General features: G+C 72.4%; 53 protein-coding genes and 3 pseudogenes. 24 read left to right on the plus strand and 32 right to left on the minus strand.

Going from position 1 to position 45387, the window contains the following annotated elements:
• The first annotated feature begins 365 nt into the window (after positions 1–365).
• Positions 366–788, plus strand: coding sequence for a RidA family protein (locus ABFX54_RS32530; protein WP_346110404.1), 423 nt, complete (start codon positions 366–368; stop codon positions 786–788).
• 33 nt (positions 789–821) lie between these two features.
• Here ABFX54_RS32530 and ABFX54_RS57130 read toward each other — a convergent pair.
• Together ABFX54_RS57130 and ABFX54_RS57135 are read right to left on the minus strand one after the other, a co-directional pair.
• Positions 822–1064 (minus strand): annotated as a pseudogene (locus tag ABFX54_RS57130) (IS982 family transposase); the annotation flags it as partial.
• A gap of 72 nt (positions 1065–1136) precedes the next feature.
• A pseudogene (locus tag ABFX54_RS57135) lies at positions 1137–1379 on the minus strand (Rieske 2Fe-2S domain-containing protein); the annotation flags it as partial.
• Between the two features lie 284 nt (positions 1380–1663).
• Here ABFX54_RS57135 and ABFX54_RS32540 point away from each other — a divergent pair.
• Positions 1664–2740: a hypothetical protein gene (locus ABFX54_RS32540; RefSeq protein WP_346110406.1), complete on the plus strand. Its 1077-nt coding sequence runs from the start codon at positions 1664–1666 to the stop codon at positions 2738–2740.
• Positions 2741–2746: 6 nt separating this feature from the next.
• Here the strand turns inward: ABFX54_RS32540 and ABFX54_RS32545 are convergent, their stop codons facing one another.
• Positions 2747–3286 (minus strand): hypothetical protein, encoded by a 540-nt coding sequence (locus ABFX54_RS32545; RefSeq protein ID WP_346110407.1) that lies wholly within the window; start codon positions 3284–3286, stop codon positions 2747–2749.
• 130 nt (positions 3287–3416) lie between these two features.
• Here ABFX54_RS32545 and ABFX54_RS32550 point away from each other — a divergent pair, with 130 nt between their 5' ends.
• From ABFX54_RS32550 to ABFX54_RS32560, 3 genes are all read left to right on the plus strand, one after another.
• Positions 3417–4469 (plus strand): aldo/keto reductase, encoded by a 1053-nt coding sequence (locus tag ABFX54_RS32550; protein WP_346110408.1) that lies wholly within the window; start codon positions 3417–3419, stop codon positions 4467–4469.
• 24 nt (positions 4470–4493) lie between these two features.
• Positions 4494–5522, plus strand: a complete 1029-nt coding sequence (locus ABFX54_RS32555; protein ID WP_346110409.1) for an SDR family NAD(P)-dependent oxidoreductase — start codon at positions 4494–4496, stop codon at positions 5520–5522.
• 213 nt (positions 5523–5735) lie between these two features.
• Complete coding sequence (locus tag ABFX54_RS32560; RefSeq protein ID WP_346110410.1) at positions 5736–6704, plus strand: hypothetical protein; 969 nt, start codon at positions 5736–5738, stop codon at positions 6702–6704.
• A 97-nt stretch (positions 6705–6801) separates the two neighbouring features.
• On the opposite strand, the gene ABFX54_RS32565 is transcribed toward ABFX54_RS32560, so the two are convergent.
• Together ABFX54_RS32565 and ABFX54_RS32570 are read right to left on the minus strand one after the other, a co-directional pair.
• The gene (locus ABFX54_RS32565; RefSeq protein WP_428834601.1) at positions 6802–6963 is read right to left on the minus strand and encodes an MmyB family transcriptional regulator; all 162 of its coding nucleotides are present in this window, start codon (positions 6961–6963) and stop codon (positions 6802–6804) included.
• Positions 6964–7309: 346 nt separating this feature from the next.
• Positions 7310–7513: pseudogene (locus ABFX54_RS32570) on the minus strand (helix-turn-helix domain-containing protein); the annotation flags it as partial.
• Between the two features lie 125 nt (positions 7514–7638).
• On the opposite strand from ABFX54_RS32570, the gene ABFX54_RS32575 reads away from it, so the two are divergent.
• Positions 7639–8478: an NAD(P)-dependent alcohol dehydrogenase gene (locus ABFX54_RS32575; RefSeq protein WP_346110411.1), complete on the plus strand. Its 840-nt coding sequence runs from the start codon at positions 7639–7641 to the stop codon at positions 8476–8478.
• Positions 8479–8505: 27 nt separating this feature from the next.
• On the opposite strand, the gene ABFX54_RS32580 is transcribed toward ABFX54_RS32575, so the two are convergent.
• The 3 genes from ABFX54_RS32580 to ABFX54_RS32590 form a co-directional block, all read right to left on the minus strand.
• On the minus strand, positions 8506–8934 hold the full coding sequence (locus ABFX54_RS32580) for an ester cyclase (protein ID WP_346110412.1): 429 nt from the start codon (positions 8932–8934) through the stop codon (positions 8506–8508).
• Positions 8935–9004: 70 nt separating this feature from the next.
• The gene (locus ABFX54_RS32585) at positions 9005–9661 is read right to left on the minus strand and encodes a class I SAM-dependent DNA methyltransferase (RefSeq protein WP_346110413.1); all 657 of its coding nucleotides are present in this window, start codon (positions 9659–9661) and stop codon (positions 9005–9007) included.
• A gap of 108 nt (positions 9662–9769) precedes the next feature.
• The gene (locus ABFX54_RS32590) at positions 9770–10033 is read right to left on the minus strand and encodes a hypothetical protein (RefSeq protein WP_346110414.1); all 264 of its coding nucleotides are present in this window, start codon (positions 10031–10033) and stop codon (positions 9770–9772) included.
• A 534-nt stretch (positions 10034–10567) separates the two neighbouring features.
• Here ABFX54_RS32590 and ABFX54_RS32595 point away from each other — a divergent pair.
• Both ABFX54_RS32595 and sigJ (ABFX54_RS32600) read left to right on the plus strand, forming a co-directional pair.
• Entirely contained in the window at positions 10568–11311 is a 744-nt protein-coding gene (locus tag ABFX54_RS32595) for an SDR family NAD(P)-dependent oxidoreductase (RefSeq protein ID WP_346110415.1), read from the plus strand.
• Between the two features lie 148 nt (positions 11312–11459).
• Entirely contained in the window at positions 11460–12413 is a 954-nt protein-coding gene (sigJ, locus tag ABFX54_RS32600; RefSeq protein ID WP_346110416.1) for an RNA polymerase sigma factor SigJ, read from the plus strand.
• A 104-nt stretch (positions 12414–12517) separates the two neighbouring features.
• On the opposite strand, the gene ABFX54_RS32605 is transcribed toward sigJ (ABFX54_RS32600), so the two are convergent.
• Together ABFX54_RS32605 and ABFX54_RS32610 are read right to left on the minus strand one after the other, a co-directional pair.
• Positions 12518–13111, minus strand: coding sequence for a hypothetical protein (locus ABFX54_RS32605; protein WP_346110417.1), 594 nt, complete (start codon positions 13109–13111; stop codon positions 12518–12520).
• Positions 13112–13315: 204 nt separating this feature from the next.
• Entirely contained in the window at positions 13316–13921 is a 606-nt protein-coding gene (locus tag ABFX54_RS32610; RefSeq protein WP_346110418.1) for a CAP domain-containing protein, read from the minus strand.
• Positions 13922–14036: 115 nt separating this feature from the next.
• Between ABFX54_RS32610 and ABFX54_RS32615 the strand changes: the two genes are divergently transcribed.
• Positions 14037–14576 (plus strand): LOG family protein, encoded by a 540-nt coding sequence (locus tag ABFX54_RS32615; RefSeq protein ID WP_346110419.1) that lies wholly within the window; start codon positions 14037–14039, stop codon positions 14574–14576.
• 102 nt (positions 14577–14678) lie between these two features.
• Here the strand turns inward: ABFX54_RS32615 and sigJ (ABFX54_RS32620) are convergent, their stop codons facing one another.
• Positions 14679–15614, minus strand: coding sequence for an RNA polymerase sigma factor SigJ (sigJ, locus tag ABFX54_RS32620; RefSeq protein WP_346110420.1), 936 nt, complete (start codon positions 15612–15614; stop codon positions 14679–14681).
• Between the two features lie 137 nt (positions 15615–15751).
• On the opposite strand from sigJ (ABFX54_RS32620), the gene wrbA reads away from it, so the two are divergent.
• Positions 15752–16360: an NAD(P)H:quinone oxidoreductase gene (gene wrbA / locus ABFX54_RS32625; RefSeq protein ID WP_346110421.1), complete on the plus strand. Its 609-nt coding sequence runs from the start codon at positions 15752–15754 to the stop codon at positions 16358–16360.
• Positions 16361–16460: 100 nt separating this feature from the next.
• On the opposite strand, the gene ABFX54_RS32630 is transcribed toward wrbA, so the two are convergent.
• Positions 16461–17381, minus strand: coding sequence for a TIGR03620 family F420-dependent LLM class oxidoreductase (locus ABFX54_RS32630; protein WP_346110422.1), 921 nt, complete (start codon positions 17379–17381; stop codon positions 16461–16463).
• 198 nt (positions 17382–17579) lie between these two features.
• Between ABFX54_RS32630 and ABFX54_RS32635 the strand changes: the two genes are divergently transcribed.
• On the plus strand, positions 17580–18500 hold the full coding sequence (locus ABFX54_RS32635) for a LysR family transcriptional regulator (RefSeq protein WP_346110423.1): 921 nt from the start codon (positions 17580–17582) through the stop codon (positions 18498–18500).
• Positions 18501–18523: 23 nt separating this feature from the next.
• Here the strand turns inward: ABFX54_RS32635 and ABFX54_RS32640 are convergent, their stop codons facing one another.
• The 3 genes from ABFX54_RS32640 to ABFX54_RS32650 form a co-directional block, all read right to left on the minus strand.
• Positions 18524–20137, minus strand: a complete 1614-nt coding sequence (locus tag ABFX54_RS32640; protein WP_346110424.1) for an alpha/beta hydrolase — start codon at positions 20135–20137, stop codon at positions 18524–18526.
• Positions 20138–20659: 522 nt separating this feature from the next.
• On the minus strand, positions 20660–21727 hold the full coding sequence (locus ABFX54_RS32645; protein WP_346110425.1) for an NAD(P)/FAD-dependent oxidoreductase: 1068 nt from the start codon (positions 21725–21727) through the stop codon (positions 20660–20662).
• Positions 21728–21789: 62 nt separating this feature from the next.
• Positions 21790–23163, minus strand: coding sequence for an FAD-dependent monooxygenase (locus tag ABFX54_RS32650; protein ID WP_346110426.1), 1374 nt, complete (start codon positions 23161–23163; stop codon positions 21790–21792).
• A 35-nt stretch (positions 23164–23198) separates the two neighbouring features.
• Between ABFX54_RS32650 and ABFX54_RS32655 the strand changes: the two genes are divergently transcribed.
• Entirely contained in the window at positions 23199–23885 is a 687-nt protein-coding gene (locus tag ABFX54_RS32655) for a TetR/AcrR family transcriptional regulator (protein WP_346110427.1), read from the plus strand.
• Between the two features lie 25 nt (positions 23886–23910).
• On the opposite strand, the gene ABFX54_RS32660 is transcribed toward ABFX54_RS32655, so the two are convergent.
• Together ABFX54_RS32660 and ABFX54_RS32665 are read right to left on the minus strand one after the other, a co-directional pair.
• Positions 23911–24687, minus strand: coding sequence for a MerR family transcriptional regulator (locus ABFX54_RS32660; RefSeq protein ID WP_346110428.1), 777 nt, complete (start codon positions 24685–24687; stop codon positions 23911–23913).
• Between the two features lie 102 nt (positions 24688–24789).
• Positions 24790–25164, minus strand: a complete 375-nt coding sequence (locus tag ABFX54_RS32665; RefSeq protein WP_346110429.1) for a winged helix-turn-helix transcriptional regulator — start codon at positions 25162–25164, stop codon at positions 24790–24792.
• A gap of 132 nt (positions 25165–25296) precedes the next feature.
• Between ABFX54_RS32665 and ABFX54_RS32670 the strand changes: the two genes are divergently transcribed.
• Positions 25297–25662: a DoxX family protein gene (locus ABFX54_RS32670; protein ID WP_346110430.1), complete on the plus strand. Its 366-nt coding sequence runs from the start codon at positions 25297–25299 to the stop codon at positions 25660–25662.
• A 51-nt stretch (positions 25663–25713) separates the two neighbouring features.
• Here ABFX54_RS32670 and ABFX54_RS32675 read toward each other — a convergent pair whose 3' ends face one another.
• The 4 genes from ABFX54_RS32675 to ABFX54_RS32690 form a co-directional block, all read right to left on the minus strand.
• On the minus strand, positions 25714–26388 hold the full coding sequence (locus ABFX54_RS32675; RefSeq protein ID WP_346110431.1) for a class I SAM-dependent methyltransferase: 675 nt from the start codon (positions 26386–26388) through the stop codon (positions 25714–25716).
• A 33-nt stretch (positions 26389–26421) separates the two neighbouring features.
• Positions 26422–27078, minus strand: a complete 657-nt coding sequence (locus tag ABFX54_RS32680; RefSeq protein WP_346110432.1) for a maleylpyruvate isomerase N-terminal domain-containing protein — start codon at positions 27076–27078, stop codon at positions 26422–26424.
• 166 nt (positions 27079–27244) lie between these two features.
• Positions 27245–27655 carry a VOC family protein gene (locus ABFX54_RS32685; RefSeq protein WP_346110433.1) on the minus strand — a complete coding sequence of 137 codons (411 nt, stop codon included), beginning with the start codon at positions 27653–27655 and terminating at the stop codon, positions 27245–27247.
• Positions 27656–27665: 10 nt separating this feature from the next.
• Positions 27666–28103, minus strand: coding sequence for a helix-turn-helix transcriptional regulator (locus ABFX54_RS32690; protein WP_346110434.1), 438 nt, complete (start codon positions 28101–28103; stop codon positions 27666–27668).
• 281 nt (positions 28104–28384) lie between these two features.
• On the opposite strand from ABFX54_RS32690, the gene lexA reads away from it, so the two are divergent.
• Both lexA and ABFX54_RS32700 read left to right on the plus strand, forming a co-directional pair.
• Entirely contained in the window at positions 28385–29041 is a 657-nt protein-coding gene (lexA, locus tag ABFX54_RS32695) for a transcriptional repressor LexA (RefSeq protein WP_346110435.1), read from the plus strand.
• 157 nt (positions 29042–29198) lie between these two features.
• Complete coding sequence (locus ABFX54_RS32700) at positions 29199–30014, plus strand: SAM-dependent methyltransferase (RefSeq protein ID WP_346110436.1); 816 nt, start codon at positions 29199–29201, stop codon at positions 30012–30014.
• Positions 30015–30036: 22 nt separating this feature from the next.
• Here the strand turns inward: ABFX54_RS32700 and ABFX54_RS32705 are convergent, their stop codons facing one another.
• Entirely contained in the window at positions 30037–30720 is a 684-nt protein-coding gene (locus ABFX54_RS32705) for an alpha/beta fold hydrolase (protein WP_346110437.1), read from the minus strand.
• Positions 30721–30848: 128 nt separating this feature from the next.
• On the opposite strand from ABFX54_RS32705, the gene ABFX54_RS32710 reads away from it, so the two are divergent.
• The gene (locus tag ABFX54_RS32710) at positions 30849–31808 is read left to right on the plus strand and encodes a helix-turn-helix transcriptional regulator (RefSeq protein WP_346110438.1); all 960 of its coding nucleotides are present in this window, start codon (positions 30849–30851) and stop codon (positions 31806–31808) included.
• Between the two features lie 243 nt (positions 31809–32051).
• Positions 32052–32963 carry an RNA polymerase sigma-70 factor gene (locus ABFX54_RS32715; RefSeq protein ID WP_346110439.1) on the plus strand — a complete coding sequence of 304 codons (912 nt, stop codon included), beginning with the start codon at positions 32052–32054 and terminating at the stop codon, positions 32961–32963.
• On the opposite strand, the gene ABFX54_RS32720 is transcribed toward ABFX54_RS32715, so the two are convergent.
• Both ABFX54_RS32720 and ABFX54_RS32725 read right to left on the minus strand, forming a co-directional pair.
• The gene (locus ABFX54_RS32720) at positions 32948–34231 is read right to left on the minus strand and encodes a cytochrome P450 (protein ID WP_346110440.1); all 1284 of its coding nucleotides are present in this window, start codon (positions 34229–34231) and stop codon (positions 32948–32950) included. The genes ABFX54_RS32715 and ABFX54_RS32720 overlap by 16 nt on opposite strands.
• A gap of 49 nt (positions 34232–34280) precedes the next feature.
• A complete protein-coding gene (locus ABFX54_RS32725; protein ID WP_346110441.1) occupies positions 34281–34769 on the minus strand; it encodes a GNAT family N-acetyltransferase in 489 nt (162 codons plus the stop codon).
• A 162-nt stretch (positions 34770–34931) separates the two neighbouring features.
• Between ABFX54_RS32725 and ABFX54_RS32730 the strand changes: the two genes are divergently transcribed.
• Entirely contained in the window at positions 34932–35786 is an 855-nt protein-coding gene (locus ABFX54_RS32730; RefSeq protein WP_346110442.1) for an alpha/beta fold hydrolase, read from the plus strand.
• On the opposite strand, the gene ABFX54_RS32735 is transcribed toward ABFX54_RS32730, so the two are convergent.
• Complete coding sequence (locus ABFX54_RS32735; protein WP_346110443.1) at positions 35783–36364, minus strand: TetR/AcrR family transcriptional regulator; 582 nt, start codon at positions 36362–36364, stop codon at positions 35783–35785. The two genes, ABFX54_RS32730 and ABFX54_RS32735, sit on opposite strands and share 4 nt — an antisense overlap.
• Before the next feature lie 72 nt (positions 36365–36436).
• Here ABFX54_RS32735 and ABFX54_RS32740 point away from each other — a divergent pair, with 72 nt between their 5' ends.
• Entirely contained in the window at positions 36437–36934 is a 498-nt protein-coding gene (locus ABFX54_RS32740) for an FBP domain-containing protein (RefSeq protein ID WP_346110444.1), read from the plus strand.
• 52 nt (positions 36935–36986) lie between these two features.
• Here the strand turns inward: ABFX54_RS32740 and ABFX54_RS32745 are convergent, their stop codons facing one another.
• On the minus strand, positions 36987–37586 hold the full coding sequence (locus ABFX54_RS32745) for a TetR/AcrR family transcriptional regulator (RefSeq protein WP_346110445.1): 600 nt from the start codon (positions 37584–37586) through the stop codon (positions 36987–36989).
• Between the two features lie 403 nt (positions 37587–37989).
• Here ABFX54_RS32745 and ABFX54_RS32750 point away from each other — a divergent pair, with 403 nt between their 5' ends.
• Positions 37990–38832 (plus strand): hypothetical protein, encoded by an 843-nt coding sequence (locus tag ABFX54_RS32750; RefSeq protein ID WP_346110446.1) that lies wholly within the window; start codon positions 37990–37992, stop codon positions 38830–38832.
• Between the two features lie 162 nt (positions 38833–38994).
• Positions 38995–39420: a DUF6010 family protein gene (locus ABFX54_RS32755; RefSeq protein ID WP_346110447.1), complete on the plus strand. Its 426-nt coding sequence runs from the start codon at positions 38995–38997 to the stop codon at positions 39418–39420.
• A 40-nt stretch (positions 39421–39460) separates the two neighbouring features.
• On the opposite strand, the gene ABFX54_RS32760 is transcribed toward ABFX54_RS32755, so the two are convergent.
• Positions 39461–39847 carry a tautomerase family protein gene (locus ABFX54_RS32760; protein WP_346110448.1) on the minus strand — a complete coding sequence of 129 codons (387 nt, stop codon included), beginning with the start codon at positions 39845–39847 and terminating at the stop codon, positions 39461–39463.
• Position 39848: 1 nt separating this feature from the next.
• Positions 39849–40418 (minus strand): TetR/AcrR family transcriptional regulator, encoded by a 570-nt coding sequence (locus ABFX54_RS32765; RefSeq protein ID WP_346110449.1) that lies wholly within the window; start codon positions 40416–40418, stop codon positions 39849–39851.
• A gap of 46 nt (positions 40419–40464) precedes the next feature.
• Here ABFX54_RS32765 and ABFX54_RS32770 point away from each other — a divergent pair, with 46 nt between their 5' ends.
• From ABFX54_RS32770 to ABFX54_RS32780, 3 genes are all read left to right on the plus strand, one after another.
• Positions 40465–40836, plus strand: coding sequence for a zeta toxin family protein (locus tag ABFX54_RS32770; RefSeq protein WP_346110450.1), 372 nt, complete (start codon positions 40465–40467; stop codon positions 40834–40836).
• 60 nt (positions 40837–40896) lie between these two features.
• On the plus strand, positions 40897–41748 hold the full coding sequence (locus ABFX54_RS32775) for an SAM-dependent methyltransferase (RefSeq protein ID WP_346110451.1): 852 nt from the start codon (positions 40897–40899) through the stop codon (positions 41746–41748).
• Positions 41749–41820: 72 nt separating this feature from the next.
• Entirely contained in the window at positions 41821–42675 is an 855-nt protein-coding gene (locus ABFX54_RS32780; protein ID WP_346110452.1) for an aldo/keto reductase, read from the plus strand.
• Between the two features lie 45 nt (positions 42676–42720).
• Here ABFX54_RS32780 and ABFX54_RS32785 read toward each other — a convergent pair whose 3' ends face one another.
• The 4 genes from ABFX54_RS32785 to ABFX54_RS32800 all read right to left on the minus strand — a co-directional run.
• Entirely contained in the window at positions 42721–43830 is a 1110-nt protein-coding gene (locus ABFX54_RS32785; RefSeq protein WP_346110453.1) for a hypothetical protein, read from the minus strand.
• On the minus strand, positions 43827–44348 hold the full coding sequence (locus ABFX54_RS32790; protein ID WP_346110454.1) for a SigE family RNA polymerase sigma factor: 522 nt from the start codon (positions 44346–44348) through the stop codon (positions 43827–43829). The genes ABFX54_RS32785 and ABFX54_RS32790 overlap by 4 nt, the downstream gene beginning before the upstream one ends.
• 76 nt (positions 44349–44424) lie before the next feature.
• Complete coding sequence (locus ABFX54_RS32795) at positions 44425–44766, minus strand: DoxX family protein (RefSeq protein WP_346110455.1); 342 nt, start codon at positions 44764–44766, stop codon at positions 44425–44427.
• A 221-nt stretch (positions 44767–44987) separates the two neighbouring features.
• A partial coding sequence (locus ABFX54_RS32800) for a hypothetical protein (protein ID WP_346110456.1) occupies positions 44988–45387 on the minus strand: 400 nt, incomplete at its 5' end.

Genomic DNA, 45387 nt, shown 5'->3' on the forward strand with positions numbered 1-45387 from the left:
GGCGCCCCGCCCCCCCGCCCCGCGTCTCCCCGCGGCTTCGCCCGCCTCGGCCGAGGCGGCCCCCGCCCCGGCCGCCATTCCCAGGGCGAGGCCACTGACGGCCGCGGCCGAGGTGAGGAGGCGGCGCCGGTTGATGCCGTACTCGGACATGGCTTCCCTTCGTCCTGTGCCCGTGGCTGTCGCCCATGTCAGTGATCATGGTCAGGCGGCACCAGTATGTCCGAACGGATGGCGATTCGCGAGAGGTGATCATCGGGCACTCGGCAGCGCGTCGCCTGCGCGTTTAATGACCGGCGGTTTCGCGCCTCGTCGGCTAGGTTGTGGCTGCCGAAAGCCCCCTTTTGACCAGACGGAATGGAGCACGCATGAGCAGCAGCGTGAGATTGATCCGGAACGAGCGGCTCGCGCAGGACGTCCCGTACGCCTACGCCGCGGTCGCCGACGCGCCGGTGCGCTCCATCTGGGTGGCCGGGGCCTGCCCCCTGGACCTCAAGGGCGAGACCGTCGCGGTCGGCGACTACGCCGGCCAGGCGCACCAGGTGATGCGCAACCTGGTGACCGCGCTGGAGGGAGCGGGCGCGTCGCTGACCGACGTCGTCAAGACCACCGTGTACGTGGCCTCCTCCCGGCAGAGCGACCTGGTGACGGCCTGGGAGGTGTATCGGGAGTACATGGGCGAGCACGACGTGCCCAGCACCTTGCTCGGCGTGACCGTGCTCGGCTACGCCGACCAGCTCGTCGAGGTCGAGGCGGTCGCCGTACTCGCCAACCCGCCGGCGTCCGGCTGACCGCCTAGATGATTGATTCCAAGGAGGTTGGGATCAGTGATCATAGGCGGTGAGTGAGCGGGCGGTGGGCCGGCCGGTCTTGTCGTTGTGCCAGATCACGGTGGTCAGGGCCAGGATGCGTACGATCACCCGGATGGTGACGCCCGCGAACGTGCGTCCGCCGTGGCGTTCCAGGTCGAGCTGGCCTTTGAGGGTCTGGTTGATCGATTCGATGGTCTGCCGCAGGGGTTTGAACAGGTGCGCGCCTGCTCGTGGGGGCTCGCCTTTGCGGGCCTTGTGGCCGCGTCCGGCGCCCGCGCGGCGATCGTCGAAGTTCCACGCGTGGTACGGGCACACGATGCTGCGCCACACCCCGGAGCCGGACAGCAGCTCGTGCGCCCGGTGCTCGCACACGTCGTAGAAGGCCCGCAGCGCGCCCGCCTCGTCGCGGACGGCGACCTTCGGCAGGCCGGCCACCGTGCCCGCCACGTAGGCGCCCGCCTCCCGCAGCGGCTCCGCATGGCACAGCCACTGCCACGTGCGAGAGAAGATCGCCCGCCGGTCGACACCGAACCAGGCCGGATCGGTGTAGGCGTCGGCGTGCAGCGACATCGACGGCGCGGGGCGGGGTCGTAGCCGGTGCGGATGTGGTCGAGGGCGGGGATCGCGTCCGAGGTCACCGTGTCTCCCGTACGGACTCCGGACGCGTGCGCGCCGGCATCCCGGCGTTCCGGATCTGGGCGTTCCGGTCAGAAGGAGATCAAGCAGCCGGGCGGGGCACGATCACGCCCTCGTCGAGTGATCAGCCTTGCGGTTTCAGTGACATATCCGGTCCGGACCGAATACGGTGTGTCGTTGACGATCGGCCAAAGCCCGCCAGCCCCGGGAGTCTGCTCTTGCGTACCGCAGCCGCGATCCTGTCCTTCATCCTCGCCATCACCCTGCCACCCGCCGTCCCCGCCGGTGCCGTCCCCGCCCGCGCCGTTCCCGCGCCGGCCGCCGCCCCCGCGTCCTCGGCCTCCCTGGCCGCCCTGCCGGGCGGAAAGTCCACGTACGTCGTCTCACAAGGTCATCTGAAGGCCTCGTCGCAGCAGAACTGGCTGCGGCTGGGCAGCTACCGCTTCGCCGCGAACGGCACGGTGAGCGCCTCCCTCTACCTGTGGTGGCAGCGCAACCCCAAGGCCAGGCAGCGCACCGGCACCAGGCCCGACCCGAGCTGCACCACCAAGGCCGGCGGCTCCGCCTCCAAGCCCCGGGCCTGCGAGGTGCTGACCGCCGGCGGGTTCACCGGCGCTCCCGACGAGAGCCGTACCGGCACGTACACCGTCGCGGGCGACGTGCTCACCATCCGGTGGAAGATCGCCCAGACGTGGACCGAGCAGTGGAACGTGCGGCGCTCGCCGGACGGCAAGCTGGCCCGCCTCGACCTCAAGAGCAGCTCGCTGGCCACCCACGGGTACGGCTACGGCAGCAACGCCTCGTTCGGCACCCGGCGCGCGATGACCTCGGTCAAGGCGTTCCCCGGCTCGCTGCGGCAGGACCTGACGAGCTGGGCGAGCGGCAAGATGGTCAACTCGCTCAACCAGCCGTTCGGCCTCTCGGCCTTCCGCGCCTGCGCCGCCACCACGTCGTGCCTGACGTACCTGCAGCCGTCCTCGCGCGGCGCCTGCCAGAAGTCGGGCGGCTGCCCCAAGTACGGCGGCGGAACGCGCGCCAACGTCAGCTCGATCCAGTACTACCTGACGATGATCTCCAAGACCGACCGCCGCGACACGCTCTGGCACTGGTGCACGTGCCTGGCGATGGAGCGGGGCCAGTTCTGCTACACGGGCAACTCGCACGTCAAGCCGCTCATGCAGATCATCGACGACTCGGGCGCCTTCCGCGGCTGGGTCGGCGCGGAGGCGTCCTTCTCGACCGGATCCCGGGCGACGGACATGCTGGCGGTGCTGCGCATCTCCGACTTCCGCTGAGAGACTTCAGCTGGGAGACTTCCGCTGAGAACGGCTCGAATCCGCGCGAAAGCGCAGCCCGTCGATGAGGAGGGCGACCATGCGCCGGCTGTGCCCGGCGCCGTCGCCTTCCACCGGCAGGCACAGATGGCCCACGGCGTACAGCAACTCCTCAGGGCTGACGCCGTCCCCGATCTCGCCGTGGGCCGCCGCGGCGTCGAGCAGGGATCCGGGTGCGGGTCCCAGCCGCCCCATGAAGTAGCCGGGCAGCGCGTCGAACGCCGGGTCGCCCGAGTGCAGGGCGGCGAGTCCGCGTTTGGTCGTTCCCACGCCGACGCCGGCCAGGTCGGCGATCCGCCTGGCCGGCGCGTCCACGCCCTCCGCGGCGAAGACGGCTTTCGCCGCCGCGAGCAGGGCGTCCAGGTTCCGCCGCGCGTCAGCGCGTAGCGGCCGCGCCACGCGTCCGCCTTCTCTCATTCCCGCCGTACGCGCCATGCCCGCCGTACGCGCCGTGCCCGCCGTCGCCGGGCCGTCACCCGTCTCCGGCGAAGCCGTGTCCTCCGTCACGTCCCTCCTTCGCGCTTGCTTAATCGGAACAGCGTTCCGTATAGTTCCGGAGAGGCGTTCCGTTTCGGGTTCCAGCGTACGGCGTCCGTACGGGCCTCCGCATTCCCCTCTCACCTCAGGAGACATCCGCATGCAGTACCGCACTCTCGGCGGAACCGGCATCCAGGTCAGCCCCTTCGCGCTGGGCGCCATGATGTTCGGCGGCCTCGGCAACCCCGACCACGACGACTCGATCAAGATCATCCACCGGGCCCTGGACGCGGGGATCAACTTCGTCGACACCGCCGACATGTACGCGGGCGGCGAGTCCGAGGAGATCGTCGGCAAGGCGCTCCAGGGCCGCCGTGACGAGGTCGTGCTCGCCACCAAGGGCCGCTTCCCGGTGAACTTCAACCCGCGCGGCGGCACCTCGTTCGTCCCCAACCAGTCGGGCGCCTCCCGCCGCTGGCTGATCCGCGCCGTGGAGGGCTCGCTGCGCCGCCTGGGCACCGACTACATCGACCTCTACCAGATCCACCAGCCCGACCCCGGCACCGACTTCGAGGAGACCCTGTCGGCGCTCACCGACCTGGTGCGGGCCGGCAAGCTCCGAGCGTTCGGCACCTCGTCGATGCCGGCCTCGGACATCGTGCGGGCCCACTGGATCGCAGAACGGCGCGGCCTCATGCGCCCGCGCGCCGAGCAGCCGCCGTACTCGATACTCAACCGCGGGATCGAGCGCGAGGTCCTGCCCGCCGTGCAGGAGTTCGGCATGGGCACCCTGGTCTGGAGCCCGCTCGCCGGCGGCCTGCTCACCGGCCGCTACCGCAAGAACCGGCAGAGCACCGCGCACCGGGCCCAGTTCGGGTTCGGGCACCTGAAGGACGAGCGCCGCCTGGACGCGGTCGAGCGGCTCATCCCGCTCGCCGAGGAGGCCGGGATGCCGCTGAACCACCTGGCCATGGCCTTCGTCATCGCCCACCCCGGCGTCACGTCGGCGATCATCGGGCCGCGCACCATGGAGCACCTGGACAGCTCGCTGGCCGGGCTCGACGTCACGCTCACCGACGACGTCCTCGACCGGATCGACGAGATCGTGCCGCCCGGCACCGACGTCGGCCGGCTCGACATGGCCTACGACCCGCCCGCCATCCTGCGCCCTGGCCTGCGCCGCCGGCCCGCCGGCGAGCGCGCCGCCGCCTGATCACCCCGGCTTCAGGAGGACCTCATGACTCACCGGCAACATCCCATCGGTACGGGTTTCACGGCCGCGTCGACGGCCGACGAGGTGCTCAAGGGCATCGACCTGTCCGGTACGAACGTGGTCATCACCGGCGGTCACGCCGGGCTCGGCCTGGAGACCACCCGCGCGCTCAGCAGGGCGGGCGCGTCCGTCATCGCGGGGGCGCGCGGCCCCGGCCGCGCCGCCGCCGCGCTGGCGGGGCTCGAACGCGTCGAGATCGACCGGCTGGACCTGCTCGACCCGGCCTCGATCGACGCCTTCGCCGCCCGGTTCGTCGATTCCGGCCGCCCGCTGCACGTCCTGATCAACAACGCCGGCGGCAGCACGGCCGGGCGGGTCCTGGACGCGCGCGGTTACGAGTCGGCGTTCGCGGCCAACCATCTCGGGCACTTCCAGCTGACCCTCGGCCTGCTGCCCGGGCTGCGTGCCGCGCACGGCGCCCGGGTCGTCAACGTGTCCTCCGGCGCCCATCGGATCTGCGACATCCGCTGGGACGACCCGCACTTCGCCACCGGTTTCGAGGGGCACCTGGCCTACGGCCAGTCCAAGACCGCCAACGTGCTCTTCGCCGTGGAGCTGGACCGGCGCTGGTCCGGCGACGGGATCCGGGGTTACGCCCTGCACCCGGGCGTCGTCGTCGCCACGACCCTGACCCACCTGGCGTCCGCGCAGGACGACGGGAGGTCCGTACAGGGACTGTTCGACATGGACCAGTTGCGGGCCCAGCGGCTCATCGACGACGCCGGACGGCCGATCATCGATCCCGACCGGGAGAAGAAGACCCCGGAGCAGGGGGCCGCGACCATCGTGTTCGCGGCGGCCGGCCCGCAGCTCGCCGGGATCGGCGGCGTCTACCTGAAGAACAGCGACGTCGCGCCGCTGAACGACACTCCGTCGGTCACCACCATGGTCGGCGGCGAACCGGTGGTGGTGACCGAAGTCGCGCCGCACCCCATAGATCCCGCGTCGGCGCGACGCCTGTGGGAACTGAGCGAGCGACTGCTCAAGGCGTGACCCGCCCGTGAGCTCCCGTCCGGGGCCTGACCGATCTCCCGGGGCCGCCGCTCGGGATGTGACGGGCCCGCGCACGAGCGGTCGCACGGGGCATGAACAACCAGCCCGTGAGCATGTGCGCAGGGCATGAGTGCGCCCACTCCCCCGCGCGGGGGAAGCGCCCGGCGCGGGCGGGGGATGGCGGGGCCCGTCGTGGCCGCGAGACTCGCGACCATGACAGTACGTGCCGAGATCGGCGCCCCCACCTGGCCGCGCCGCGCCGCCGGGTTCGCCGCGGCCGGGGCGATGTCCCTCTACCTGCTGGTCAAGGTCGTCTGGATCGCCCTGGAGGTGCTCCACGGCACGGCCGACTGGGTGCTGCTCAACGCGGTCACGGTGGTGATGGCCGTGGCCGGGATCGGGCTGGGGCTGGCGCTGGCGCAGCCGTGGGGGATGCGGCTGCCGGCCTGGCTGGTGGTTCCCGTCGTGTGGATCTCCGGGGGCTTTCTGGTGTCCATGCTCCCGTACCTGCTCGTCAGCAGCCTGCTGCCGGCGGGCACGCCCGAGCCGGCGGGCGAGCCGGGCCTGCCGGCCTGGGAGACGGTGTTCATCGGCGCCGGGTTCCTCGGCATGGCACTGGCGCTGGTCGTCGGCCTGCCGCTCTACCTGCGCGATCGGTGGCCGTGGGCCTTCGCCGGCCGGGCCGGGGCGGGCGCCCGTACCAGGTGGATCATGGTGCCGCCCGCGGCGCTCGCCGTGCTGTGGACCTACTGGGCCGCGGGCGGGACCGCCGGCCTCGACCCGTCGGCGCCGCCGGGGGCGGGCGCCGACGCCAGGCTCCTCCTCGCGAACAGCGCTCTGTGCGCGATGTGCGGCGTCTGGAGCCTGTGGGCGCTCGGCGGCGGGCGCGGCGGCGGCGCGCGGACGCCGTCGTGGCCGCCCATGGCCCTGGGGTTCGTCGCGTCGGGGTCGTTGTTCGCGTGGGGCGCGTGGAAACTGCTCTGGCTGCTGCCGCCCGGCCTCTACCAGCCGGCCGAGTACCGCTGGCTGGCGCTGTCCGAACATGTCGTGGCCGTGGGGGCGGGCCTCGCCATGGTCGTGACACTGGTACGAAGCACGCGCCCGCCTTCAGGCGACCGGCCGGCCGATCGCCACCGGCAGAACCGCGGCCCACGTCATCACGCCGGCGGCGGGACGGCGTGACCGAGCCCGGCCAGGCGGCGGGCGACTCCGTGCCGGGCTCGGCGTGGTAGACGACCAGAAGCTGCCCGTCGGCGCCGGCGATGGCGAGCTTGTCGCGCTACAGCTCCAGATCGCCGGCCTGCGGATGGCGGAGCCTGGTGACCTGCGACTCGCGGCGGCGTACGCCGTGGCGAGCCCGCAACGCGCGGAACCGGTCGCTCTTGAGCGACAGCTCGCCTACGAGCGCCGCCAGGCGCGGATCGTCGTCGCCCGGCCCCAAGGAGGCGCTGAGCTGGGCGACGACGCTCGCCGTGGCCTGCGCCCGGTCCCGGTGCGGCTCCCCGTTCCCGTGGGTCGAGGAAGGCCGCGCGCAGCCGGTTGACGCCGGGCGCCAGGTTCGGCGACAGGGCGCGGGCCATGGCGTTGGCCCTCAGGACGTCGAAGTATCTCCCTGGACGAACGCCGGCTGCGGCATCCCGTCCAGCAGGCGCCGGATGCTCACCGGCACCTTCTCCGGCGCCCCGCGCGACTCCCGGCGTGGGACGCTCGCCCGCCAGACCCCGCAGGTAGGCGGTGGTGTCCTCGTCGAGCCGCAGAATCCTGGCCAGCGCTTCGAGCACCTGCGCCGAGGGGTTGCGGTCGCGGCCCTGCTCCAGGCGCAGGTAGTAGTCGGAGCTGATGCCCGCGAGCGTAGCGACCTCCTCGCGGCGCAGGCCGGGCACCCGGCGCAGCCCGTGCGCGGCGAAGCCGGCGTCCTCGATCTCTACAACCTCGCCAACCGGCAGGACGACGCCCTGCTCGACCGGTGCGCGGCCGAGAACATCGCGCACGTCCCGTTCTTCCCGCTCGGCGGCTACAACCCGCTGCAGTCCGCGGCCCTCGCCGGCGTGGCGGACCGGCTGGGGGCGTCGCGGCAGCAGCCAGGCCGGCGCGACCAGGACGGGGCGAGGTCCTGGTGCGGGTGCGGGCCGCGGCCGCCAACGCGATGGACTGGAAGATGCGCAACGGCGAGATGCGCCTCATGACCGGCAGCGGCTTCCCGCGCGGGGTCGGCAACGACTTCGCGGGCGTCGTCGAGGCGGTCGGCGCGGACGTCACCAGGTTGAAGGCCGGCGACGAGGTGCTCGGCGGCACGAGCCTCAAAGGGGCGGGAGCGTTCGCCGAGATGGTCATCGCCGCCGAGCGGACGGTGGTGCGCAAGCCGGCGGAGCTCTCCTACGAGCAGGCCGCGGCGATCCCGGTCGTCGGGGTCACCGCGTTCCAGGCCATGCTCGGCAAGGGGAAGGTGCGGCCCGGGCAGAGCGTCTTCGTCAACGGCTGCCTGGGCGGCGTCGGCCGGGCCGCCGCCCAGATCGCGCTGATGTCCGGCGCCTCGGTGGGCGGCAGTTGCCGGGCCACCGTCGCGCAGGAGGCACGCGAGCTCGGCGTCGACCCGATCGTCACGTTCTGCTTCGACCCGAAGCAGCTCGAAGGGCGCTTCGACCTGGTCCTCGACACCGCCGGCACGCTCTCCGCCGCGGCGGCGCGAACGTTGCTGAAGCCCGGCGGCCGCATCCTGGACATCGTCCCCACGTCGTGGAAGTTCGCGCGAAGCGCCCTGCCGGGGCCCTACCAGGTGCTGATGGGCCGGCCCAGCACGGACGACCTCGACCTGGTGACGCGGCTGGCCGCGCAGGGAGCGTTGCGGATCCCGATCGCCAGGACCGTGCCGCTGGCCGACGCGATCCCGGTGCTCACCGAGCTCGAACGCCACGGCACCCCCAAGAACGGCAAGCTGATCGTCACCGCGGGCTGACCGCCTCGCTCGCCCTGCCCGGCCCGGTCAGGCCGGAATGGCGCCGAGCTGCTTCAGCTGGGAGAAGACGTCGACGACCCCCCACAGCTCGGCGATCCTGCCGTCCTCGAAGCGGGCGATGAAGATCTCGCCGTACGTGACGGACCGGTCCGTCGGCGCCAGGCCCCTGAACTCACCCTGGTGGGTTCCGGTGACCGTGTTCCTGGAGACGACCTTGTCGCCCTCGGCGATCACGTCCTCGACCGTGACCCGGATGTCGGGGAACGCGCGAAGGAGCACCTCCCACACCTGTTTCATCGCCCGCGGGCCCGTCGTGCCCATCGGCACCGGCGCGTGGAACAGCACGTCCGGACGGACGAGCTCGTCGATCGCCTTCGCGATGAGCTCCGCGTCGCCGCCGTTGACCGCCTCGTGGAAGCGCAGGAACCTCGCTTTGTTGCTGTCTGACTGGGACATGTGTCTTCTCCCTGGACGAAAGTCTTCACCTGTCCGACGAATCAGCGCCCCCGAATGTGACGCCCTTCCCTCAGGCGGAGCCGTCCTGGCTCGGCCGCGCGAACACCATCGCCCCCGGAACCCTCTCGTCGAGGTGCACCAGCAGCTGGGCCTCCACGGTGAAACCGGCGTCGCGCAGCAGGTCGGCCACCTGCTCGGGGCGGCGGCGATGCACGTACACCTTCATCGGACGGCCGCCGTACCCGCTCGTCTTCAGCACCGACCCGTCACCGACGTGAAAGCCGGCCAGCAGCACTCCGCCCGGGCGCAGCACCCGGTGGAAGTGCCCGAAGACGACGGGGAGCTCGTCGTCGGGCACGTGGATCAGCGACCAGAACGCGAGCAGGCCGGTGAGCGAGGCGTCCGGAAGGTCCAGCTCGGTCATCGAGCCGACCTCGAACCGCAGGCCGGGGTGGTCACGCCGGGCCACGTCGATCATGCCGGGCGAAAGGTCGATGCCGAACGCGTCCGCGCCCAGGTCCCGCAGATGGGCGGTGACGTGCCCGGGCCCGCATCCCACGTCCGCCACAGGGCCGTCCCCCGCGGCGCGGATCAGGTCGGCGAACAGGGCCAGCGCCGCGCGGACGTACGGCCGCTCGCCCACCGCCCCGCGCAGCTGGTCGGCATAGCTGGAGGCGACCGTGTCGTAGGAGGTCCGGGTGTCGGTCAGCCAGTCGTCCGCGTTCATGCGCCCAGACCCTAGCCGAGGAGGCCGGTCCCGCGGCGGATCTTCAGCCGGCGCTTCGCAGCGGCCGGCCTCACCGGCGGATCTTCAGCCGGTGCTCAGGAACGGTGGTCACCGGCGGCTCCTGAGCCAGCGCAGGGAGGCGAGGCCCAGGGCGGTCATCATGTCCACCAGGCGGCGATCGGTCCCCGGCCCCACCGAGGCGGCGGTGCGGAGGAGGAAGCCGGAGCGCGCCGCCGGCACCGCATCGATCTGGGCCGGGTCCAGGTCGCGGGTCAGCGGATGGCGCTCGGCGATGGGCTGCGGATCCAGGCCGCTGAGCGACACGCCCGCCCCGCTCGGCAGCGCGCCCCGCGCGTCCGGTGAACGCTCCACCACACTCCTTCCGGTGATCACGCGCGGAGCTGGTGCGGGCTCGCGGCGGAATCCGTCAGGCACCGCCAACGGGGATTGGGTCCAGGTGCGTACGGAGACCCCCGCGGCCCGCGGCTTCAGGAGGCAGGCCGGTCTACCACCAGTTCCAGCCTCCTCCGCCCCAAGGGCCGCCCCAGGGTCCGCCCCATGGGCCTCCCCAGCCGCCCCACCAGCGCCTGCGACGGCGGCAGCGACGACGACGCCAGCGACGCCGTCCGCACCCGCCTCCTTCTGGGAACCCGCTCGATCCAGCCATCGTAGTCCTCCCCCCGTTGCAACTTGCCAAATAGCACAATATCCCCGCAAATCACACCAAACTGGGATATATCCACTTATTTCGCTCTGCTTTGACGGGGAATTCACTACGTAAAGTCCGGGTGCGTTCCCCCGGCCGATGACCGCCGACGACGACCTCCGCCGCTCCCGCCGGACGCGCGCCCGTGTGAGCTCGCTCACACGGTGTCACAGCAGGACGCGGAGCCCGTCTTAGAGGGCATGACGAACACGGAGCAGACCTCGGTGCTGATCACCGGAGGCAACAAGGGACTCGGCCTCGAGACGGCCCGGCGGCTCGGCGAGCTCGGCTGGACGATCTTCCTCGGCTCGCGCGACGCGGAGCGCGGCAGGACGGCCGCCGCCAAGCTGGCCGCGGACGGCGCGAACGTGGTCATGGTGCCGCTGGACGTGACCTCGGACGAGTCGGTGGCCGACGCCGTGCGGCGCGTCCGCGAGCACACCGACCGGCTGGACGTGCTGGTCAACAACGCCGGCGCGCCCGGCAACGTGGTCACCCCCGCCGACGCCACGGCCGGCGAGCTGCACGCCGTCTACGACACCAACGTGTACGGCCCGGTCCGGGTCACGCACGCGTTCCTCCCGCTGCTCAGGGCGGCGGCCAACCCGCGGGTGGTGATGGTGTCCAGCGGCGGCGGTTCCTTCGCGGTCGTGACGGATCCCGGACAGCCCGTCTCGAAGATGCACGAGCTCGCCTACAGCTCGTCGAAGGCCGCGCTGAACATGATCACCGTCCGGTACGCCCAGGCCCTCCCGGAGATCAAGTTCAACCTGCTCACCCCGGGAGAGGTCGCGAACCGCAAGTTCACCGCGACCGACATGAACCACCACACCGGCCAGCTGACGGTCACCGAGGGCACCGACCCGATCGTGGAGCTCGCGACGCTCGGCCCCGACGGGCCGAGCGGGATCTTCATCGATCGCCTCGGCCCCGTCGCCTGGTGAACGCCCCCCTCGACGCCCCGCTCGACACCCCGCTCGACACCCCGCTCGACGTCGTACGGAAGCGTCCTGGAACGCTTGCTGTCGTACGGAAGAGTCCTGGAAGGCTTGACGTCGTGCGTAAACGCCCCGGAACGGGAAGGCCATGGAGATGAGCGGCGAAAGGCCGGCACGAGAGCCCCTGCCCGAGCCGGCGGACGAGACGGGCACGACCGCGTACCGGCCGCTGCTGTTCTCCATCGCCTACGGGATGACCGGATCGGTGGGCGACGCGGAGGACATCGTGCAGGACGCGTTCCTCGGCCTGACCCGGGCGCGCCGGGCGGGCACCGTGATCGCCGATCTGAAGGCGTACCTGACGACGGCGGTGACGCGGCTGGGCATCGATCATCTGCGCTCGGCGCGGGTGCGGCGGGAGACGTACGTGGGCGACTGGCTGCCCGAACCGGTCGTCGTGCCCGCCGACGGCCAGGGGCCGGCCGAGCGCGCCGAGCTGGCCGACTCGCTGTCGATGGCGTTCCTCGTGCTGCTGGAGTCGCTGTCACCGGTGGAGCGGGCGGTGTTCATGTTGCGCGAGGTGTTCGGGTACGGCTACGAGGACGTGGCCAGGATCACCGGCAAGACCGAGGTGAACTGCCGCCAGATCTTCACCCGCGCCAGGCAGCACATCTCCGCCGGGCGCAAGGTGCGCGGCGGGCCAGCGCAGCGGGCGGCGGGCGAGGAGCTGGCGCGCAGGTTCTTCGAGGCGGCCGGGGGCGGCGACATGGACGCGCTGCTCGGCCTGCTCGCGCCCGACGTGGTGCTGCACGGCGACGGGGGCGGCAAGGCGCCGTCGATCGGGAGCCCGGCGGCCGGGTCGCTGCGTACCGCGCGGATGCTGGTCGCGGGGCTGCGCCGGGCCAGACGGCTCGGCGTCCTGCCTCGCCTGGCCTGGGTCAACGGACGCCCGGGCGCGGTGCTGTACGACGGGGAAGGACGCGTGGCGGCCGTGGTCGAGCTCGACGTGGCCGACGGCGTGGTGCAGGCGATCCACTCGGTGGCCAACCCCGACAAGCTCGGCCACATCGGGCCGGTGTCCGACGTCGGGCTGCTGGGGGACGCGTGAGAGCCCGGGACGATCAGCCGGCCGCCGCCGGGCGCCGGGCGGCGGTCGGCGGTCGGCGGTCGGTGTGGCCCGGGCTCGGCGGAGGCGTGATCCATGGGGGCGGGTCAGTAGGGGGCCTTGACCGAGGTGGCGATGCTCCAGGGCCCGCAGTCGGAGCTGAAGGTGCCGCGGTCGCACCCCTGCACGATGAAGGTGGCCTTGAGGACTCCGCCGTGACCGTTGGAGGTCATGCAGACCCCGTCCTGGCAGCTGGGGTTCACCGCGTACACGCCGCTCCACGGGGTCTGCCTGGCGACCTTCACCTGGGTGGCCTTGCCGCCGTTGATGCTCCAGCGGACGTTGAAGAAGTCCCAGTCGCGGCCGAGGCCGCTCCAGCGGAAGACGGCCTTGCCGCCGGCGTAGTAGGCGCGGACCAGGGTGCCGTCGCCCAGGTTGGGCGACCAGACGATCTTGCCGTTGCGGAAGAACTGGTACGAGCCGCGCTTGTCGGCGTAGCCGTACTCCTTGGTGGTCGGGCAGCCGTAGACGCTGCGCTCGCCGCCGTTGGAGCGCCACAGGTTGCCGACGAGGCTGCCGGCGGGCGCCACGAGGGCGGGGTCACAGGCGGCGGCGCTCGCGGGAGCGGCCGTGACGGCGACGGCGGTGGCCGCCGTTCCGAGAGCGGTGAGGAGGCCGAGGATGGCACGGGAGCGCGACATCGGAGTGATCCTTTCGTAGTGGCGACGTCACTATGTGTAACTCGGACCGCTTGCATCGAGGCGACAGGAGTTTGCGCGCTGCTTGCCGTCGGCTTTCCGCCGGCCGGGCCGTGCTTGCCGTCCGCTTTCCGCCGGCCCGCGCGTACGGGCCGGCGGGGTTTGTCAGCGCCGGGGGTTGTCACCGCCGCCCGGCCGCCGGGGCTGTCAGCGCTGGCAGCGGCCGAAGTCGACCACGTACGTGCCGCCGCCCGGGGAGCCCGCGCCGGCCGGGTCCGCCGACCCGACGGCGACGCCGACCCCGAGGTCTTTGAGCGTGGGGCTGAGCACGATCTGGCGGTGCCCGTACGTGCTGACGTGCACCCACCAGCGCACGGCGGCCCGTGGCGTGCCCGCTCCGGTGCCCCAGCCGGTGTAGGTGGTCTCGGCGTAGGACCAGGAGACGGGGTTCGGGCAGTAGCCGGCGGCCGTGATGCGACTGCCCGGCGTGGAGCCGGTCTGCGGGTTCCGGTGGGAGTCGGCGCCCGGCCGCCACCACTTGATCGCGGCCGCGGCGGCGGCGTGCCCGCTCGCCGCGTTCGTGAGCGGCGTGTTGACGGTCAGCGGGCCGAGCCCGGCCGCGGCCCGCTCGGCGTCGATCAGGCAGTGCACCGCCTGGCGGAGCATGGCGAGGTTGGCGCTGGTCGGGGCGCTGTCGTAGTACGCCGACGCGGCGGCGCAGTTGGGCGCCGCCGTCGCGGGCGTGCTCAGGGCCGGCAGGACGCCCAGGGCCACGACGCCGGCGGCGCCGAGCAGGCTGAGGGTGCGATTCACCGCGATCTCCTTGACTGAGGATGAACGTCCTCCAGTGATAAGGCGGCGACCCCGGCCGGCGCATGAGTAGGTACGCCCTACTCACACCCCGGACCCACCTCGTACGGTGGTGCGCATGAACATCTGTGTCTTCCTTTCCGCCGCCGACCTGTCCGAGACCTACACCCGCCCCGCCCGCGAGTTCGCCGAGCTGATCGGCCAGGGCGGGCACACCCTGGTGTGGGGTGGTTCCGACGTGGGCCTGATGAAGGTGGTGGCCGACGGCGTGCACGCGGGGGGCGGGCTGCTGATGGGCGTCTCGGTCGACTTCCTGGCCGCCAAGGCGCGCAAAGGCGTGGACGACATGGTGATCGCGGCCGACCTCGGCGAGCGCAAGCGGCTGCTGCTGGAGAAGGCCGACGCCGTGGTGATCATGGTGGGCGGCACGGGCACGCTGGACGAGGCCACCGAGATCCTGGAGCTGAAGAAGCACGGGCGCACGGACAAGCCGGTCGTGCTGCTGAACACGGCGGGTTTCTACGACGGGCTGAAGGAGCAGTTCCGGCGGATGGAGGAGGAGGGTTTCCTGCCGCGTCCCCTCACCGACCTGGTCTTCTTCGCCGAGGAGCCCGTGGGGGCGATGGCCTACCTGGAGGAGTCGTTCGGCCTGAGCTGATCACCGGCGTGAGGTTTCGCCGCGCTGATCGCCGGCGTGAGATCCCCGGCGAGGAGACGGCGGGATCGGCCGGAGTGGCTGTGCCGGTCGGCGGCACGCGGGTCAGTTCGCCGTCCACGGCCGGAGTTTGTCCGGGTTGAGCACGGCCCAGATGCGGATGATCTGGTCGTCCGCGACGTCGAACGCCATCACCGACACGACGACGCCGTCCTGCTCGGCCACCAGCCCCGGCCGGCCGTTGACCGTGCACTCCGAGAGTGCCAGATCAGGCAGCGCGCCGGCCCGGTCGGCGAAGAAGCGGGCGACCGCCTCGGCGCCGCGGACCGGGTGCGGCACCGCGGTGACGAGCCCGCCGCCGTCGCCGGTCGCCGTGACGTCGGGGGCGAGCACGCCGATGAGGGCGGCGATGTCCTTGCTCTCCCATGCCTGTTTGAAGGCCCTGACGAGGCCGGCGTGCCGGTCGGCGGGCGGCGCGGGGGTCCGCGTGCGGTCGATGCGGCGGCGGGCGGAGGTGGCCAGCTGGCGGCAGGCGGCCGGGGTGCGGCCGACGATCTCGGCCACCTCGGCGAAGGGGTAGCCGAAGACGTCGTGCAGCACGAACGCGACGCGTTCCGCCGGGGTCATCGATTCGAGCACGACGAGGAAGGCCATCGTGATCGACTCGTCCAGGGTGACCCGGTCGGCCGGGTCGGACGGGATGGCACCGGGCCGGCCGCCGACCAGTTCGCCGTGGTCGGGCAGCGGCTCGGGGATCCACTCCCCCACGTACCGTTCGCGCCGGGCCCGGGCCGAGCCGAGCACGTCGAGGCAGATCCGACCGGCCACCCTGGTCAGCCAGGCGCCCGGCGAGTCGATGGCCTCGCGCTGAGGCGGCGACATGGCGTACCAGCGGGCGTAGGTCTCCTGGACGACGTCCTCGGCGTCGGCCAGGGAGCCCAGCAGCCGGTAGGCGAGGCCGATCAGCTGGCGGCGCTCGCTCATGAGCGCTTTCAGGCCCGGGTCGGGCCGGCCGTCCTCCGGTGCGGGTGGATGGGTCATGGTGTGGCCTGATTCCTTCTCTCTCATCCTCGTACGACGACGCGCCGCGCCGGAATGTGAGGCCGGCGGGTCACCTCACATCGCGCGGGGCTGTGTCGTCGTACCGGCGGAAGTCGCTGAAGGAAGGACACCTCATCATGGAACCCGTGAACGTCGCGGTCATCTACTACAGTGCCACAGGCCGCGTCCACGCCCTGGCGCGAGCGGTCGCCGAGGGGGCGGAGAAGGCCGGCGCGAACGTACGGCTGCGCAAGGTCGCGGAGTCGGCCCCGCCGGAGGCGGTCGGCTCCAGCCCCGAGTGGGCGGCGCACGTGCGGGAGACGGCGGACATGCCCGAGGCCGGTCATGACGACCTGCTCTGGGCCGACGCCGTGCTGTTCGGCACGCCCACCCGTTTCGGCAACCCGGCCAGCCAGCTCAGGGCGTTCATCGAGACCACCGGGCCCCTGTGGTTCCACGGCAAGCTCGCCGACAAGGTGTATTCGGCCTTCACCGCCGCCAACACCGCGCACGGCGGGCACGAGTCGACCATCCTGGCGCTGGGGAACACGTTCTACCACTGGGGCGGCGTCATCGTGCCGCCCGGATACACCGATCCCGTCCAGTTCGAGACGGGCAATCCGTACGGGACCTCCCATGTGGCCGGGGATGGGATGCCCAGCGAGACCACCCTCCAGGCGGCCCGCCACCAGGCCCGCCGCGTGGTCGACATGACGGCGCGGCTGAAGGCGGGCCGCGCCGCCTGATCCCGCACCGTCCCGCTGAACGCGAGGCCAAGCGGCGCGGGGGCACGGCTTCCATGGCGAATAACGCAGTAACGCCGGATTCTCCGGGCCGTGCTGCCGTTCAGTGGAGGTCGCGCAGGGCCGGGGCGAGCCACTCGGCCTGGTCCACGCTGGTCGCGAAGTCGGTGCCGATCGGCGGCAGGAGCGCCACGTGGTCCGCGCCGGCGGCCAGGTGCTCGACTACCTTGGCCGCGATCGCCGCCGGGTCACCGTGCGCGATCATCGTGTCCACCAGCCGGTCGCTCACCTCGGCGATCTCCTGTCCGGTGAAGCCGAGCCGGGCCACGGCGGCCGCGAACCACGCCTGGGCGAGCCCGGCCGCCACCCGCTCCCGTGCGATCTGCCTGGCCCGGACGGGGTCGGCACCAGGCACCATGGAGAGCCCGATGACCAGCAGCCTGTCCGGGCCGAGCACCTGGCGGGCCCGCGCGGTGAACGCGGGAGGCCCCCCGGCCGGCAGCGCGCCGTCGGCGAGCTCACCGGCCAGGGCGAGCATCTTCGGGCCGTTCGCGGCGACGATCCTGGCGTACGGCGCGTCCGGGGCGGGCGGCATGGTCGGGCCGTGCATGCGGTCGAGGTAGTCGCGCATCCTGCTCAGCGGGCTGCCGAACTCCCGCCCGGTCGCGGCCGCCTGCTGCGCGTACCCGACCCCGACGCCCAGCACGAACCGGCCGGGATAGGCCTGGGCCAGCACGGAGGCCGCGCCGTGCAGGGTCTCCGGCTCCCTGGCCCAGATGTTGGCGATGCCGGTGCCGAACACCGTCCGCCGGGTGGCGGCCAGCAGCACGGCCAGCTGCACGAGAGCGTCCTTGCCGCCGACGACCTCGTTGGTCCAGACGGCGCGGTAGCCGGCGCGTTCCAGCCGGACGACGGCCTCGCGCTGACCGTCGATGTCGATCGGGTCGGCGAGCGAGGCCGGCAGCGCGATGCCGACCGGCCCCAGAGCTCGGCGGGCCGCGTCGACGACGGTGCTGCTCCCCATGAAGATCCTCCGAATTACTCAGTACGAACGTGGCGGCCGGCGCAGCCCTACGGCGCCCCTTGAGCGGCCACCCGTCGGTGCCCGGCCGGCGTTCCCAGCTTGCGACCGGGCGACGTCCCCGGTCCAATGAACGTTCCGCAAGAGGCATCCCGATCCGTGCATCACCACAGCCGGCGGGGGCGGCGTTACGCTGATCTCATGCCCGACGCGCCGCGCCCTCCGGAGGATCTCGATCTGCGGCTGGTGCGCGCGTTCACCGTCGTCGCCGGGCACCGGCACTTCGGCCGGGCCGCCGCGGACCTGCACCTCACCCAGTCCTCGCTGAGCCGGCAGATCGGCCGCCTCGAACAGCAGGTGGGGGCCCGGCTGCTCGACCGCACCCCGCAGGGCACCCGGCTCACCGAGGCCGGGGAGGTGTTCCTGCCGCTCGCGACCTCGCTGCTGCGTACCGCCGGCCAGGCCACGGCGTCCGCCAGGGCCGCCGCGCGGCCCACCCGGATCGTCGTCGGCTACATCTGCAACCTCACGCTCGCCCCAGCGGTGCGCGACCTGCGCCGCCGGCATCCCGACGCCGAGGTGCGCATCCTGCACCTGGGCTGGAGAGAGCCTCGCGCCGCGCTGCTCGACCACCGGGTCGACGCGGTGCTCGCCCGCCTGCCGTTCCCCACCGACGGGCTGCACGTCACGGTGCTCTACGACGAGCCGAGGGCGCTGCTCGTACGCGCGGATCACCACCTGGCGGGCAAGGAGGCGGTCACCCTCGACGACATCGCCGGCGAACCGATCCCCCGCGTGCCCGACCCCGACCCCGACTGGAACGCCTTCTGGCGCGCCGACCCCCGGCCGGACGGGAGCGCGGCCCCCGACGGCCCGCTCATCGAGGAGTCCGAGGACAAGCTGGAACTCGTGGCCGGTGGGCAGGCCGTGCTCATCGTCCCGGTCGGTGCCGCCGTGAGGGGTCTGCGTTCCGACCTCACCACGGTGCCGCTGGAGGGGGTGGCGCCCAGCCAGGTCGTGCTGGCCACCCGCGCCGGCGACCGCAGCCGCCTCGTGGCCGCCTTCCGCCGGAGCGCCGAGGCCCACCTCACCGGCCCGGCCACCACGCCGCCCGACCCGTGAAGGTGCGAGGGGCCGTTACCCGTTCAGAGCTCGCAGCGGGCCCCTTCGGCCGGGGTTTCGAGGTCGATGAGGTACGCGCTCACGACCTTGTTCACGCAGGCGTTGCCGGCCAGGAGCGCGCCGTGCTGCTCGCCCTCGACGGTGAGCAGGCCGCCGCCCAGCGCCTCGGCCAGGTTGACGCCGCCCTGGTGGGGCGTCACGGGGTCGCCCGTGACGGAGACCGTCAGCGTGGCGGGCAGGCCCTTGATGTTCGTGGCGTAGGGGTAGCCGAGCGTCGGCTTGACGGGCCAGTGCTCGCAGCCGTCGCGGGCCTGCCTGATCGTACGGCCGTGGTCGGTGAACGGGGCCGCCTTGAACCACGCCCGGTTCATCGCGGTCTCCCGCGCCGGCGTGTGGCGCTCCTCGTCCAGGCAGTTGATCGCCAGCGTGGCCTCCAGCGAGCCGCTGTAGCGCCCGTCGGCCCCGCGCTCGTGGTAGCCGTCGCGCAGCTTCCGCAGGGTGTCGCCCTTGCCTACCTTGAGCTCCGCGATGCCGGCGATCGCGGCGGGCCAGGCCGCCGGGCCGTACAGCGCGGCCGTCACCCCCTCCACCGCCTGCTCGAACGTCAGCCCGCGCCCGCCGGACGTCCGCGCCGGCGTGCCGATCAGCGGGCGGACGAGCCGCTGGAAGACCTGGGTGGCACGCTTCGGGTCGGTGCCGAGCGGGCAGTCCGGCCGCGTGGCGCACGACGCGGCCATGCGCTCGAACGAACGTTGCAGGCCGGTGGCCTGCTGGACGCGCCGCTCGTGCGTGCCCGCCAGCGGGTCCATCGCCCCGTCGAGCACCAGCGCGCGCACGTTGCGCGGGAACATCTCCGCGTAGACGGCGCCGAGCCGGGTGCCGTAGCTGGTGCCCGCGTAGGAGAGCTTCGCATCGCCCAGGGCCTGGCGCAGCACGTCCATGTCCCGTGCGACGTCGCGCGTGCCGACGTGCGCGAGCACCTGCTTGCCACCGGAACGCGCGGCGCACCGCTCGACCAGCCGGCGCGTCTCCCGCCCGGTCCAGTCGTCCAGACCGGCCGGGGTCGAGGAGAGCTTCGCGTCGTGGTCGCGCTGGGCGTCGGTGTAGCAGTCGAGCGCCGGCTTGGAACCACCGACGCCGCGCGGATCGAACCCGACCAGGTCGAAACGCTCGGTGATCGGCGATTTGGCCCACACGGCGGCGGTCAGGGCGGCGTGGGCGGTGCCGGGGAAGCCGGGACCGCCGGGGTTCAGCACGAGCGACCCGATTCGATCCTTGCCTCGGGCGGGCACCCGCAGCAACGCGATCTCCGCCTGCCTGCCGTTCGGCTTGCGGTAGTCGAGGGGCACCTTGAGCCGTGCGCACTCGGTTCTCACGGCGGGGGCTCCGGGTGGCAGCTCGGGGGGATCGCACGGCTTGAAGGAGGGCTTCTGCCGCTGCCGGTAGAACCGCTCCAGGCTGGTGCTCGCGGATACGTCCCGCCGACCGGCCTGAACGACTTGGCCGGCCTGAGCGACTTGGCCGGTCTGGCCGGCCGCCGGGATGGCCTGCCCGTGAGCTGGGGCGGCGTAGGTGCCGGAGAGCAGCGTCAGCGCTGCGGCGGCCAGGGCGACGGCCGGTTTCCTGCGATATGGCATGTGTGTTCTCCCGTTGCCGAAGGATGATGCCGACAGAACGAGTCCTGACATGTCCGGCTGGCTCGCGACCGTCCCAGGCCGGCTCGTGGCCCTTCCAGGCGGGTCGGTCACGGACACCCGGCCGGCTCGCGCTCGCGACGGAACGGCGAGGTCGGACACTCCCCGCACCGCACGCCCCGCGTCGAACGCGGCGTCGAGCTAGGGATCGAACCCCGCGCCGGACTCGGTGCCGGCTGGGGTACAGCCAAAACCATGACGTCGCGTCCAAGTCAACGCGCGTCAGGTGTCAGGCGAGACGAGCTGCGCGGCGCGGGAACGAATCGGCGGCCGGCCAGAGCACGCCCCGGCCGACGTACGAGCCGGCGGACGAGCCGACGGGGCAGGCGCCGGCCGGCGGGCGGGCCAAGGCACACTGGTCGGCGGGCGAGCCGACGGCCGGCGAGCGGCGTGGTGGTGGGCGGCGTGGTGGTGGGCGGCGTGGTGGTGGGCGGCGTGGTGGTGGGCCGGCTCGTCGCGGGGGGATCAGTGGAAGCGGTCCGGTCGGCAGCCGGCGAGTTCGGGGGCCGGTACCCCGGTGAGGATCTCGGAGGCGGCCAGGCGGCCGGCTGCGGCGGCCAGGGTGATCGCCGAGTGCATGACGGCGACGTACAGGCCATGCGTGCCGGCGGGGCGGCCGATGATCGGCTCCTCGTCGGCGGGCATCGGGCGCCAGCCGATCTCGGCCGAGAGGACCTTCGTGTCATCGGCTCCTTCGAAGGAGGCGGCGAACCGGTCGCGGACCCGCCGGGCGGTCGCGAGGAGCGCGGCCTGGTCCTTCTCGCCGCTGTACGCCTCGGGCGCCAGCACCGTACCGTCGTCGAGCTGCCGGACCTCCAGCGACGACGTCGCGACGATCGTCCTGACCAGGCCCGGCACCGCGCTCAGCCGGACGAGGACGGCGGGTGACGGCGCGACGGGCAGGGTGACGCCGATCCCGACGCACAGGGCGACCGTGCCGGTGCCGGCGGCGAGGACGACGGTTTCGGCGGGCAGGAACCCGGCAGTCGTATGGACGCCGCTCACTGTGGTCGCGTTCTGGTCAGAGGCGCTCGTACCGGCACCACCCACCGCACCCGCCCCGTGGTCGAGGGCGGTCGCCAGCACCCCCGTCAGCACCCGCGCGCCCCGGTCACGGGCGGCGGCGACCAGCAGTTCGGTTGTCGTGACCGGGTCGAAGGCGGCGTCCTCCGGGCAGTGGACGGCCGCGGCCGGAGGGTCGAGCAGGCGTGGTTCCAGCGCCCGCACGTCGTCGATGCGCGGGCCCGTCGCGTCGAAGCCGTCCCAGGTGATGGCGCCCGACCAGCGGATCGACAGCTCGCCGAGGTCTTTCTCCAGGCGCCGGTACTCCTCCAGCGCGAGGTAGCGCAGCGGCGCCGAGGGCAGGTCGCTGACGGACGGCCGGCCGATCCAGGCGAAGGACGCGCGGGTGGCGCCCGATGCGGGCAGGCCGGCGTCGATCAGGGTGACGGGTAGGCCGCGCCCGGACAGGTGGTACGCCAGGGACGCCCCGACGATGCCGGCTCCGACCACCACGATTCCGCGATCCGTCATCACAGCGTTCTAGCAGGCGACGCCGTACCGCGAAACCGGATTTTCGCCCGGCGGTGGTCGCGCTATTCGTATCGGCGGCTGATGTAACCGTCGGGCCGGACCAGCAGAGACCCGTACGGCCACCCGTCCACCACGTGCACCGGAACGTCGGCCTCGACGCCGGGATCGGCCGTGACGACGCACCACCGTGACCCGACGAGGTCCAGCGTGGACACCCCGTCGGCCACCCACCTGTGCGGCAGACGCGATCCCGGCGACCCGTCGAAGCCGAGCGCGACGTCCTCGGTGGAGGGGAGCTCCGCGCCGCCGTACCGGTACCCCATGTGCACCACCGGCGCGTTCATCGCCCCCACCGCCTCGCGCGCCCGCGCCATGTCCTGGCCCCAGTGCAGGGACGGGTCCTCGAACCGCAGGCGCGCCTGCTCCATCGTCATCAAGGCCACCGGACGGCGCTCCGCGTGGTAGGTCTCCAGCAGTTCGGGCCCGGCCTCGCCGCGCAGCACGTGCGCGAGCTTCCAGGCCAGGTTGTGCGCGTCGGCGACGCCGGTGTTCAGCCCGAACGCGCCCAGCGGCGGGATGGCGTGCGCCGCGTCGCCCACCAGGAAGACCCGCCCGTCGGAGAGCCGGTCGGCCACCTGGCCGCGCCCCCTGAACGTCAGCACGCTGCGGATCTCCACCTCGATCGACGGGTCGCCGAGCGCCGTGCGGATGAGCTCGGGGGTCGGCTCGGTGCCGAGGGTGGTGAGGAAGACCCACTCGCGCTCGCCGTCGACCGTCACCAGCAGGCCGCGCGCGTCAGGATGCTCGATGTCGCACATCGCGAACGGCTGCTCCGGCCGCAGCTCGGCGCGGAACAGCACGCTCGTCGTCTCCCTGCCCATCGCGCCGGGGCCGGTGACGCCGAGGCCGAGGATCCGCCGGACCCGGCTGCGCACGCCGTCGGCCCCCACGAGATAGCGCGCCCGCACCACCCGCCCGTCGGACAGGGTGGCCGTGACACCGTCGGGGTCCTGCTCGAACGAGTCGAGCGCCACGCCGAACTCCACGTCGCCCGCCTTGGTGATCAGTACGCGGTCGAACCGGTTCTGCGCGCAGGTGCCGCGGATCCTGGCCGGCGTGTACGTGAACTCGCTCTCGCCCCTCGCCTTCCACGCACCGCCGTCGGTGAAGTCGGCCTCGGCCAGCGTACGCCCCCTGATCTTGCCCGCCCGCAGGTCGATCGCGGCCTCGTTGACCGCTTCCGCCAGGCCGACCTCGCGCAGGATCTCCACCGTTCGCAGCCCGATGCCGTTGGCTCTGGGGTGGGGTGACAGCTCCGGTTTCTCCTCGACGACCAGGGGTTTGACGCCGTGGTGGCGCAGCAGCACCGCGAGCATCAGCCCGACCGAGCCGCCGCCGGCGATCAGAACATCAGTGGATACAGTGTGCCCATTCATGGGAACACTGTAGCCATTCCGGTAGAGTCGTGTCCATGCCGCTTGTCTGGGAGCGTGAGCCGTACCGGCCGAAGAGGCAGGCCCTGAGCGTGGAGCGCATCGTCGGCGTGTCCGTCGCCATCGCCGACGCCGAAGGGCTCGACGCGGTGTCCATGCGCCGCGTCGCCGCCGAGCTTTCGACGGGCACGACGTCGCTCTACCGCTACGTGGACAGCCGCGACGACCTGCTCGACCTCATGGCCGACGCGGTGCAGGACGACCAGGTGCCGCTGACCGGCGACTGGCGCGCCGACCTGGCGGCGTACGCCCGCCATGAGCGCGAGCTGTGGCTGCGGCACCCCTGGCTGGCCCCGCTGCTGGCGACCCGGCCCTCGCTCGGCCCCAACTGGCTGCGCGGCCTGGAACGCGCCCTCACCGCGGCCGCCCCGCTGACCCCCGACGTCGCCGCCGCGGGCTCGGTCGTCGGGCTGATCAGGGATTACGTACGGGGGGCGGTCATGCGCGAGCTCGCCGAGAAGGAGACCCAGCGGCGCACCGGCCAGACCGAGGACGAGTGGCGCGCCGACGTGGCCCCCTACCTGCGCAAGATCATCGAAAGCGGCGACTATCCCCGGGTCACGAGCCTCACCGCGGCCGCCGACCTGAGCCCGGCCGAACAGTTCACGTCCGGCCTGCAGCGCATCCTCACCGGCATCGCGGCCTCCCAGCAGACGGCTCCCTGAGCCGGCGCGCCCTGTTTCGCAGGGATCAGGCGGGGTCGGGCGGGTGGTCGCCGGGTGCCGGCGCGTTCCCGCTCGCCAGCCGGTCCATCACCCGCGCCACGAACAGCCGGTTCACGCGGTGCTGCTGCTCGTTGAGGTTGTGTTCGCCGTAGGCGGCGAGCATCGAGGAGACGTCGGCACCGAACTCGACGTCCGGCCAGTTCTCCAGCAGGGGCAGATACCGCGTCACCATGTCGTCGGCGAGCCGCTCGACGGCCTCCCGCGGCGTGTCCGGGCCGAGCTCGCCGAAGCGCCGGACCAGGTCCGCCGTGGCCGGGGTGAAGAGGGCCTGCTCGGCCATGGCACCGGCGAGGGCGGCGGTCCCGTTCTCGCCGATCAGGTGCGAGATCAGCAGGAGCTGCTCGTACTCGTGCCGGGCCGCGTCAGGGGCGACGGCTTTGATGGCCTGGCCGTAGTCGGCCATCTCCGGCGGCAGGTCGGGCAGCGCGCCGTCGCGGCGGAGCCGGGCGATGGCCGCCCGCCGGCTGGTGAGCCGCTCGATCTCGGCGACCGCCTGCCGGTCCAGCTCGTCGAGCACCTCCTCGGCGACCTGGGGATCGTCGAGCACGTCCGGGAGCTCGGCGAGCGGCAGGCCGAGCTCGGTCAAACGGCCGATCCGCAGCAGCCGGACCAGGTGGCGCACGTCGTAGTCGCGGTAGCCGTTGACCGAGCGCTCGGGCTCTTCGAGCAGCCCGATCTGCAGGTAGTGCCGCACGGTACGGATCGTGACGCCGGCCAGCGCGGCCAGTTCACTGCTGCGCACCGGTCTCCTCCCTCGTCGTCAGCGCCCGTCCGCCGATGTGGCCCGTCACCGCCTCGCCCCCGGCGATGTCATGGCGTGCCAGGCTACCGGCGATCTCCCGGGTCAGGTGCGGGCCTCGTACGCCTCCCGGCTGGCCTCGATGTGCGCGACGTTCTCGATGGCCCAGCCGGCCAGCGCCAGCGCGGGCGGGATGAGGCTCTTGCCGGTCGGCGTCAGGGCGTACTCCACCCGCGGCGGCACCTCGGCGTGCACCGTCCGCGAGACCAGGCCGTCGCGTTCGAGGTTGCGCAGGGTCAGCGTCAGCATGCGCTGGGAGATGCCGGGAACCTGATCGTGCAGGTCGGTGAAACGCAGGCTGCCCTGGTCGAGGGTGGCCACGATCAGCAGCGTCCACTTGTTGCAGATCCGGTCGAGTACGGCGCGGAGCGTCCGGCCCCCGTCTCCCCGGATCATGCAGGTGTGCTCGTACTCCGCCACGACAGCCCCTTGTGGGTAACGCACACGCGTGTGCCTTTTGCAGGGCTTTCGATAGTGACGCATCATGGGGCTGCCCACCAGTGGTAACCATCGTGGCCGAGGCCACATCAGCAACCCCCGAGGTGTGCCTTCATGGAGATTTCCTATTGGGTCGTCGCCGCGCTCCTGGCCCTCATGTACCTCTACTCCGGAGGCAAGAAGGTCGCCCAGGACAAGGAGCGGCTGCGGCCGATGATGGGCTGGGTCGACGCCGTCCCGATGCCGTTCGTCCGCGTGATCGGGATTCTGGAGCTGCTCGGCGCGGCCGGGCTCGTCCTGCCGCCGCTGACCGGGATCGCGCCGTGGCTCGCCCTCGCGGCGGCCGTCGGCTTCACGCTGCTCCAGGTCGGCGGCATCACGCTGCATCTGAGCCGGGGCGAGGCGCGGCTGATCGGGCTCAACGTCGTCCTCCTGGCCGCCGCGGTGGTGGCCGCCTGGCTCGCCACCGTCTGGCTCTGACGGTCTGGCTCTGACGGTCTTGCTCTGACGGTCTGGCTCTGACGGGCCCGTTCAGTACTGCGGCTTGCGCCACACGATGCTGTAGCGCCACATGAGGTGGCGGCGGTACGCGGAGCCGGGCAGGAGCTCGGCGGCCAGCGCCCGCATCTCCGGGTACGTCACCGGCGGCGGCCACACCGTGGGCGACGGATGCTCCCAGTGGTTCTTCGTGACCCGGTGCAGCGCGCCGGCGGCGACGGCGGCCAGCTCGCGCGGCATGTCCCTGGGCATGGTGCTGCGGGCCAGCCCGACGACGGCCAGCACGCCACCGGGAGCGAGCAGGTCCCGCATGCGGGCCAGTCCGGTGGCGGCGTCCATGTGGTGCAGGGTCGCCACCGCGGTGACGACGTCGAACGAGGCGGGCTCGAAGGGATGGGTGAGGAAGTCGCCCTCGATGTAGACGATGTCGCCCGCGTCGCCCGCGTCGCCCGGGTCAGGCACGTCCTTCGCGTCGCCCGCGCCAGGCACGTCGGCCGCGGCGACCGCGTGCTCGCGGGCCCGGGCGATGCCGGCCGGGTCGCGGTCGACGCCGGTGACGTGCGGCACGACCCGCCGTAACTCACGGGCCAGCGTGCCCTCGCCGCAGCCCACGTCAAGGGCGCTCTTCGCGCCGTCGGGGATCGCGCGGAGGACGCGCGGGTGGTAGTGGATGTTGTGGTTCCACCGCTTGCCGTTCTGCGCCGTCACGCGATCACCCTGTCGGTCAGCGGGATGGGGCGGTCAACCAAGGACGAACGGCAACCTCCCGGCCAGTTCGCCCAGCTCGGCCCGCTCCGCGCCGGTCGGGTCGCGCCGCCCGGTGCCGACCAGCAGCGCGTCCTGGTCGGAGAACGACGCGGGGAACGGCGTCCCGGCGATCTTCTCCAGCATCTCGCGCGAACGGGCCGCGCCTTCCGCGGGCGGTCCCGGGATGTGCGGGAGGCGCGCGACGAGGTCGAGGTGGTGCAGCGTCCACTCCAGCACGTACGCGCCGAGGTAGTCGCCCGCCGCCAGGACCTCGTCACGGGTGCCGACCCGCAGCGCCGGATCGGCGAGCCGGGCGGCCCGGCCGGCGGCGGACCCGACGTCGTCGAGGTGGAAGGTGAGCAGCCGGGGCTCCTCGTACGCCGCCGCCAGCCGGACGGTGAGCGCGTCCAGCGGATCCTCACCACTCGGCGGCGTATCCGAAACCTCCCAGTACGTCACCGCATCGCGGGTCGGCTCCGTGTCCGCGGGGGTCGCCAGCGTGATCAGAACGTCCTGCGCGTCGATGACCAGGTGACACACCAGATCCCGGACAAGCCACCCCCGGCACCCGGACGGCCGCGCGAAGTCCTCCTCACGAAGCTCGGCGACCGCCGCGAGCAACGCATCCCAGGAGCGTGAGAAGAGATCCACTCCGGCAACGTAATGCGATCCCACGACAAGAGCCAAACCAGCTCCGCCGGTGCCGCCCCGCCAAGGCCCATTGACCAGCAGCATCCCCTCGAGACATTCCAGCCCCGGCCCGTTGATCAACGGCGTCCGAGCAAGACGTCCCGGCTACACGGCACGGCGGGGGCGGCTACGCCTTCGGTTCCTGGGCGATGCGGATCATGGTCCCGGAGGGGTCGCGGACGGCGCAGTCGCGGGGGCCCCACGGCTGGTCGGCCGGCTCTTCCAGCACCTCGGCGCCGCTGGCCCGCACCTTCTCGAACGTCGCGTCGAGATCGTCCGTACGGAAGATGAGCATCGGCATGACGCCCTTGGCGAGCAGCTCGCGCATGGCGTCGCCGTCGGCCTCGGACCGGCCGGCGTGCGGCTCGGACAGGACGATCTCTAGGCCCGGCTGCGTCGGGCTGCCGAGGGTGACCCAGCGGAACCCGCCCGAGGAGACGTCGTTGGTCACGTCGAGCCCGAGCCCGTCGCGGTAGAAGGCGAGCGACTCTTCCACGTCGTTGACGGTGACGTGACAGTACTGCAGTGCGATGGACATGAGGTCGACGCTAAGCCGCGGCTCCGCGTCCCGCCTCCCTCCGGAGCTCGGCGTGCCTGACCGGTCTGGTGCGCACCTTCGCCACACACGGGGGCATGGCCGTCTCGGCGTGGTGCTCGCGGGCGCGGTAGGCGCTCGGTGTCTCCCCCACCAGCTCGGTGAAGCGCGAGCTGAACGAGCCGAGCGACGTGCACCCCACCGCCATGCACGCGTCGGTGACGCTCATGCCCGCGCGCAGCAGAGCCATCGCCCGCTCGATGCGGCGGGTCATGAGGTAGCCGTAGGGGGTCTCTCCGTAGGCCGCGCGGAACCGCCGCGAGAAGTGCGCCGGCGACATGAGCGCGTGGCGGGCCATCGCCGCCACGTCGAGCGGCCGCGCATAGTCGCGGTCGATCAGATCACGCACCCGCCGCAGCCGGACCAGGTCGGCCAGGTCTTCCGCAGTCATGGGAAGAATATACAACCGCCTGCCGACAGAATCCGCTGACCTGCGGCTACAGCCTTCCTCAGGGAGTGATCGGGCAGGTGACGCACGCGAACGACCGGTCCGGTCCGGGTACGCGGCGGCGATCGGGCCACCTGCGCGGCCACCGGGCCAAGGTACTCGCCGTCGGCGGCCGGCCCCGTGGCGAAACCGCGCCGCCGCCGGCAGGCCGCGCCCCGGCGGGACTCGCCCGCCGAAGGCCGCCCTCACCACGTACCCGCCCTACCACCTCTACGATCTCAACCGTGACCGCCTACGACGCCGACCCGTTCGACCACCTCGACGCCGCCGCCCTGCCGCCCCGTCAGCAGCGCATCCTGGCCGCCATCCAGGACTGGGTGATCAGGTACGGCTACCCCCCGAGCACCCGCGAACTCGGCCGGGCGGTCGGGCTGCGTTCGGCGTCCACGGTGGCCAAGCACCTGAGAAGCCTCGAGGACAAGGGCTTCCTGCGCCGGAGCGCGTCGATGACCCGGCCCATCGACGTCCGCCTGTTCCTGCGCGGCCCGGCGGCGGAGACGTCAGGCGAGCTGGTGAGCGTGCCGGTGGTCGGCGACATCGCGGCCGGCGTGCCCATCCCCGCGGACGAGCACCTGGACGGCTCCCTGACCCTGCCCCGCGACCTGACCGGGCGCGGCAACGTCTTCGGCCTGCGCGTCCGGGGCGACTCGATGATCGACGCCGCCATCTGCGACGGCGACCTCGTCGTGGTACGCCAGCAGCCCGAGGCCCACTCGGGCCAGATCGTCGCCGCGATGATCGACGACGAGGCCACCGTGAAGGTCTACCGGCGACGCGGCGGACACGTTCTTCTCGAACCGCGCAATCCCGCGTACGACGTCATCGACGGCGACCGTGCCGTGGTGCTGGGCATCGTCGTGTCGGTGTTGCGCAACGTCTGAGCGTCGCGGCTGTGTGACGGCTCAGCGGCCGGGGCTGCGCGACCGCTCAGTTTCGCCTTCCCGGCCAGCGCCTTTACGTTGTAGATTCGGGCAATCCCGCACATGCTCCCCTGCCTTTCCTACTACGATCGTTTTAACGAGTGACTGAGGAGAAGGCATGACGGAGCAGGAGCGGGCACCTGCGGGCGTGGACGCGACCGTGCCGAGCGTGGCCCGGATGTACGACTATCTCCTGGGCGGCAAGGACAACTTCCGCGCCGACCGCGAGGCCGCCGCTCAGATCATCCAGCTCTCTCCCAACGCGAAGGAGGTCGCGCAGGCCAACCGGGCGTTCCTCGGGCGGGCCGTACGCGCGGTCGCGGAAGGCGGCACCCACCAGTTCCTCGACATCGGCACCGGGCTGCCGACCCAGGACAACGTGCACCAGGTCGCGGCCAGGTTCTCCCCCGGCTCGCGGGTGGTCTACGTCGACAACGACCCGATCGTGCTCGTGCACGCCCGCGCCCTGCTGGCGGAGACCGACGACGTCATCGTGGTCGAGGGCGACATGCGCGACCCCAAGGCGATCCTGGGCCACCCCGACGTCACCGGCCACCTCGACTTCCGGCAGCCTTTGACGGTGCTGATGCTCGCGGTGCTGCACTTCATCCCCGACGACGACCAGGCCCAGTCCATCGTCCGCACCGTCCGCGAGTCCCTGCCGTCCGGCAGCCACCTGATCATCTCGCACGTGACCGCGGGCGAGCTGGGCAGCGACGTGGTCGGCGAGGGCAAGGACGTCTACCGCAGGACCACCGCGGGCAACGTGACCCCGCGCACGCGCGAGCAGATCGCCGGCTTCTTCGAGGGGCTGGAGCTGATGGAGCCCGGCCTGGTGTCGACGACCGACTGGCGCCCCGAGGTCGCCCTCGATCCCTCGCTCGCCGGTCCGGGTGGCGCCGACATCCTCTGCGCCGTCGGCCGCGTCCCCTGAGGTCCCCTGCATTCCGGGCAGGTCAGGGCCTGGTGGCGGCGGCCAGGATGTCGGCCAGCTCCGCCGGACGGGTGAGCATGGGCCAGTGCCCGGAGCCGAGGTCCACGTAGTCGACCCGCTCGGCCTTGGCCAGCTCAGGCACGTCCCCGGCCGCGACCCACTCGCGCGCCTGCGCGGGGGTGAACTCGGGGCACACCATCAGCACGGGCACGCCGAACCGCCGCTCGTCCGTCAGGCGCACCACGCCCTTCGCCACCCCCTCGGGCACCGGTACGGCCGCGCTCGCGAAGTCCCGCCTGGCCTGCTCGTCGAGGTCGGCGGAGTCGGGCCCCTCGAACGGCCCCCATCCGGGGAACGGCATGACCCCGTCCTCCACTTCGAAGAAGTCGGCGTACGCCTGCCCGTCGCCCGACGGGAAACCCCCGATGAGGGCGACCTTGGCGACCCGGTCCGGGCGCGCGTCGGCGGCCAGCCAGGCCAGGGTGCAGGCGGCGGAGTGTCCCGCCACCATGACCTCGCCCCGTGCCGCGTCGACGGCCGCGAGCACCGCCGCCACCTGGTCGTCCAGCGTGGCCGTACGGGATCCGTCGCCCTGGCCCGGCAGGGCGACCGGCACGGCGCGATGCCCGTGCGCCTCCAGGGCGGGCACGACGTCGTCCCAGGTGGAGGCGTCGAGCCAGAGGCCGCCGATCAGCAGAATGTCCATATTTCAGTCTTTCTCCTTGGTACATCCCGGCGAGCGCCGTACCCGCGGGACCCGGTAGCCACGCCAGGCTAGGACCGATTCCGGACGTTCGGCTTCCTGTTCCTGACGTGACCTCCTAATCTTCAGGGGTGCCGACCGACCTCAGCCCCACCGCACGGGCCCTGCGCACGATGGAGCTCCTCAGGAACCGCCCCGGCGTGACGGCCGCCGAGCTCGCCGATCACCTGCACGTCACCGAACGGGCCGCGCGCCGCTACGTCGGGATCCTGCGCGAGGCGGGAATCCCGGTCGAGTCCACCCGCGGCCCGTACGGCGGATACCGGCTCGGGCGCGGCACCCGGCTGCCCCCGGTCGCCTTCACCGAGCCGGAGGCGCTCGGCCTGGTCATGGCGGTGCCCGACGGGCAGCCGGCCGCCACCGCCGCGGGCGGCGTCGTCGGCGCCGCGCTCGGCAAGGTCATCAGGGCGCTGCCGGAGAGCGTCGGGCGGCAGGCGGCGGCGCTGCGCGAGCACGCCTCGGCGGCGCCCGACCGGTTCTCGGCCCGGCCCGACCCGGCGATCATCAGCGCGCTCGTGGCCGCCGGCGCGGACCGGCGGCGCGTGGTGGTCGCCTACCGGAGCGAGTCGGGCAACGAGTGGGAGGCGGAGGTCGAACCGTGGGCGGTCGTCGTCCGCCACGGCCGCTGGTACCTGCTTTGCCACTCCCACCACGCGGGGGCCGTGCGCACGTACCGGGTCGACCGCGTACGCGAGGTCCGGCGGACGACGCGGGCCTTCGAGCCTCCTGACGGCCTCGACCCGGTGGCGGTGCTGGAGGAGAACCTGGGCACCGGGTGGGAGTTCGGCACGCGGGTCGTGTTCGACGCCCCTCGGGAGGAGGTCGCGCCGTGGATCCGGCCGCCCATGGGACGGCTCGAACCTCTGAACGGGGGGTGTGTGCTGGTCGGCAGCACGAGCAACCCGTCGATGTACGCGCAGGAGTGGCTGCCCACGATTCCGTTCCCGTTCCGCGTCGAGGGCGGGCCCGAGCTGCGCGCCGCGGTCGCGAAGCTCGCCTCCCGCCTCACCGCCTCCCTGGAGCCCCGCTGACCGCACCCCCTTTCCCGCAGGACCGGAGCAGCCGCCGCGGCAGAATCCGCCACGTCTGAGGCCGTCGTGTCGAAGGCCGCCGCGTCAGAGGCTGTCGGGCGCGACGCCTATGATGCGTTCGGTGTCGATCTCCGGCCGGGCGCGGGGTGGGGAGCGCCGGACGGGCGGACGCGCCGCCCGGCCCCGCCTCACCGCTCGTCGGGGGATCGGCGGGGACAATGGGGGCGACAGGGGGCGATGGCGGTGACGGACAGTGGGTCGGACGATCCGAAGGAGCTCGAACGGGCCGCGGAGGTGTTCGCGGACGTGCGGGGACGCCTGTTCGGGATCGCGTACCGGATGCTGGGCAGCGCCGGCGAGGCCGAGGATCTGGTGCAGGACGTCTGGCTGCGCTGGCAGGGCTACGACCGTTCGACGGTGGACAATCCGGCCGCGTTCCTGGCCACGACGATCACGCGGCTCGCGATCAACGAGCTGCAGTCCGCGCGCGTGCGCCGAGAGACGTATGTCGGCCCGTGGCTGCCCGAGCCGGTCGACACCGGCGCCGACCCCTATCTGGGAGCCGAGCGCGGTGAGGCGCTGAGCCTGGCGGTGCTGCTGCTCCTGGAACGGCTCTCGCCGACGGAACGGGCCGCGTACGTGCTGCGGGAGGCGTTCGACTACCCCTACCCGCAGATCGCCGAGATCGTGGGGCTCAGCGAGCCGGCGGTGCGCCAGCTCGTCAGCCGGGCCCGCAAGCGCGTGCTCGTCGAGCGCCGCGCCCCCGTGACCCCGGGCGCGCAGCGCAAGCTGCTGACGGCCTTCGTCGCCGCCGCCCGCGCCGGCGACCTGGCCACGCTGGAGGAGCTCTTCGCCGCGGACGTGGTCAGCTACTCCGACGGCGGCGGCGCCGCGCGCGCAACCCGCATCCCCGTGGTCGGAGCGACGCGGGTGGCGAAGGTCATCAAGGCGTTCGCGCCGCGATTCTGGACGGGGGTCGAGGTGGCGTGGGGGACGGTGAACGGGCAGCCCGCGGCCCTGCTCAGCCGCGACGGTGAGGTGTTCACGGTCATCGCGGTCAGCGCCTCGGAGCGGGGCATCGAGCAGGTGATGTGGATGATGAACCCGGCCAAGCTGACCGCCGTGGCCGGCGGCCGGCGTCAGGAGAGCGAGTAGCGGATCGGCAGCCGTTTGAGCCCGCCCACGAACGTGGTCGCCGTCCGCGCGGGCTCACCGTCCGGCTCGACGCGGGTCAGCCGGGGCAGCAGCTCGGCGAACAGCTCCTGGATCTCCATCCTGGCCAGCGCGGCGCCCAGGCAGTAGTGCACGCCTGAGCCGAACGCCAGGTGCCGGTTGGGGTCGCGTCCGGCGTCGAAGCGGAACGGTTCGGGGAAGACCTCCTCGTCCCGGTTCGCCGACGGGTAGGCCAGCAGCACCGACTCCCCCTCAGCGATGGGCGTGCCGCGGACCTGGGTGTCGGCGGACGCCGTGCGCATGAACGACTTGACCGGGCTGACCCAGCGGATCATCTCCTCGGCGGCCGGGCCCAGCAGGCCGGGGTCGGCCCGCAGCCGGCGCAGCTCGGCCGGGTGGCGGATGAGCGCTTCCAGGCCGCCGGCGATGGTGGAGCTGGTGGTGTCGTGCCCGGCGGTGGCGATGATGATGTAGTACGAGGCGACGGTGTTGTCGTCCAGGTGGTGGCCGTCGACGCGGGCGTTGGCGATCTCCGAGGCCAGGTCGCCGGTGGGGGTGGCGCGGCGGCGGGCGGTCAGGTCGTGGAAGTAGGCGAAGAGGTCCTCCAGCACCGAGGTGTGGTCGACGGGCGTGCCCGAGCCGCGCCCGGTGTCGGCGTCGTCCTGGCCGAACAGTTGCTGGGTCAGGCTGAGCATGCGCGGGAAGTCGGACTCGGGCAGGCCGAGCAGCGAGAGGATGACGTAGAGCGGGTAGTGGGCGGCGACGTCGCGGGCGAAGTCGCAGGCGCCGCCGTGCTCGGCCATGACGGTGACGTATCGCGCGGCCAGTTCGCGTACGCGCGCTCTCAGTTCGCGCATCGCCTTGGGGCGGAACCAGTCGGCCCCGATGGCGCGCAGCTCGCGGTGGCGGCGGCCGTCCAGGTGCACGAGCGTCGCCAGGGCCCCGCCCTTGGCGCGGCGGGCTTCGAGCGCGGCGTCGAGCGCGGCGGTGCGCAGGACGGGACGCGGGGCGTTGCGCCACAGGGCGTGGTCGCGTTCGATGTCGGTGATGTCGGCGTGCCGGGTGACGGCCCAGAAGGGCGCGTAGCCGGGGGCCTCGACGCGGTGGACGGGGGCCTGCTCGCGCAGGAGCGTGAGGGCGGCGTGCAGGCGGGCCTCGTCGGCGTAGGTGGCGGGGACGGCCAGCGAGCGGCCGGCCTCGGCCACGGACAACGCTGCTGGGGTGGCGGTCACCTGGAGGGCTATTCCCACGCGGTGTCCGGTCCATGCGGCCCGCCCGGCCGCTCGGCCGCCCAGCAGGTCAGAGTGGCCGGTGCATGATGTGGAGGCCCACGTATCCCCGTTCCGGATGCCGGAAGCCCTCGGGCACCGTCCCGATGATCTCGAAGCCGAGCGACCGGTAGAGCGACACCGCGTGCGTGTTCGTCTCGACGACGCCGTTGAACTGCATGGCGCGAAAGCCCTGCGCCCGCGCCCAGTCCAGCGTGTACGCGCACAGCGCCCGCCCCACACCGCGGCCGGTACGGGCCGGATCGACCATGTAACTGGCACTCGCGACGTGGGCGCCGTTGCCCCACTGGTTGTTGTTCATCTTGGCCGTGCCCAGCACCTCGCCGGAGTCGTCCACGGCGACGACCGTGCGGTTGGGCGCCGGCAGCATCCACCAGTCATGGGCCTGGTCGGCGCCCAGGTCGACGGGGTAGGTGAACGTCTCGCCGGCGGCGACGATCTTGCGGAGGAACGGCCACACGGCCGCCCAGTCCTCCTCGGTGGCCTCTCTGATCAACATCCGGTCATCGTACGGGCGACGAAGACGCGCCCGTGACAGGTTATCCGCTGGGCTACCGGCACAGTACGACGAGATTCTCTGGGTTGGCGGCACATTGCCGCCCCTCCTCCGGTCTCCGTAGCCTCAGAGCGTCCCCCCGCGACACCCCCGGGAGAGCCGCACATGCCCTTCACCAGCGCCTCGGACGTCGAGATCTACTACGAGACGGCGGGAGACCCGTCCGGCAGGCCGCTGGTGCTGATCGAGGGCTTCGGCGGGCAGCTCATCGGCTGGCACGAGGAGTTCTGCGCGCTCCTCATCGACGCCGGGTTCCACCTCATCCGGCTGGACAACCGCGACGTCGGGCTGTCGCAGAAGTTCGGCGGCCCCGAGGACCTCGACGGCGGCTACGGGCTGTCGGACATGGCGTACGACGTGGTCAGGGTGCTCGACGCGCTGGGCCTGGAGAGCGCCCACGTGGCGGGCCGGTCGATGGGCGGGATGATCGCGCAGTTGCTGGCGATCGAGCACCCGCGGCGGGTATGCGGCCTGGCGCTGTTCTACTCGATCCCGGGGCGGTCGCCGAGGTACGTGCTGCACGGCGAGCACCCCGAGCGCCTGATGGCGCAGCCCAGGTACGGGCGCGACGAGGTGATCGCGTACGCGGCGGCCGCCCACCGGGAGGCCCGGCCCGACCATCCGGAGTCGGAGGTGGAGTGGGCCCGCGACCGCGCCGCCGAGGCGTACGACCGCTGCTACGCCCCCGACGGCATGGCCCGCCAGTGGGCGGCGCTGGTGCGCGCCCCCGAGCGGCTCGAACGGCTGCGCGCGGTCGAGGCGCCCACGGTGCTGGTGCACGGACGCGACGACCCGCTGCTGCACTGGCACGCCTCTGCGGACATGGCCGAGGCGATCCCCGGCTCTGAGCTGCACGTCTATCCCGGCATGGGTCACTGGCTGGAGCGCCGGCTGTGGCCCGACCACGTCGCCGCGATCACGCGTACGGCCCGCCGCCACGAGCTCGCGGGCGCCGGCTAGGAGGCTGTGCCCGGCCAGTTGGACAGGGTGAAGTGGAGGACGTCGAGGATCGCGGACCACGAGCTGTCGGTGTCGCGCACCCCGCTCGAATGGCTGAAGGACTGGGCCGCCTCCAGGCTCACGAACCCGTGGAAGGTGCTGCCGAGCAGCCGGATCGCGTCGATCTGGTCCGCCTCGGGCACCCGGTAGCCGCGCAGGATGGCGCGCGTCATCTCGGCGTGCCGGACGCCCGCGCTGGCCGTCGCGGTCTCCGTGTCGAGCGGGAAGCGGGTGGCGGCGTAGCGTCCCGGATGCCGCCTGGCGTAGTCGCGGTAGGCGTTGGCGAAGGCCACCAGCGCGTCCTTGCCGGCACGCCCGGCCAGCGCGTCGCTCACCTCGTCGGCCAGCTCCGCCAGGGCGAACAGCGCCACCTTGATCCGCAGGTCGCGCATGCTCTTGATGTGGGAGTAGAGGCTGCCCTCCTTGACCCCGAAGCTGCGCGCCAGCGCCGTGATCGTCACGTTGTCGAAGCCGAGCTCGTCGGCCAGGTCCGCCGCCACCTCGGTGAGGCGGTCGACGGTCACCCCCGCACGTGCCATGGACGTCCTCCCAGAAACCTAAACTATTTATGCATTTGCATAATAGTTTGAGCTTGTCTAGCCTCGCTACTCATGAAAGCCATCACCGAGCGTGACATCCGCGCGTCCTTCGTCAACTGCTCCAAGGGTGAGGCCAAGCGGCTCGGCCTGCCCAAGGACCTCGACGACCAGCCGTGGGACGACCTCGACTTCCTGGGCTGGCGCGATCCTGGCGCGCCGGAGCGCACCTATCTGGTCGTCGAACATGACGGGCGGCTGACCGGGATCGCGTTGCGGGTGACGTCCGGCGGCGGGCGCGGCTTCACCTCGCGCAGCATGTGCTCGCTCTGCCTGACCACGCGGACGGGCGGCGGCGTGGCGCTGATGACGGCGCGACGCACCGGCGAGGCGGGCCGGCTGGGCAACACCGTCGGGCAGTACCTCTGCAACGACCTGGACTGCTCGTTGTACCTGCGGGGCAGGAAGGAGTCGATGTCCGGGGGCGATCTGGAGGAGACGCTGCCGCTGGAGGGCAGGATCGCCCGCCTGCACGCCAACCTGGACGCCTTCCTCGCCAAGATCGCCGCCTGAGACTCTGGGTACGGCGCGAAGACGGCATCGCCGCGGGCGGCCCACAGGGCCGTTACAGCAGGCGGCGCTGGAGGACGTCGGCGAGGGCCGTGGACACGAGCCGCTCGACCTCGGCCTCGTCCGGCGGGCCGCCCGCCCGCCCGGCGAACAGCAGGTGCCCGGACCCGATCAGCATGAGCGCGAGGGTGTCGACGTCGGCGTCCGCGGCGATGCGGCCCATGGCGCGCTCCTCGGCCAGATAGACCGCGATCATGCCGGTGGCCTCGGTGAGGATCGGAACGCCCGCGGGCGCGGTGACACGGAGCAGCGCACGCAGGTCGTCGCGGAAGACGAGCAGGCCGACGACGGCCACCGCGACCGAGCCGAACAACTCGGTGAGCGCGCCCGCGAGGTTGCCGGTCACGGTGCCGGTGCCCGCGGCGGCGCGCAGGACGGCCGCCTGCCGCTCGACCCCGGCGATGCGCTCACGGACCAGCTCGGCCAGGAACTCGTCGAAGTCGGCGAAGTGCCGGTGCAGGACCCCCTTGGCGCAGCCCGCCTCGGTGGTGACGGCGCGGCTGGTCAGAGCCTGGGGGCCGGCGCGGAGCAGCACCCGTTCGGCGGCGTCGAACAGCTGCCGGCGCGCGTCGCGCATGGCCACTCCAGTCGGCATGACACGCCTTCCTTCCTCGCGGGGGGAGCCACTGGCAACTTTATCGGCCGGCGCGCCCCATCGATCTGGAGTGAACACTCACTCCGCACGTTCGACGTCATCCCTTCCTGACCCTGGATGCCGGCTGTCCGGAACGGTGGCGTACCCACTGATCGGACTACTGCGGAGAAAACGGCGGAACCTACTGAGTCCGCCCGAACGTCCAACCAGAGCTAGCGTTCGCGTCCGGCACCCGTACCCGTTGTGGTGGTGCCGGCGCCGTAGTCCGGCCTGTTCGCCTTCGACAAATGACGCGAGTTCAGCCCCTCCCTCCACGTCACGGCAGACCGCCGTGGCGGTCGTCGCCATGCGCCGGTTCGCCGGGTGGAGGGCCAGATGACTCCGATCCACATGGAGGACGCGTATGAGGTTCGACCGACCGCGCCCGCAGCGGCGGGTCTCCCGGCAGTTGCTCAAGGTCGCGGCCGTCGCGATCGTCACGGCCGGCGGGCTCGGTGTGACCGTGACGGCCTCGGCGGCCACCCTGACGCCGCCGGCCCCGACCCCGACGATCACCGGGTCCCCCACAGGAACTCCGACCGGAACTCCGACGGAAACCCCCGTACCGACGGAGACTCCGGCTCCGACGCCCACCGCGACCGAGGTGCCGTCGATCAACCCCTGGAGCTTCCTGGGCGCGATGCACGGCGAGTTCGTGGTCCCGACCAAGGACGGGTGCGGCACCGTCACGGTGCTCGCCCAGACGGGGCAGGTGTCCGCCCTCGCGACGGACTCCATCACGGTACGCAGCCAGGACGGGTTCGAGCAGACGTACACGATCGACGAGACCACGCGCCGGCCGGTGCGCTTCCGTGACCGGGAGGCCCAGATCGAGCAGGGCGGCTGGGTGTCGGTGACGGCCACCACGGACGGCACGACGGCCAGGGCGCTGAACGTGCTCGACCTGTCGCGCCCCGTCCGGCTGTACCCGTGGAACAACCGCGAGTGGAAGCGGGCCAAGCAGTGGTGGAGAGGGGTCGTGCCGACGTGGCAGACGCCGGCTCCCTGCCCGACGCCGACGACGACCGCCACGCCGATCCCGTCGGACACCGCGACACCGCCCCCCACCGAGGCACCGACCGAGGCACCGACCGAGACGCCGACCGAGACGCCGACCGAGGTCCCGACGGAGACTCCCACGGAAACCCCGACAGAGACCCCCACAGAGACACCGACCGAGACACCGACCGAGACACCGGGCTCCTGACCGGCCCAGTGAGCGGGCAGGTGAGCGGGCAGGTGAGCGGGCAGGTGGCTGGCGATATCCCGTGGGAAATTGTCGATCGGCCCACTGGGGCGAGGGTGCCGGGCGGCCTAGCGTTGCCTGCGCACCCGCCGCGACCACCCCAGAAACGGATGATCACGTCCCATGTCCATCGTCATGCCGATCCTCATCGGCGTCGTCGCCGTCACCCTGATCTCCCTGGTCCCCGAGCGGCACCGGCGCCCGCTCAACGCCGTCGTGGTGGCCGGGGCGGGCGCCGCCTACCTGAGCGGGGACGGGCTCGGTCCGTGGGAGTTCGTGCTGCCGGTCGTGATGAGTTACGTCGCCTACCGGGGGCTGGAGAGCTGGACCTGGATCGGCGTCGGCTGGCTGCTGCACACCGCGTGGGACGTGATCCACCATCTGAACGGCACCCCGCTGCTGCCCTTCGCCGAGCTGTCGTCGTTCGGCTGCGCCATCTGCGACCCGGTGATAGCGCTGTGGTGCTTCGCGGGCGGGCCCTCCATCGTCGGCCTGGTACCGGCCCGGATCCGCCGCGATCCCGCGCTGGGCGGGCCCGAACAGGAGTGACGCTCGGCGGGCCCGTAGCCGGTATGAGCGGAAAGGCCCGTCAGTCCGGGGCATACTGCGCGATCCCGTCCCCGAACGACCAGTCGATCGACTCGTTCTCGGTCAGCGTGACGAACACGTTCCGGGGCTCGGTGCCGGCGTACTCGTGGGCGAGTTCGGCGATGCGCCGGTAGAGCGCCCTCTTCTGCGCGGGCGTGCGCCCCGAGCGGAACGTGATCGCCACGAACACGAGGTCGTCGTCGCGGCCGATGCCGGGGAAGCCGTCGTAGCGCAGCGTGCCGGTGGTGCCGTCGTGGCTGGTCAGGACCTGGAAGCGGTCGTCGTACGGGATGCCGATGGTCTCGGCCATGGCGTCGTGCACGGCGCGGCCGAGCGCGTCGAGCCGGTCGGGGCCGGCCCTGAGCGCGTCGATGCGGACGAAGGGCATGTCAGTCCTCTCCTGGGCGGACGGCGAGCAGGGCGAGGGCGCCCTCGACGGCCTGGGCGTAGGCGGCGGCCGAGCCGGTGGCGCGGGCCAGCACGTAGCCGCCCTGCACCACCGCGACCAGTGCCGTGGCCGTGGCGGCAGGGTCGAGGCCCGCGCCGAGGTCGCCGTCGTCGCGGGCGCGCGTCAGCGACTCCGTCAGCCGGCCGGTGAGCCAGGAGAAGGTGCGCTCGATCGGCTCGCGCAGCTCCGGGTCCTTCATCACGTCGGGGTCCTGGGTGAGGCGGCCGACGGGGCAGCCCTTGAGGGCGTCGCGTTCGCGGCGCAGGTAGGCGGCGACCTGCTCCAGGGCGGTGCCGGGGCCGGTGAACGCGGCCTGCGCCCTGTCCCTCAGCTCCGTTGCGCTGCGGTCGATCGCGGCCCTGGCCAGGTCCGGCTTGCCGCGGAAGTGGTGGTACATGCTCCCCTGGCCGGCGCCGGCCCGCTCCTGGATCGCCTTCGGGCTCGTGCCCACGTAACCGCGCTCCCACAGCAGCTCGCGGGTGCTCTGGATGAGCCGTTCCCTCGTGTCCATGCCGTACATACTAGTAGGTACAGTCTCATTCGCTACCATCCACCAGGTGGAAGATCACGCGATGGCCCCTCTGTGCCTGCTCGCGGGCGCGCCGGGCGCGGGCAAGACGACCCTGCTCCCCCATCTGGTCGAGCGGGCGGGCGGGGTCGTCGTCATGAACATGGACGACCCCGGCGAGCTCGCGCCGGGAGCGCGGTGGGCGGAGCCGGCCCGCTGGGCGCTGCTGGACTGCCCGGACGACGAGCGGATACGCAGGCTGCGGGCGCGCGGCGGCCCCGCCGAGTGGATCGGCGGCGCGCTGGCGGACGCCGCCGAGGGTCGCGAGCTGATCCCCAAGGTCTTCGGCACGGGCGGCGGCGAGCCGGCCGCCGGGGTGGCGGAGCGGATTCTCGCCTGGGCACGCGAACAGGCCGGGTGACGAAGATCACAAGCGGCCGTTCGTCTCGTATGATCCGATCAGGGCGAGGAAGGCGGGATCATGGCCGGAGATCACGATCGCGACGCGCAGGGCTTACCGGACGAGCGGGCTCCCCAAGGGGTCGATCCGACGGTTCCCAGCGTCGCGCGCATGTACGACTACTACCTGGGCGGCAAGGACAACTTCCACGCCGACCGGGTGGCGGCGGAGCAGATCGTCGCCATCGCCCGCGAGAGCGGCGCCGACGTGCGGGAGATGGCCCTGGCCAACCGCGGCTTCCTCGTCCGCGCCGTACGCCACATCGCCGGCTCGGGCGTACGGCAGTTCCTCGACATCGGCACGGGCCTGCCCACCCAGGACAACGTGCACCAGGTGGTCCAGCGGGAGGCGCCCGGCTCGAAGGTCGTCTACGTCGACGACGACCCGATCGTGCTCGTCCACGCCCAGGCCCTGCTCGCCGACAACCCCCACACCGCCGTGATCGAGGGCGACCTGCACCGGCCCGACGCCATCCTGAAGGCCGCCGCCGCCCACCTCGACCTCTCCCAGCCGGTCGCGATCATCGTGGCGGCCGTCTTCCACTTCTTCCCCGACGACGACGAGGTGGCCGCGATCGTCGCCACCCTGCGCGAGGCCCTGGTGCCCGGCGGCCATCTGGTGATCTCCCACAGCTACGTCGAGCCCGAGGAGGGACGGGCCGACAAGATGGACGAGGCCAGGGGCGTCTACCGTCGCTCGGCCGCGGGGACGATCACCTGGCGCGACCGGGAGACCATGCGCGGCTACTTCGCCGGGCTTGAGCTGCTGGAGCCGGGGATCGTACCGGTCCAGGAGTGGCGCGACGACGACCCGTACCCGGCGCCCGGGCTGGCCAAGGGCGGAGTCCTGGCGGGGGTCGGCCGGCGGCGCTGAGGCGCGACACGCGGATGGCCTGTTTGACCTGGAGTGCACTCCAGCAGACAGGCTGTCCTCATGCAGAACGCCATGAGAACGCGTGCCATCGGAAACGTCCAGGTCAGCGCCATCGGGCTCGGGGCCATGCCCATGTCGGTGGCCGGTCACATGCCGGACGAGGAGCAGTCGATCCGGACGATCCTCGCCGCCCTGGACGCCGGCATCACCCTGATCGACACGGCCGACGCCTACACGCCCTCCCACGAGGAGGTCGGCCACAACGAACGCCTGGTGGCCAAGGCGCTGGCGCGCTGGGGCGGTGACACCGGCTCCGTGCTCGTCGCCACCAAGGGCGGCCACACCCGTACGCCGGACGGCTGGGACATGGACGGGAGCCCGTCGTACCTGCGGGAGGCTTGCGACCGGTCGCTGAAGGCCCTGGGTGTGGACAGCATCGGGCTCTACCAGCACCACCGGCCCGACCCGAAGGTGCCGTACGAGGAGACCATCGGCGCGTTGAAGGAGCTGCACGACGCCGGCAAGATCCGGATGGCCGGCATCTCGAACGCCGATCCGGCGCAGATCAGGCTCGCCCACGACATCCTCGGCGAGCGCCTGGTGAGCGTGCAGAACGAGTACTCGCCGCGGTTCCGTACCAGTGAGCCCGAGATCGACGTGTGCGAGGAGCTCGGCCTGGCCTTCCTGCCCTGGTCGCCGCTCGGCGGCATCGGCCGCACCGGCGAGCTGCGCGAGCGCAACGCCGCCTTCACCGACATCGCGCAGGCGCACGGCGTGTCCCCGCAGCAGGTCTGCCTGGCCTGGGAGCTGGCCCGCAGCCCGGTCGTCATCCCGATCCCGGGCGCCAGCCGGCCGGAGACCATCGTCGACTCCGCCGGCGCCGCGGCCCTGGAGCTGAGCGCGGAGGAGCTCGCCCGCCTGAGCTGACCTCAGCGACCGGCGCCCCCGCCCTGAGGGGGCGCCGCGTTCCGGCTACTTCCCCGAGGCGTCCCCCGGGAGAACCAGCTCCCGGGCCTTGGTGCCGAGGTCGGTCAGCAGCGTGGCCGTGCCGGTGGTGACGTCCACCGCGTAGAGGCGTCGGCTCGACTCGACGGACGTCGCCACCGTGACGACCTTCTCGCTGCGCCACACGGACAGTCCGTCGATCCCCGTCGTCGCCGGCACGCCGGTCATCTGCACCTTCCGTACGATTCGCCCGGTCTCGGCGTCGAGCACGCCGAACGTGGTGCGCGCACCCTTCCGGTAGTCCGCGTGGTCGATCGCGACCACCGTGCGGCCGTCCTGGTGCAGCTCGCTGAAGCCGATCCAGGCCCCCTTGAACCGGACCGGCTTCCCGCCGCCTGCCACGGGCATCCGCCACAGGTCGGTCTTGACGTAACGGACCAGTTCGACGACCCCCTGTTTGATGCTGATCGGCTCGTACCGGCTGTTCAGCCGCTTCGCCCTCCCGGTGCGCAGATCGATCAGCGTCGTGGGGCGCTTCTTCCCGATCAGCGGGTCGAAGGCCAGGTGGCGGCCGTCGTCGGAGAGCACGAGGATGGCGCCGGCCTTGATCTCCTCCTGCCGGAACCTGATCGGCGAGGTCACCTCACGCCCGGTCATGAGGTCGCGCACCACGAAGGCCGCCGCCTCGTCGCTGTAGTAGGCGAGCTTGCGGCCGTCGCGGCTGAGCGCGAGGGGGACGCGGTTGTGCGCCGCGGTGAAAGCGAGCGCCTGCGGCATCCGGTACGTCGTGCCGCCGGCGGTGACCACCCGCCACTCGGCGGGGCCGCAGTCGATCGTCCGGGGGGCCTGGCCGGCCGTGCACGCCGTCCGGTAGGCGTGGCTGACCGCCCCCACCTTCCCCTCGGGCAGTTCGGGCACCTTCACGGCGTTCTGCGGCGTGGCGTCGGCGGCGAGCCGGTGCCACGGCATCACCAGGGCCGCGCTCGTCGCGCCCGCCACCGCGAGCGCCGTCACGGACGTGATGGCCAGCGCCGTCCGTATCCGCCTGCGGCGGTGCCCGGCGATCACCAGGTCGGCCAGGTTCACCATGGGGGCGTCGGCGGCGATGTCGCCCAGCGCCTCGCGCAGCCTCGTCACCGGGCCACCTCCTCGATCTCGTTCTCGGACAGCAGGTGCGCCAGCTCGGGAGCGATCGTCCGCAGCCGGGCCAGCGCGTGATGGGTCTGGCTCTTGACGTTGCCGACGGAGCACCCGAGCACCTCGGCCGCCTGCGCCTCGGTCATGTCCTCCCAGAAGCGCAGCACGATCACGGCCCGCTGCTTGGGGGCCAGCCGGGTCATCGCCTGGCGCAGCACGATCCGGTCCAGCGTCCTCTCGTCGCTCGAGACGCCGTGCTCGGGTACGGCGGCGCTCGGCAGCTCGACGCGGGGTCGGCGGCGCCACGAGATGTACTGGTTCACCAGCGCCTTGCGCGTGTACGCCACCGGGTCGCCGCCGCCCTTGGACAGCTTGCCCCACTGCCCGAGCATCTTGACCAGCACGCTCTGCAGCAGGTCCTCGGCGAGGTGCGCGTCCCCCGTGAGCAGGTACGCCGTCCGCATCAGCGCTTGCTGGCGGACGAGCACGAACTCGCGGAAGCCGTCGTGATCGTTCAATTCGACTCCTCTCGCCCGTTCCCTACGCCGGGGGCGGGCGAAAGGTTGTAGTGGTCGTCCAGATTCTCGTACGGCCTCAGGCGACCGGGCCCAGCGCCAGCACGGCCACGACCGGCGCGAGATACAGCAGCGGGAACGGGACGTGGGCGTACGAGCGCGCCCTGAGCACGGTGATCACGGCCCCGGTGAAGTACAGCACCAGCCCGATCCCGGCCATGACCCCGGCGACGGGCACGACCAGCCCCGCCAGCAGCCCGGCGGCCCCCGCGGCCTTGGCCGTGCCCAGCCAGGGCCACCACCTGCGGGCGACGCCGTACTCGGACAGCGGCTCCACGACCCACTTGGCGCGGATGAAGATGGACAGCGCGGAGAAACCCACCCAGAGGGCGGTCAGGACGGTGACGACGGCAGTGAACATCAGACGCTCCTTCACGAACGGCCGCCGGCCCGGGCGCGGTGCCCCGGAGCGGCCGATTCAGACGCATTCACCGCCTTGACCCGGGCCGGGGCACGAGTGTGACACCCCCTCGCGCGAACGCTTCCGGCCCAGGGATCGGCTCGCCGAGGATCCAGGAGCCGGGAATCCAAAGGGCGAGGGTCCAAGGGGCGAGGGGCGGGGCGTTGTGGTGCCCCGCCTGCTCAGGTCGCGCGGTCGCGCAGGTACTCGGTCACCGTGGTGGCGCGGAGCATGTGGGGGTCGAGCAGTTCGGCGCGTCGCCGGGGGATGCCGCCGGCGAGGGCGGCGTCGGTGAGGGCGTTCCTGAGCCAGCGCACGTCCACCGGCCGGCCGTCGGCGCGCGTGAGCAGGGGCTCCCCCGCCGTCCGGTCGGACGACAGGTGGCACAGCAGGGGGCGGGCCGGCGTCGGGACCGGGAAGGCGACGAGGTCGCCCCGCGCGTCGTGCATGGTCACGATGGCGGGCTCCCCTGACGCGACCGCCCGCAGGTCCTGGAGGGTCAGCCCGGCCAGGGCGTCCGCGCTCGCGCCGGTGGCGGCGAGCAGCTCGACGGCGACGGCCTCGGCGGTGCGGCCGCCGGCG

It is taken from the genome of Nonomuraea maheshkhaliensis, from assembly GCF_039529435.1.
In the GTDB taxonomy this organism is placed as follows: domain Bacteria; phylum Actinomycetota; class Actinomycetes; order Streptosporangiales; family Streptosporangiaceae; genus Nonomuraea; species Nonomuraea maheshkhaliensis.

What these genes read in the sequence shown, in the direction of transcription:
- ABFX54_RS32530 (WP_346110404.1), top strand. Translation starts at nt 366, where the DNA reads ATGAGCAGCAGCGTGAGATTGATCCGGAACGAGCGGCTCGCGCAGGAC.
- ABFX54_RS32550 (WP_346110408.1), top strand. Translation starts at nt 3,417, where the DNA reads ATGCAGTACCGCACTCTCGGCGGAACCGGCATCCAGGTCAGCCCCTTC.
- ABFX54_RS32555 (WP_346110409.1), top strand. Translation starts at nt 4,494, where the DNA reads ATGACTCACCGGCAACATCCCATCGGTACGGGTTTCACGGCCGCGTCG.
- ABFX54_RS32560 (WP_346110410.1), top strand. Translation starts at nt 5,736, where the DNA reads ATGACAGTACGTGCCGAGATCGGCGCCCCCACCTGGCCGCGCCGCGCC.
- ABFX54_RS32580 (WP_346110412.1), bottom strand. Translation starts at nt 8,934, where the DNA reads ATGTCCCAGTCAGACAGCAACAAAGCGAGGTTCCTGCGCTTCCACGAG.
- ABFX54_RS32585 (WP_346110413.1), bottom strand. Translation starts at nt 9,661, where the DNA reads ATGAACGCGGACGACTGGCTGACCGACACCCGGACCTCCTACGACACG.
- ABFX54_RS32595 (WP_346110415.1), top strand. Translation starts at nt 10,568, where the DNA reads ATGACGAACACGGAGCAGACCTCGGTGCTGATCACCGGAGGCAACAAG.
- sigJ (WP_346110416.1), top strand. Translation starts at nt 11,460, where the DNA reads ATGAGCGGCGAAAGGCCGGCACGAGAGCCCCTGCCCGAGCCGGCGGAC.
- ABFX54_RS32605 (WP_346110417.1), bottom strand. Translation starts at nt 13,111, where the DNA reads ATGTCGCGCTCCCGTGCCATCCTCGGCCTCCTCACCGCTCTCGGAACG.
- ABFX54_RS32615 (WP_346110419.1), top strand. Translation starts at nt 14,037, where the DNA reads ATGAACATCTGTGTCTTCCTTTCCGCCGCCGACCTGTCCGAGACCTAC.
- sigJ (WP_346110420.1), bottom strand. Translation starts at nt 15,614, where the DNA reads ATGACCCATCCACCCGCACCGGAGGACGGCCGGCCCGACCCGGGCCTG.
- wrbA (WP_346110421.1), top strand. Translation starts at nt 15,752, where the DNA reads ATGGAACCCGTGAACGTCGCGGTCATCTACTACAGTGCCACAGGCCGC.
- ABFX54_RS32630 (WP_346110422.1), bottom strand. Translation starts at nt 17,381, where the DNA reads ATGGGGAGCAGCACCGTCGTCGACGCGGCCCGCCGAGCTCTGGGGCCG.
- ABFX54_RS32635 (WP_346110423.1), top strand. Translation starts at nt 17,580, where the DNA reads ATGCCCGACGCGCCGCGCCCTCCGGAGGATCTCGATCTGCGGCTGGTG.
- ABFX54_RS32640 (WP_346110424.1), bottom strand. Translation starts at nt 20,137, where the DNA reads ATGCCATATCGCAGGAAACCGGCCGTCGCCCTGGCCGCCGCAGCGCTG.
- ABFX54_RS32645 (WP_346110425.1), bottom strand. Translation starts at nt 21,727, where the DNA reads ATGACGGATCGCGGAATCGTGGTGGTCGGAGCCGGCATCGTCGGGGCG.
- ABFX54_RS32650 (WP_346110426.1), bottom strand. Translation starts at nt 23,163, where the DNA reads ATGAATGGGCACACTGTATCCACTGATGTTCTGATCGCCGGCGGCGGC.
- ABFX54_RS32655 (WP_346110427.1), top strand. Translation starts at nt 23,199, where the DNA reads ATGCCGCTTGTCTGGGAGCGTGAGCCGTACCGGCCGAAGAGGCAGGCC.
- ABFX54_RS32670 (WP_346110430.1), top strand. Translation starts at nt 25,297, where the DNA reads ATGGAGATTTCCTATTGGGTCGTCGCCGCGCTCCTGGCCCTCATGTAC.
- ABFX54_RS32685 (WP_346110433.1), bottom strand. Translation starts at nt 27,655, where the DNA reads ATGTCCATCGCACTGCAGTACTGTCACGTCACCGTCAACGACGTGGAA.
- ABFX54_RS32690 (WP_346110434.1), bottom strand. Translation starts at nt 28,103, where the DNA reads ATGACTGCGGAAGACCTGGCCGACCTGGTCCGGCTGCGGCGGGTGCGT.
- ABFX54_RS32700 (WP_346110436.1), top strand. Translation starts at nt 29,199, where the DNA reads ATGACGGAGCAGGAGCGGGCACCTGCGGGCGTGGACGCGACCGTGCCG.
- ABFX54_RS32705 (WP_346110437.1), bottom strand. Translation starts at nt 30,720, where the DNA reads ATGGACATTCTGCTGATCGGCGGCCTCTGGCTCGACGCCTCCACCTGG.
- ABFX54_RS32725 (WP_346110441.1), bottom strand. Translation starts at nt 34,769, where the DNA reads ATGTTGATCAGAGAGGCCACCGAGGAGGACTGGGCGGCCGTGTGGCCG.
- ABFX54_RS32730 (WP_346110442.1), top strand. Translation starts at nt 34,932, where the DNA reads ATGCCCTTCACCAGCGCCTCGGACGTCGAGATCTACTACGAGACGGCG.
- ABFX54_RS32735 (WP_346110443.1), bottom strand. Translation starts at nt 36,364, where the DNA reads ATGGCACGTGCGGGGGTGACCGTCGACCGCCTCACCGAGGTGGCGGCG.
- ABFX54_RS32740 (WP_346110444.1), top strand. Translation starts at nt 36,437, where the DNA reads ATGAAAGCCATCACCGAGCGTGACATCCGCGCGTCCTTCGTCAACTGC.
- ABFX54_RS32745 (WP_346110445.1), bottom strand. Translation starts at nt 37,586, where the DNA reads ATGCCGACTGGAGTGGCCATGCGCGACGCGCGCCGGCAGCTGTTCGAC.
- ABFX54_RS32750 (WP_346110446.1), top strand. Translation starts at nt 37,990, where the DNA reads ATGAGGTTCGACCGACCGCGCCCGCAGCGGCGGGTCTCCCGGCAGTTG.
- ABFX54_RS32755 (WP_346110447.1), top strand. Translation starts at nt 38,995, where the DNA reads ATGTCCATCGTCATGCCGATCCTCATCGGCGTCGTCGCCGTCACCCTG.
- ABFX54_RS32760 (WP_346110448.1), bottom strand. Translation starts at nt 39,847, where the DNA reads ATGCCCTTCGTCCGCATCGACGCGCTCAGGGCCGGCCCCGACCGGCTC.
- ABFX54_RS32765 (WP_346110449.1), bottom strand. Translation starts at nt 40,418, where the DNA reads ATGGACACGAGGGAACGGCTCATCCAGAGCACCCGCGAGCTGCTGTGG.
- ABFX54_RS32775 (WP_346110451.1), top strand. Translation starts at nt 40,897, where the DNA reads ATGGCCGGAGATCACGATCGCGACGCGCAGGGCTTACCGGACGAGCGG.
- ABFX54_RS32780 (WP_346110452.1), top strand. Translation starts at nt 41,821, where the DNA reads ATGAGAACGCGTGCCATCGGAAACGTCCAGGTCAGCGCCATCGGGCTC.
- ABFX54_RS32795 (WP_346110455.1), bottom strand. Translation starts at nt 44,766, where the DNA reads ATGTTCACTGCCGTCGTCACCGTCCTGACCGCCCTCTGGGTGGGTTTC.